Here is a 52461-nt window from a genome sequence, read left to right on the forward strand (position 1 = left end):
AGTTCGTGTGGCCCGGCTTCGGCGAGAACAGCCGCGTGCTGAAGTGGATCGGAACAGCCGCGTGCTGAAGTGGATCGTGGAGCGCCTGGACGGCAGCGCCGAGGGCGTCGAGACCCCGATCGGCATCCTGCCGACCCGTGAGTCGCTCGACACCGACGGCCTGGACCTGGCCGACGACGACCTCGACTTCCTGCTCAAGGTCGACACCGAGGTCTGGCGCGAGGAGGCCGCCCTGGTCCCCGAGCACCTCAACACCTTCGGCGACCACACGCCCAAGGAACTGTGGGACGAGTACCGCTCCCATGGGCCCCGCCTGGGTGCGGGCGGCATGGGCCGGGTGTACCTGGGGCGTTCCACCAGCGGCCGGATGGTCGCCGTGAAGGTGGTGCACGAGGGCGGCAAGGTCCTCCTGCCGGTCGCTCTCGGCCCAGTGGACCATCGCCTCCCGCACGGCCCCCGTCACGGCTGCGGTGAGGACCCGGACCTCCAGGTCGCCCGGCTCGCGGCCGGCCCGGGCGGCCACCGCGGCGGCCAGTTCCCGGGAGGTCTGCGCCAGCGTCCCGGTCATCCGGTCCCGCAGGGCGGGGACCTCGACCAGCAGCCTGCGGCGCTGCCGCGTCGCCTCCGGCTCGTGCGCGGCGACGGCGGCCACCGCGTCCGTCAGGACGACCCGCAGGGAGGTGAGCGGGGCCTCGTCCGCCGGGCGCGCCCGCAGGGCCGCCACCAGGGCTGGGTCGTACTCGTCGGTGAGGACGATGTCCTCCTTGGCGGGGAAGTAGCGGATCACCGTGGAGGGGGACACCTCGGCCGCGTCCGCGATCTGCTCGATCGTCGTGGCGTCCCAGCCCAGTTCGGCGATCAGCCGGTACGTGGCACGGCGGATCGCGATCCGCGTCCTGATCTTCTTGCGCTCCCGCAGGCCGAGGCCGCGGTCGTGCGGATCCCGGGTGCGGGGGACGGGCGGTGCGGGCGGCGGTGTCGGTGCGGTGGCGGCCATGGCGCACATTCTCGGCCACCGGCCGAGTCCCCCGCCGGCACCGCTGCCGGCGGCGGAAGGCGCGCCCTCGGGGCCGGTGCCGGGCGGGGCGGCTCAGGAGTGCTGGTAGGCGACGAGCGAGATGCCCACGTAGTGCACGACGAAGGCGGCCAGCGTGAGCGAGTGGAAGACCTCGTGGAAGCCGAACCAGCGCGGTGAGGGGTTGGGCCGCTTCATGCCGTAGATCACGCCGCCCGCGCTGTAGAGCAGGCCGCCCACGACCACCAGGACCAGCACCGCGACCCCGCCCTTGCGCATGAAGTCGGGGAGGAAGAAGACCGCCGCCCAGCCCATCGCGATGTAGCAGGGCGTGTAGAGCCAGCGGGGGGCGCCGACCCAGAACACCCGGAAGGCGATGCCCGCCGCGGCCGCCGCCCAGATCGCCCACAGCAGGACCCGACCGGTGGAGTCGGGGAGCAGGAGCAGGGTGAGGGGCGTGTAGGTGCCGGCGATGATCAGGAAGATGTTGGCGTGGTCGAGCCGTCGCAGGACGGCGGTGGCCTTCGGTCCCCAGGTGCCGCGGTGGTAGAGCGCGCTCACGCCGAAGAGCAGGCAGGCGGTGAGGGCGAAGATGCCGCAGGCGATCTTGCCGCGTGTCGAGTGGGCGAGGGCGGTCAGCACGATCCCGGAGACGAGGGCGGCGGGGAACATGCCGGCGTGGAGCCAGCCGCGCAGCCGGGGCTTCACCTGCTGGAGTGCGTTCTCGGTCGCTTCGAGTGCGGCTGACGTCATGCCGGGAATGTTACCTACGCGACCGTAGGTGACAGGGGCCGTGTGGCGCCGCTCACGCCCCGCCCGGTCGCCGGGTGCGACACGCCCGCACATGTGGCCATCCTCACGCGCATAGGGGCACGCTCAGGTGAGAGGTCCTCTGGACATATGGGCGTCCGACGCCGATCATCAGATGAGTGCGGTCGGCACCGGATGAGCGCCTACGAAGCGTCCGGGTCGCAGCCCCCACGGGGCAACCAACTACAAACCCCTCACTTAGGAGCAATCGTGGCGCGCGACAACGCGGCTCCCGGCAACGCCCCGACCAACCACCAGGAACTGATCCGCTGGGTCGACGAGATCGCGGCGATCACCCAGCCCGAGCGCATCGTGTGGTGCGACGGCTCGGAGGCGGAGTACGAGCGCCTCGCCGAGGAACTGGTGGCCAAGGGCACCTTCCGGAAACTCGACCCCGTCAAGCGCCCGAACTCGTACTACGCCGCCTCCGACCCGACCGACGTCGCGCGCGTCGAGGACCGGACCTTCATCTGCTCCGAGAAGGAGGAGGACGCGGGCCCGACCAACCACTGGAAGGCCCCGGCGGAGATGAAGGAGATCTTCGCGGGCGAGGACGGCATCTTCCGCGGCTCCATGAAGGGCCGCACGATGTACGTCGTGCCCTTCTGCATGGGCCCGCTCGGCTCCCCGCTCTCCGCCATCGGCGTCGAGATCACCGACTCCGCCTACGTCGCCGTCTCCATGCGCACCATGACCCGCATGGGACAGCCCGTCCTCGACGAACTCGGCGACGACGGCTTCTTCGTCAAGGCCGTCCACACCCTCGGCGCCCCGCTCGCCGAGGGCGAGCAGGACGTGCCCTGGCCGTGCAACTCCACCAAGTACATCTCGCACTTCCCCGAGACCCGTGAGATCTGGTCCTTCGGCTCCGGCTACGGCGGCAACGCCCTGCTCGGCAAGAAGTGCTACGCGCTGCGCATCGCCTCCGTCATGGCACGCGACGAGGGCTGGCTCGCCGAGCACATGCTCATCCTCAAGCTGACCCCGCCGCGCGGCGAGTCCCGCTACATCGCCGCCGCGTTCCCGTCCGCCTGCGGCAAGACCAACCTCGCCATGCTGGAGCCGACGATCCCCGGCTGGACGGTCGAGACCATCGGCGACGACATCGCCTGGATGCGCTTCGGCGAGGACGGCCGCCTCTACGCGATCAACCCGGAGGCCGGCTTCTTCGGCGTCGCGCCCGGCACCGGCGAGCACACCAACGCCAACGCCATGAAGACGCTGTGGGGCAACGCCGTCTTCACCAACGTCGCCCTCACCGACGACAACGACATCTGGTGGGAGGGCATGACCGAGACGGCGCCCGCCCACCTCACGGACTGGAAGGGCAACGACTGGACGCCCGCGTCCGACACCCCGGCCGCCCACCCCAACGCCCGCTTCACCGTGCCGGCCTCGCAGTGCCCGATCGCCGCGCCCGAGTGGGAGGACCCCAAGGGCGTGCCGATCTCGGCCATCCTCTTCGGTGGCCGCCGCGCCTCCGCCGTCCCGCTGGTCACCGAGTCCTTCGACTGGAACCACGGTGTCTTCCTCGGCGCCAACGTCGCCTCCGAGAAGACCGCCGCCGCCGAGGGCAAGGTCGGCGAGCTGCGCCGCGACCCCTTCGCCATGCTGCCGTTCTGCGGCTACAACATGGGCGACTACATGGCGCACTGGGTCAAGGTCGGCGCCTCGGCCGACGCGGCCAAGCTGCCCAAGATCTACTACGTCAACTGGTTCCGCAAGAACGACGCGGGCAAGTTCGTGTGGCCCGGCTTCGGCGAGAACAGCCGCGTGCTGAAGTGGATCGTGGAGCGCCTGGACGGCAGCGCCGAGGGCGTCGAGACCCCGATCGGCATCCTGCCGACCCGTGAGTCGCTCGACACCGACGGCCTGGACCTGGCCGACGACGACCTCGACTTCCTGCTCAAGGTCGACACCGAGGTCTGGCGCGAGGAGGCCGCCCTGGTCCCCGAGCACCTCAACACCTTCGGCGACCACACGCCCAAGGAACTGTGGGACGAGTACCGCTCCCTCGTCTCCCGCCTGGGCTGACCCGCCGACCCGTGGAAGGGCCCCGGAGCACCTCGCTCCGGGGCCCTTCCGGCGTGTCGGCACGACCGCCGCGCTCCGGCCGGATTCCGCGCGACCCGGCGCAGCGCCTGCTGCCGGCAGCCGCGGATCTCCTCGAAGGCCCCGTCCGGCGGACCGCGCAGCACGCCGGAGTCGGAGGCGATCGCGTCGGCCCGCCCCCGCGGCACCGGCAGGAGGCAGGGCGGGGGACGGCGGCGGGGAGGGTGGCAACCCGGTCCGCGGCCTCCCCGGCCGCGGACCGGGGCCGTCAGGAGGTGCCGACCAGGTGGCGGCTCTTCAGGGCGGCCGCGTGCGCGTCCATGCGCTGTGCGGCCAGGATCGCGACGGCCGTGTCCGCGCGGGAGGCGGCGACGACCAGGGCGCGGCCCGCGAGGGCGTGCGCGCGCCGGTGGAGGGCGGCGGGGTCGGCGTGGCTGAGCGCCGCGTGCCGGGCGGGCGGCGCGCCGCGCAGCCGCGCCACCTGCGCGGCGACGGCCTCGGCGGCCTCGTCGAGACCGAGCTCGTCGGTGACGGCGAGCAGGGCGGCGAGATGCCCGGCGAGCTGGATGTCCAGCTCCGCCTCGCGGCTGCGGTGGGGGTGCTGCGCGTCGTCGGCCATCGAGTGGACCGACTTGCTGCGGATCGGCTCGTACATGGGGATGGCCTCCTGCTCACGGTCAGGAGACCATCCTACATTGGATTCAGTCTAAAGTTGATGCCGGTCGTGAGATTGCCGCGGGCGATCTCACGACCCTCAGTGCTGTCCGTAGCCGTCGAGGAAGCTGCCGATCCGGGTCACCGCGTCCGCCAGGTCGTCGGCCGACGGCAGGGTCACGATGCGGAAGTGGTCCGGCTCCGGCCAGTTGAAGCCCGACCCGTGGACCACCATGATCTTCTCGGCCCGCAGCAGGTCCAGCACCATCTGCCGGTCGTCCTTGATCTTGTAGACCGAGGGGTCGAGCCGCGGGAACAGGTACAGCGCCCCCTTCGGCTTCACACACGTGATGCCGGGGATCTGCGTCAGCAGGTCGTACGCGGTGTCGCGCTGCTCCAGCAGCCGCCCGCCCGGCAGCACCAGCTGCTCGATCGACTGCCGCCCGCCGAGCGCCGTGGCGACCGCGTGCTGCGACGGCATGTTGGCGCACAGCCGCATGTTGGCCAGGATCGTCAGACCCTCGATGTAGGAGGAGGCGTGCGCCTTGGGCCCGCACACCGCGAGCCAGCCGGAGCGGTAGCCGGCCACCCGGTAGTTCTTGGAGAGGCCGTTGAAGGTCAGGACCAGCAGGTCGGGCGCGATCGCGGCGGTCGGCGTGTGGGTGGCGCCGTCGTAGAGGATCCGGTCGTAGATCTCGTCCGAGCAGACCACCAGGTTGTGCCGCCGGGCGATCTCGGTGAGGGAGCGCAGCATCGCGTCGTCGTAGACCGCGCCGGTGGGGTTGTTGGGGTTGATGATCACGATCGCCTTGGTGCGGTCGGTGATCTTCCGTTCGATGTCCGCCAGGTCGGGCATCCAGTCCGACTGCTCGTCGCAGCGGTAGTGCACGGCCGTGCCGCCGGACAGGGAGACCGACGCCGTCCACAGCGGGTAGTCGGGCGACGGCACGAGCACCTCGTCGCCGTCGTCCAGCAGTGCCTGCATCGACATCTGGATCAGCTCGGAGACGCCGTTGCCCAGGTAGACGTCCTCGACGTCGAGCTCGATCCCCTTGGTCTGGTAGTGCTGCATCACGCCGCGGCGGGCGGAGAGCAGACCCTTGGCGTCGCCGTAGCCGTGCGCGCTGCCGACGTTGCGCAGGATGTCCTCGAGGATCTCCGGCGGGCATTCGAAACCGAAGGCCGCGGGGTTGCCCGTGTTGAGCTTGAGGATGCGGTGCCCTGCCGCCTCGAGGCGCATCGCTTCCTCGAGGACCGGGCCCCGGATCTCGTAACAGACATTCGCGAGCTTCGTGGACTGGATCACCTGCATGCCGTGAGGCTACCGGGGTCCGGAGGTGATCGCTCCGGGCCGCGCACCGCGGAAAGCACGGGGTGAATGTCCCGGTTTGATGCTTCCGGTGGCGGGGTCGCCCGGCGTCCTTCGAATGGAGGTCTCCGCCGGTCGGCGGCCTGCGATTCCCACGATCGGCGACCGGGTGTTGCGCTCGTCACCCCGGCACCCCGGACGGGTGGTACCCGTGCGATAAGGTGTGCGTCCGCGCATGTCAGGACCGACCCGGGAGGTGAGCCCGATTTTTGCAGTCGCAGGCCGGGTGCCCTCCTCCACAGGCCGTGCGGTCCACCGGGACTAGGTGACCGCGAGGGCGCCCTCGGGTACCCGAAAGGCTTTCCATGCCGGTTCCACCGACATCTCCCGCTCTCGAATCCGTCGTCATCACGCTGCGCACCGCAGGCTGTGTCTTCGCCGAGGACGAGGCCGCGCTGCTCGCGGCCGCCGCCCGAAACGGCGCCGAACTGCTCGCCATGGCCGACCGCCGTGCCTCCGGCCTCCCGCTGGAACACGTCGTCGGCTGGGCCGAGTTCCGCGGTCTGCGGATCGCCGTGGACCCCGGTGTCTTCGTCCCCCGCAGGCGGACCGAGTTCCTCGTGGAACGCGCCGTCGCCGCCGCCCCGCCCGGTGCCGTCGTGGTCGACCTCTGCTGCGGCTCCGGGGCCCTCGGCGCCGCGGTGATCGACGCGCTCGGCGGCGGAGAACTGCACGCCGCCGACATCGAGCCCGCCGCCGTGCGCTGCGCCCGGCGCAACGTCGGGCCCTTCGGGGGCCTGGTCCACGAGGGCGACCTCTACGCTCCCCTCCCCGCGGACCTCATGGGGCGGGTCGACGTGCTGCTCGCCAACGCCCCCTATGTCCCGACCGGCGAACTCGCCCTGCTGCCCGCGGAGGCGCGGGACCACGAGCCGCTCGTCGCGCTCGACGGCGGCGCCGACGGCCTCGACGTCCAGCGGCGGGTGGCCGCCGGGGCGGCGCGGTGGCTCGCCCCGGGCGGGGTGCTCCACGTCGAGACCAGCGGCCGGCAGACGCCCTGGACGGTGGCGGCGTTCACCGCGCACGGCCTCGACCCGCGGGTGGAGGTCTGCGGCGAACGGGACGCCACCGTGGTCAGCGGCACCAGGTCGGCGGTGCGGTAGCCGCACGGCGACGTCCACGCAAGAAGCCCCGGGCGGCGGGGGACCGCTGTCCGGGGCCTCTTCGTCACCGCGCGCTCACGGCGCCGTGACGGCGCGTCAGGCGTTGATGCAGGTGTTGCCGAACGCCGGGTTCAGCAGCGCGATCACGTTGATCGAGTTGCCGCAGACGTTCACCGGGATGTGGATCGGGACCTGGACCACGTTGCCCGACAGCACACCCGGGGAACCGACAGCGGCGCCCGCGGCACCCGCGTCGGCCATGGCGGGCGTGGCGCCGCCGAGCGCCAGGACGAGACCGGCGACGACTGCTGCAGCCTTCTTGTGCATTATTTCGATCCTTTCAGCAGGGGCGCGGTACGCAGCGCGGCCTTCGCGCCGCGCAGCCGCATTTCACGTGCTGCGGGCGTGCGCCTCCGCAGACTGGTAACGATTCGCTTCCCGATGGGAAACCGGTCGGTGACCGCCGGTTCGAAAAGTCACTCGTATGCCCCACCGATAATGGGTCGAACCGCTGAGCGGAATACGACCAAGAATTCATGATGATGTGATGAATTCAGGAACGGGGGGCCGGGTGATTTTCCCCTGCGTGCCGCCGGGTGCGGGAAGCCTGCCGCCCGGCAGGGGACTGCCCCCGTGCGCGGGGCGCACGGGGGCAGTCCTCGGTCCGCTGCGTCAGTCGCGGGCGGAGACGCCGTTCTCCGACAGGATCGGGATGTCGCTGAGGATGTGCGACAGGGGCTCGTCGCCCTTGGCCTGGGTCGAGTTCTCGACGCACTGCTGGTTCTGCGGGGCGGACAGGATCGGGATGTCCTGGACCGCGATCGGCACGAGGCCGATCAGCGAACCGACGTTGGCCTTGGCCGGCAGGCCGATGCAGGGCTTGTTGAGCGAACCCTGGACCAGGCTCATCTGCGGGCTCATGTCGCCGTGGGTGGCGGCGTTGCCGTAGGACTGCGAGGCGCCGGTGCCGCTCTCCGAGAAGGTGCCCTCGTTGTCGCCGACGGCGAGAGCCTGCGGGGCCATGGCCGCGCCGGCGCCCACCATCGAAGCGGTGACCATGGCCGTCGTCAGAATCTTCTTGATCACTTACTTGTCCCTTTTCTTTGTGAACGCACGAACGCGGTGCAGCCTGATCAACAGACGGCCACCGCGTTTGGTTGCGGCCGTTCACCCGAATGCAGCACTCCTTTCGTATGGCTCCGTCAGGGGTGTGGCGCCCGCCCGGGGTGATGAATGGATTCTGCACCCCGGGAGCCCCCGTCCGGTGCGGCACAATAGGCGGATCCATCGAGTCGAGCGAGCGGTGAATTCATTATGACAATGTCGGCTTCCGGAACTCTGTCCGTCGAACAGAGGGACCGGCGAGGGGGGCACCGGGTCCGGCGGAACCACGTGCCGGACGGGATCGGGGCGAGCCGCGCCTTCGCGTGGATGCTGATGGTCACCGGGGCGGCCGGGCTGCTGGCCGCGTGGGTGATCACGATCGACAAGTTCAAGCTGCTGGAGGATCCGGGCTTCACCCCGGGGTGCAGCCTGAACCCGGTCGTCTCGTGCGGGAACATCATGAAGAGCGAGCAGGCCGAGGTCTTCGGGTTCCCCAACCCGATGCTGGGCCTGGTCACCTACTCGACGGTGATCGCCGTCGGCGCCGCCCTCCTGGCCGGCGCCCGCCACCGCCGCTGGTACTGGCTCGGGCTCAACGCGGGCTGCCTCTTCGGCGTCGGCTTCTGCACCTGGCTGATGCAGCAGTCGCTCTACGAGATCAACGCCCTGTGCCTGTGGTGCTCGCTGGCGTGGACGGCCACCATCGTCATGTTCTGGTACGTCACCGCGCACAACGTCCGCCACGGCGTGCTGCCCGCGCCGGCCGGCCTGCGCACCTTCTTCGGCGAGTTCGCCTGGGCCCCGCCCGTCCTGCACATCGGCGTGATCGGGATGCTGGTCCTGACTCGCTGGTGGGACTTCTGGACCTCCTGACCGGCGTCGTCGCCGCACCCGCCGGTCCCCGGAGCTCGCGGACGGCGACGCACGGGAGCCCCGGCCGCCTGACGGCGCCGGGGCTCCTCTGTGGTGCGTCAGCTGCGGGCGGAGGCGCCGTTCGCGGACAGGACCGGGATGTCGTTCAGGATGTGCGACAGGGGCTCGTCGCCCTTGGCCTGGGTCGAGTTCTCGACGCACTGCTGGTTCTGCGGGGCCGACAGGATCGGGATGTCCTGGACCGCGATCGGCACGAGGCCGACGAGGGAGCCCACGTTGGCCTTCAGCGGGAGGCCGACACACGGCTTGTTCAGGGAGCCCTGGACGAGGCTCATCTGCGGGCTCATGTCGCCGTACGTCTCCGCGTTGCCGTACTCCTGGGAGGAGTCGTTGCCGCTCTCGGAGAACGTGCCCTCGTTGTCGCCGACGGCCATAGCCTGAGGCGCCATCGCGGCACCTGCGGCAGCCACGGAGAGCGAGAGAGCCGCCGTAGCCATAACCTTCTTGAACATGTTCCGTCCTTCTGTTTCGGAATTGCCCACCATCGGAGCTGCCTGCCCAACCGTGGTCCCGCCGATTTGGTTCTCTCGGTTCACTCCAAAGGCCCTCTTCCGCACGGCTGCTGACGCAGGGCCCGAACAGCGATACGGGAGCTGATCAGCCGCCCAGCGAAATTCCGCCGAGCATCGGCGTGGTCGCCGCGGCGGTCTTCAGGACCTGCTCGGGAGCATTGCCGCGCAGATTGTTGAGCTCCATCACCGCCTCGGTCGCCTGGCCGACGGCGGGCCCGGCCTGGGTGACGTCGTCCAGCTGCGGAAGGGTGGAGACCGCTTCCGCGACACCGCCGTTGAGGCTCATGGGGACGGGTGCGGCACCGGCGGCGAACGCCGGGGCGCCCGCGCCCAGCGCCGCCACGGAACCGGCGAGCACGACAGCGGCCCTCGAGTACTTCATTCTTCACAGTCCTTTCCCCGGCGGTGTTTCCCGCCGTCGCAGGGCTAACGAGCGGGCCCGCGCGGGGAAACCCCTTCCGGCAGGGTGTACCGGTCGCGTACACACGAGCGATCCGCGAGGGCAATCAACGAGCAACTCGCCCCGGAGTTGCGCGATATCACACGATGGAATGGATTGCGGGTACAGGGGGCGTGCGACATGCCGCGCACAACGTGCCAGTACGGCCCGGGAATGCGCGCGCCACCAGATGGTCGAACGACCGAGTCCGACGTGATTTCCCCATGGCTTTCTGACAAAGTGCACTCCTGTTTTGTCGCCTTGACCGAAAATGGGGAGCACGTCATGCCGAGGTCGACAGGCTTCGCCGCGCGAGGCGTCCGGTGCGCGCTGCTCTGCACGGCGCTTTCCCTCGCCCCGATCACGGCCGCCGCCGCCCCCGCTCCCGGGAGCGGCCTTCCCGCCGAGACCTCCCGCATCCCGTTCACCCAGCGCTACCACGCGGTGCACCACGGCGGGATCGTCCGCGTGGCCAACTCGGCCACCACCTGCCGCACCCCGAAGAAGGCGTCGGCCGCCTCCTGCGACGCGCTCCGGCGCGGAGCCGACGGCGCCAACGGCGACTACGACATGTTCTACGCCGACCTCGACGCCGACCCGAACACCTACAACTCCACCCGCGCGAACCTCACGCTCCCCGAGGACTCCGAGGTCCGCTACGCCCGCCTGTACTGGGGCGGCAACCTGCGCGTCGGCGAGCAGAAGCCCCCGAAGGACAACGGCCGGGTCCTGATCGCGGAGCCCGGCGGGCGCTACAAGGAGGTCCTCGCCGACACCCGGATCGCGCACCGCGACGCCGACGGCAAGGACGCCTACCAGGCCTCCGCCGACATCACCCCGCTGGTCCGCGACAGCCGCTCGGGCCTGTGGACCGTCGCCCAGGTCAACGTCGCCATGGGCCACTCGGCAGCGGGCTCCTGGGGCGGCTGGACCCTCGTCGTCGCCTACGAGAACGAGCGCGAACCGCTGCGCGAACTCGCCCTGTGGGACGGGTTCGAGACCGTCGGCGGCACGCAGCCCGCGCGTGAGGTGACCCTCGGCGGCCTCGGCATCGGCGCCCGCTCCGCCGGACGTGCCGGGATCGTCGCCTACGACGGCGACCGCGGCACGCGGGGCGACACGGTGACGGTGCGGGCCCCCGGCCGGGCCCCCGTACCGCTCACCGACCCGGCCAATCCGCGCACCGACGCGATGAACTCCACCATCACCGACCTGGGCCGGCCCCTCGCCGGGCTCCGGCCCGCCTACCGCAACACGCTGGGATACGACTCGGACGTCCTCGACATCGCACCCGCGCTCGGCGCCGGCGCGAAGGCCCTGACCTTCCGCTTCACCGGCGAGGAGAACGGCTTCTTCCTCGGTGCCCTGTTCGTGCAGGCCGACGCGCGCCGCTGAGCCGACGCCCGCCCACCGCCACCGCGTCCACACCTGTTCGAAAAGAGCCCCATGTGCTGCACAGAGACCGGACCGAGAAGAGCCGACTGACGGTGTTCCACCTGGTCCAGCCGGTCGAGGGAGGGGTGGCACGCGTCGTCACCGATCTGGTGCGCGCGCAGATCCGCGCCGGCGTACGCCCCGTGGTCGCCTGTCCTCCCGGCGGACCCCTCGCCGCCGAGGCGGCCGACGCCGGTGCCACCGTCCATCCGTGGACCGCCGAACGGTCCCCCGGTCCCTCGCTCGCCCGGGAGGTGCTCGCCGCGTCCCGGCTGATCCGCGACACCCGGCCCCACGTCGTCCACGCGCACAGCGCCAAGGCCGGGCTCGCCGGGCGGCTCGCCGTCCGCGGCCGCGTCCCCACCGTCTTCCAGCCGCACGCCTGGTCCTTCGACGCCGTCCAGGGCCGGGAGGCCCGGCTCGCCCTCGGCTGGGAGCGCTACGGCACCCGCTGGTCCACCCGGACGCTGTGCGTGAGCGACAGCGAGCGCCGCGCGGGGGAGGCGGCGGGCATCCGGGCCCGCTGGTCGGTCATCCGCAACGGGATCGACCTCGCCCTCTTCCCCGCCGACCCGGACGGCCGCCGGCGGTCCGAGGCCAGGGCCGCTCTCGCCGCCGGCGACGGGGACGCGGAACCGCCCGTCCCCGGGAGCACCGGCGGCCCCCTCGTGGTGTGCGTCGGCCGCCTCTGCCGCCAGAAGGGCCAGGACGTGCTGCTCACCGCCTGGCCCGCCGTCGCCCGGGCCGTCCCCGGCGCCCGGCTGGCACTCGTCGGCGACGGCCCCGACGCCGCGTCCCTGCGCGCGGCCGCCCCGCCGGGCGTGCTCCTCGCGGGCCCGCGCGCCGATGTCCGGCCCTGGCTCTACGCCGCCGACGCCGTGGTGCTGCCCTCCCGCTGGGAGGGCATGGCCCTCGCCCCGCTGGAGGCCATGGCGTGCGGACGGCCCGTCGTCCTGACCGACGTCAGCGGCGCCCGCGAGAGCCTCCCGCCCGGGGAGGAGGGACACCTGCTCGTACCGCCGGAGGACCCGGGCGCCCTCGCCGTCGCCCTGATGCGGCTGCTCCTCGACGACCGGCTGCGCACCCGGGCCGCCTGCCGTGCGGCGGCCCACGTCCGCGCCTCGTTCGACGTGCGCCGGACGGCCGGCGCCGTGCTCGGCCTGTACCAGGAACTCCTCAGCACGCACCGCCCCCTGACCAGGAAGCGCACCGAACGATGACGACGGAGAGCGCCCCCGCGCCCCACCCGGCCTCACTGACGGCGACCCGACGGGTGTCCTCGGTCCACCCGCCGCGCGGTCACACCGGCCGGAGGCCCGCCGCACACGCCAGACGCCGCATCCGGCACCGGGGACGGCCCTTCGCACTGCTCGGCGCCGACACCGCGGCCGCCTGCCTCGCCGCGTTCCTCGTCCCCGCCGTGCCGTGGCCGGCCACGGTCGCCGCCGCCCTGCTCGCCGCCGCGGGCACCGCGCTGCACACCTGGCGGGGCCTGTACCGCTACGCCTTCTCGCCGTCCGCGCTCGCCGAACTGCCCGCCCTCTTCGTGCTCGCGCTCGTCCCGTGGTACGCGCTGGCCGAGGCGTTCGCCGCCTACGCCCCCCGGTACGCCACCGGCCCCGCCGCCGTCGCCTGCGGCGCCGCGCTCCAGGCGCTCCTCGCCTGCGCCGGCCGGGCCGCCGTGCACGGGGCCCGGCGCCGGACCGCCGCGCGCAGGCCCCGCTCCGCGCTCGTCGTCGGCCGGGGCCCGGTGGCCCAGCAGGTCACCGCGGCGCTCTACGCCCACCCCGGCTACGGGATGCGTCCCGTCGGCCGGGTCGACCTGCACCACGTGGGCGGATCCCCGGACCCCGGCACGCTGCCCGTCCTCGTCACCCCCGAGGACGTCACCCGGGCCGTCATCCAGAACGCGGTCCGGCACGCGCTGTTCACCGCGCCGCCCGAGAACCCGGCGCTGGCGGGGCTGTTCGCCGCACACGGCTGCCGGGTCTGGCTCGTCGGCGGGGGAGCGGCGGACCCGGCCGGCGGGCCCGCGCGACCCCGCGCCCCGCGCCGGGACCACCTCTGGGGGTTCGCCGTCCGGCCGCTGGAGACCGGCGTCCGGCGGGCGACCGCCGCCCGGACCGTCAAGCGGGCCATGGACGCCGTCCTCGCCGGACTCGCCCTGCTCGCCGCGTCCCCCGTGCTCGCCGTCTGCGCCCTGGCCGTGCGGTGCGCCGACGGACCCGGGGTGATCTTCCGTCAGGAACGCGTCGGACTCGGCGGAAGGCCGTTCACGCTGCTGAAGTTCCGCACCCTGCGCCCCAGCGACGACCACGAGTCCGCGACCCGCTGGACCGTCGCCCGCGACCGGCGCATGAGCCGTACCGGCAGGGTCCTGCGCCGCACCTCGCTCGACGAACTGCCGCAGCTGTGGAACGTGCTCCGCGGCGACATGAGCCTGGTCGGGCCCCGCCCCGAACGGCCCTACTTCGTAGCCGAGTTCAGCCACACCTACCCCGGCTACGCCGCCCGCCACCGGATGCCCGTCGGCATCACCGGCCTCGCCCAGGTCAACGGGTTGCGCGGGGACACCTCCATCGAGGAGCGCGCCCGCTTCGACAACCACTACATCGACACCTGGTCGCTGTGGCAGGACGTGTGCATCATGCTGCGCACCGCCGCGTCGCTCCTCCGGCCGGGAGGCAGCTGACCATGGCCGTCACCGCCCCGGCGGGCGTCGCCGCCGCCCCGCCGCGCACGGGGCCCGGTGGGCACCGGCTGCTCCTCGTACCGCTGCTCGCCACCGTCCTGCTGCTCGCGCTGCCGCTCGGCGAGGGCGGCGGGCCGGGCACGGTGTCCCCGGCCGACACGGCCTCCGGGGTGCTGGTCCTGGCCTGCCTCGTCCAGGTGCTGCGGGAGCGGGCCCGGCCGCTGACCCGGGCCGCGGCGTTCGTGTTCGCGCTGCCCGTCGCCGGCTTCGCCGTCGCGGCGGTCACCGCCGCCGACCCCGCGGCCGCGCTGCCCGGACTCGTGCGCTACCTCCAGGTGTTCGTCCTCGTGCCGTGCGCGGTCGCCCTGCTGCTGCGCGACGCCCGCGCGTTCCGCGCGGTCACCGGTTCGCTCGTGGTGCTGGCGCTCGCCCAGGGCGCCCTCGGGACGTACCAGTACGCCACCGGCACCGGTGCCTCCTACATGGGCGCCGACGTCCGGGCGGTGGGCACCTTCGGGCCCACCGACGTGATGGGCATGGCCACCGTCGTCTCCTACGGCCTGCTGGCCGCACTCGCCCTCGCCCTGCGCACCCCGCCCGGCTCCCCGCCCTGGCTGAGGCCCGCGGCGTTCGCCGCGGCGGGCGCCCTGCTGGTGCCCCTCGGCCTCTCCTTCAGCCGGGGCTCCTGGATCGCCACCGGCGCGGCCGCCCTCGCGATGATCCTGCTCACCGGGGTGCGGCAGGCGGCCAAGGCGCTGGCCGTCCTCGCGGCGCTCGCCGTCGTCCTCGCCGGGGGGCTCGGCATCGGCTCCGAGATGATCTCCCAGCGGATCGGCAGCATCACCCAGGTGACCGCGGCGCCCGACCGGTCGGTCACCGACCGGTACACGATGTGGGCGGCCGCCGCGGCGATGTGGCGCGAACAGCCCGCGACCGGCGTCGGGCTCAAGGGCTTCCCCGCGCACCGCGACGGCCACGCGTCCATCGGGCTCTCGGCGGGCAGCGACACGGCGGGCGCGGGCCGGTCCTTCGCGAAGCAGCCGCTGCTGTCGCCGCACAACATGTACCTGCTGATCCTCGCCGAACAGGGGCTGATCGGGCTCACCGCGTTCCTCGCCTCCTGGACGGCCGTGCTGGCCGGAGCGGTCCGCCGCCTGCTCCGGCCCGGGGCATCGGCCGGGGCCGCCGACTGCGGGCTGGCCGCGGTGGGCCTGATGCTGTGGCAGACCGTCGACTTCCTCTACGCGGACATCGGGGGCCCGTCCACCGTCCTCACCGGTGTGATCGTCGGTCTGACCGCGCGCTGGGCACTGATGCCGGCCCCGCTCGGGCCGCGGGCGCCGGAAGCGGCACGGGGATGACCCCCCGCGAGACCCCGTCCCCCCGGGCCGCGCCCGCCCGCCCCGGCCCGCCGGCGGCGCCGGGCGGTCGGCGGCGTCCGAGGCGCCGCCCGGCGCCCCCGCCACGGTGAGCACCCCGCTGACGACGGCGGCCCGGACCAGCCCGCGCCCCAGCCGCCCGCTCCGCGCGGCCTGCCGCGGCCCGTCCGCCCGGGTCCCGGGCGCGGCGTACTCGGAGGGCCGTGCAGCCGCCCCCATTCCGGGGCGAGCTCCGTGAACGCCCGCGGATCGCGGCACAGGGTCACGGTGGTGCCGGGCCCCGCGCAGCCCCTGGGCACCGCCGAACGGGAGCGGGTGTGACCCCCGACGATCCGCCCGGCACCACCGTGACCCTGTGCCGCGATCCGCGGGCGTTCACGGAGCTCGCCCCGGAATGGGGGCGGCTGCACCGCGCCTGCGGCGCGGCCACGCCGTTCCAGAGCCACGCCTGGCTCGATTCCTGGTGGCGCTCGTACGGCGCGGAGGGACGGCTGCGGGTGGTCCTCGCCCGCCGCGACGGCCGCCTGATCGGCGCCGCGCCGCTGATGCTGGTCCACCGGCCGATGCCGCTGCTGGTGCCGCTGGGCGGCGCGATCTCCGACTACGGCGACCTGGTCGTGGACGACGGGCAGGCGGACCGGGCGCTGCGGGCGCTCTCCCACGGCCTGGAGAGGGCCGCCCGGGGCGCCGTGGTCGACCTGCGCGAGGTGCGGCCGGGCGCGGTCGCGGAACGGCTGTACGAGCAGTGGGCGGGACCGCGTGCCCGGCTCGACGACTCCGTCTGCATGGAGCTGCCCGCCGTACCGGTCGAGGACCTGGTCCGCCGGATGCCCGCGGCGCGCGCCCAGCGCGCCCGCTCCAAGCTGCGCAGGCTGGACGCCCTCGGGATCGCCGCCGCCACCGTCGCGGCGGACGCGGTCCCCGACGCCGTGGACCGCCTGCTGCGGCTGCACGAACTGCAGTGGCGCGGGCGGGGGGTGAACGTCGAGCACCTGCGGCCGCGGTTCCGCGAGCACCTGGTGCGTGCGGTGACCCGGATGACCGCCGACGACGAGGCGACGCTGACCGAGTTCCGCATGGACGGCGAGGTGGTGGCCGTGGGGCTCACCCTGCGGGCGGGCCGGATGAGCGGCGGCTACCTCTACGGAGCCGATCCGGTGCTGCGGGAACGCAAGGCGGACGTCGCCACCATGCTGCTGGCGCAGGACGCCCGGCAGGCGGCGGGCCACGGCCTCGCCGTGCTGAGCCTGCTGCGCGGTTCGGAGCCGTACAAGAACCACTGGCGGCCGGAGCCGGTCACCAGCGGGCGGCTGCTGCTCGCCCGGCCCGCGCTGGAGCCGCTGCTGCGGATGCACGAGTCCCGCGCCCGGATGCGGGACCGTGCGGCGGAGGTCGTGCGCACCAGGCTGCCGGCCGCGCGCGAGTGGCGCGGCCGGCTCAACGACTGGCGGGCCGAGGGGACTGCGGTCAGAACGGCAGGTCCGGCGTCCCGGGGAGGCTGACGCACAGCTGCTCCTCGGGCACCCACGCGGCGACCCAGTCCCGGAAGTCCGCGGGCATGCACCAGTCGTAGGCGTTCGGCCCGTCGTCGGCGGGCACCGGCGCCGGCGTGGGCTCGGCGGGGGGCTCGGACGGCACCGGCTCGGACGGCACCGGCTCGGCGGGCGCGGGGTCCGACGGCGCCGGGGAGGGCTGTGCCGGGCCGGAGTTCGCAAACAGCTTCGAGCGGAACACCTTCGAGGATTCCGGATTGCTTCCGCACTGCCAGACACCGTGCGGACAGTAGTCTGTGATCGTCTGGTAGAGCGGCTTGTGCCGGTCGATCCATTCGAGCATGCGGCGCATGTACTCGGGATTGTCACCGTTCCGGAAAAGCCCCCACTCCGGATACGAGATCGCCTTGTCGTGCTCCGCGGCGAACTCCACCTGCTTCTGCAATCCGTACGGCGCGTTCACCTGGTCGTCGAACGACTCGCCGGGAGGCTGGTCGTACGAGTCCATCCCGATGATGTCCACGACGTCGTCGCCGGGATAGCACTCGGTCCAGGGCACGGCGTCCCGTCCGCGATTGGGAGCGAAGTCGAATCGGAACTTCTGCCCGGGGACGGAGCGCATGGCGGTGACGATGCTGTTCCAGTACGCCTTCCAGGCCGTCGGATCGGGCCCGCAGCGGTGGGTGTACGTGGTGCCGTTCATCTCCCAGCCGAGCACGATCACCGTGTCCGGGACGCCTGCCTGGACCAGGCGCGTCGCGAGGGTGCGGTAGTGGTGGTCGTACTGGCCGCGCGCACCGGCCCGCAGGAGCTGGGCGACGGCCACGTCGGGCAGCCGGTCCTCGTTGCGGTCGAGCATCGGCACGTTGAGGACGAACATCCGGTCCTCGGCCCCCTGCCGCCACTGCGCCCAGGGCCTCAGGAATTCCGGCCTGCCCTCGATATTGGTCCACAGATCCCCGGGGAGATATGTGTGAGCCACCTTCAGGTCCCGCCCGCCGAGCCATTCGGAGAGTTCCGCCATGCGCGCTATTCCGGGCGGTCCGTAGTGGAGATACGCGCCGACCGCGGTCTGTCCGTCCGCTGAGCCGGCCGCGGTCGAGCCGTCGGCCGGACCGGCTTGTGCCGTACCGCCGGACAGGCCGCCGGAGACAAGAAGTCCGGCTGCGACCGTCGCTATGCAGGTGGTGACGAGACGGTGCCTTCTGGGCATGGCCTTCCTCCTTGTGGAGCCTTTTCTGCGACTGACCCGACGGTAGGCAGAAATGCGTTCCGGCGACCGGTCGTGGGGCACGTCCGTAGGCCATTAGCGAAGAGGCGCGCATTGAGCAGACCCATCCAGGTGAAAGATGTGACCCGCATGACCGATCTCGACCCGGCCGTACCGGCGCTGGTGCTCCGGCTCGACCGGAACCCCTTTCACCACGGCACCCTCGGAGCGGTCCGCTCACTGGGACGCGCGGGTGTGGAGGTGCACGCCGTCGTCGAGTCCGCGCGCAGCCCCGTCGCCCGCTCCCGCCATCTCCACCGGGCCCATCCGCGTCCGCCGGGCGCACCGGAGCCGGACGCACTCGTCCGCACCCTGCTCGCCGTGGCCGACCGCATCGGCCGGCCCGCCGTCCTCGTCCCCATGGACGACCTCGGCGCGATCCGCGTCGCCGAGCACGCGGACGCGCTCGCCGGCCGCTACCTGCTGCCCGCCCAGCCCCCCGGGCTGCCGGGCAGGCTGGCGGACAAGGCGGAGCTGGCGAAGGTGTGCGCCGAGGCGGGGATCCCCCATCCCGACACCTTCGTCCCCGCCAGCGCGGCGGAGGCCGCCGACACCGTCCGGCGGATCGGGGTCCCGCTGGTCGCCAAATGGAGCAGGCCCTGGCTGCTGGACCCCGCGACCGGGCTGCGCAGCACCTCGCTCGTCGCCTCACCGGCCGCCGCCGCGCGGCTGTACGAGCGGCGCACGGCGGCGGGCAGCACCCTGCTGCTCCAGCGCTACCTCCCCGAGCGGCCGCACTCCGACTGGTTCTTCCACGGCTGCTTCGGCGCCGGGGCCGTCTGCCTGCACGGCGGCACCGGCCGCAAGGAGCTCTCCTGGCCGCCGCGCACGGGACTGACCGCGCTGGGGCGGTGGAAGGCCGAGGAGACGGTGACCACGGCCGCGCTGCGGCTCGCCCGGCACACCGGCTACCAGGGCATCCTCGATCTGGACTTCCGGCGCGACACCGGCGGCGGCTGCCTGCTCCTCGACGCCAATCCGCGCCCCGGCGCCCAGTTCCGGCTGTTCACCGGCGAGGACGGCCTGGACGTCGTCCGGGCGCTGCACCTCGACCTCACCGGGCGGCCGGTGCCGCCGTCCGCCGGGCGCCCGGGCCGGGTCTTCGTCGCCGAGAACTACGCCCTGCTCTCCGCGTTCGCCTCCGCCCGCCCCGGCCGCGGTGTGCGGCTGCGGGCCCGCCGGGGCGTCGAGACCGCCTGGTTCGCCCGCGACGACCCGGCGCCGTTCGCCGCGATGGCCGGCGCCTGGCTCGGCCGCGGACTCGCCAAAGGGGCGCGGCGGCTGCGCCCGCGCGCGGCACCCCCACCCGTCCACGGCACCCGGCCCACCCCCGACCCCGACACGAGGAACGAGAGCGCACCATGCACGACCTGGCAGTGATCGGCGCAGGCCCCTACGGGCTGTCCGTCGCGGCACACGCGGCCGCGGCCGGAATCGACGTACGGGTGTTCGGCCGCGTCATGGACTCGTGGCGGCACCACATGCCCGAGGGGATGTACCTCAAGTCCGAGCCCTGGTCGTCGAACCTGTCGCATCCGGGCGGCGAGCACACCCTCGGCGAGTACGCGGTCGCGCACGGCGGCTTCGAGGCGTCCCACGGCCGGCCCGTCCCCGTCGGCACGTTCGCCGACTACGGCGGCTGGTTCGCCGGGCGTGCCGTGCCCGCCGTCGACGAACGGACCGTCACCCGGCTCGTCCCGGAAGCCGGCGGCTTTGTGCTGCGCACCGGCGACGGTGAGGAGATCCGCGCCCGGACCGTCGCGCTCGCCGTCGGTGTCCTGCCCTTCCGGGAGATGCCCGACGTCCTCGCCCCCCTGCCGGCCGAGCTGTGCAGCCACAGCACGGGGCACGGGGACCTCGGCCGGTTCGCCGGCACCGACGTGACCGTCGTGGGCGCCGGGCAGGCCGCACTGGAGACCGCCGCGCTCCTCGCCGAGGCGGGGGCCCGGCCCCAGCTCGTCGCCCGCGCACGCCGGATCAGGTGGAACACCCTGCCCGCCCCGCTGGAGCGGCCGCTGCTGACCTCGCTGCGCACCCCCCACAGCGGACTCGGCACCGGCTGGAGCACCTGGGTGTGGGCCGAACTGCCGTGGGCCGTCCGCAGGCTGCCCGCCGCCACCCGCCGCCGCCGGGCCGACACCGCCCTCGGCCCGGCCGGCGCCTGGTGGCTGCGCGAGCGCTACGAGGGCCGGGTGCCCGAACTCCTCGGGCACGTCCTGCGGGGCGCCCGGGTCCGCTCCGACGGCCGGGTACGTCTCGAACTCCGCGGCCCCGACGGCACGGCGCGGGCCCTCGACACCGGGCACGTCGTCGCCGCCACCGGCTTCACCCCCGACCTGACGCGGCTGGAGCTGCTGGACGATTCCCTCGGCCACACGCTCCGGCTCTCACCGGGCACCAGCGCACCCGAACTGAGCGGGGCCTTCGAGACCTCGCACCCGGGTCTGTTCGTCGCCGGACTGCTCTCCGCCCCCACGTTCGGGCCGGCGATGCGCTTCGTCCACGGGGCGTCCTGGGCCGCCCCGCGGCTCGTCGCCGGGGTGCGCAGGCGGCTGCGCGGGCGCACCGGGGCGATCCGCGTACCGCGCCCGGCGACGGCGCCCGGCACGGGAGCGGTGAGCCGGACCGGGGGGCGCTGAGCGGGGACCGCTCAGGCCGTGTGGCGGTCGTGGAGCCAGCCGCGCCGGGGCGGCGCGGCCACGGCCACGGACACGCCGAGCGGGTCCTCCGCCGGGGCCGGGTAGAGCGTCAGCCGCCGCCACTCGCTGTCCGGGCGGCCCGGCAGGGTGCGCCCGGCCGCAGCCCACTCGCGCACCAGCTGGTCGTAGATCGGACTGGCGCCGGGCTGCCGCGCCGGTGCCGGTGCCGGGGAAGGTGCCGGGTCCGGGCTCGTCTGTACGCGCTGCCAGCGAGCCGGCGCGGTGGTCGTTGCCATACCGCGGCCAACGCCGCGGCGGGGCCCGAGGTCACTGCCGTGCCGGGACGCCGGGGGTACGGGGGAACGGCCTTTCGAGGCCGCGCCGCCCCCGCGGACGCCGTTCACCCGCATGCGCCGGCGTGACCCGCAGCGCGCCGTCGGCGTTCCAGGTGACGTGGACCCGAAGATACGGTCAACCGACAGCGGACAGGGGACTGATGAGACATCTGGCTACAGCGCTGGTCCCGGCGCTGGTACTCGGCCTCGCCGCCTGCCAGGGCCCCGCCGGCCCGGGGCCCGGGGCATCCGGCGGGGGCGACAAGCGGGCGGCGGCCACCACACCGGGGGTCGCCCGCATCGGTGACACGGCGGACGACGGGGGCACCCGGTCCGGGGAGCATCTGCGCATCTCCCTGCGCGGATACGTGGACCCCGCCATCGGGATCCGCACCGCCAGGGGCGCGGCGCGCGGCCTCACCGGCCCCGCGGCGGACGGCCCCGTCCGCCGCCCCGCAGCGGGCACCCGCTGGGTGGGTGTCGACCTCGCCGTGGTCAACGTCGGCGGCACGGCCCACGAGACACCGGTGACCAGGGCGTGGGTCGTCGACGACCGGGGCCGCAGCCACCGCGCCGTCCCCGCCGGGGAGCTCACCACCGGCCCGCCGCTGCCCGCGGGGCGGCTCACGGTCGGCGAACACCGCACCGGCTGGCTGGTCTTCGAGCTCCCGCACGGCTCCCGGCCGGTCCGCCTGCACTGCGAGACCGCCTCGGCCGAGCACCGCTGGACGCTCCAGTCGCCCTGACGCGGACGGCGCCGCCTCCCCGTTCACCTGCGCGGGTGAACGGGGACGGGGAAGCGCCGCGGCGGGCACTAGGGTGCCGAGCCATGACCACAGCGAACTCCCTCAAGACGGCCGTCGACCGCGCGCGGCTGGGCACGCTCGTCCTGCTCGCCTGGACCGGCGACCCGGCCCAGGGACACGACACGCCGTACCTGATCGCGTACTCGCTCGGCGACGGCACCGACGGGCCCGAGGGCGCGGCGCAGGCCGCCGCCGCGATGATCGCGGAGCTCGGGCTGACCACCGGGGACGTGCTCCACGACCGTACCCGTGCGGGCGCGTTCGCCGTCCAGCTGCTGGTCCAGGGCGGCCAGGCCGTGCTCACCATGCCGTACATGAACGCCCAGTGCCCCGCCCCCGCCGAGTGGCTCGCCGCGGTCGAGGAGCGCGGCAGCGTGCACTTCATGCTCCCCACCCGTGCGTGGCCCGAGGCGACGCCCGGCGAGCCGCTGAGCGAGGAGGTCCTCCAGGCGTTCCTCGGCGACGAGGACGTCCTGAAGGAGACCGCCCACGTCCTCCTCCCGGTCTCCCGACTCCGCTCCTGACACGCCCCCGCGGGGGCGGCCGTGCGTCTCCCGCCTCTCCGGCGGGCGGTGCGTACGACAGGGTTGCCGGTCCGTGTCGCTCCCGGCCCGCCTCCCACGCGAGGATGCCCCGGGGAGTGCGTCCGACAGGGCCGCCGCCTCGGTGGCGCTGCGGCCCGTCCGGCGCCTGAGGACACCGCGTGCAGCGCGGTGCCGCGACCGCCCGGCCGGCGGGCGGCGAACGTCCTCACGCGGCCCGCCCGCCGCGCCCCCTCAGCGCGCGTCGCGCGCGAGCCGCAACGCGCGCACCCGGTTGTCGAAGCTGGAGTCCACCAGCTCCGGCGGCCCTGCCGCCCGCAGGCCGCCGGGCCGGGAGAGCAGTTCCCGGAAGAGGGCCTTCATCTCCTGGCGGGCCAGATGCGCGCCGAGGCAGTGGTGCGGGCCGCCGCCTCCGTAGCCGAGGTGCGGGTTCGGGCTGCGGGTGATGTCGAAGGCGTCCGGGTCGTCGAAGACCCGCTCGTCCCGGTTGGCGGACGCGTAGAACAGGACCGTCTTCTCGCCCGGCCGGAAGATGTGCCCGCCCAGGTCGCACTCCGTCGCCACCGTCCTGCGGAACTGGATGATCGGCGTGGAGTGCCGCACGATCTCCTCCATCGCGCCGTCGGCGTACCGGTCGAAGTCCTCCTCCAGCAGCGCCCGCTGGTCCGGGTGCTCGGTGAGCAGGGCCAGCCCGTGGGCCATCGCGTTGCGGGTGGTCTCCACCCCCGCCACCAGCAGCAGCGAGAAGAACGCGCCCAGTTCGCGGGAGGTCAGGCCCCGGCCCTCGACGTCCGCGGCGACGAGTGCGGAGACCAGGTCGTCCGCCGGACGCCGGCGGCGCTCGCGCGCCAGGCGGGCCGTCGCCAGCCGCAGGTGCGCCAGCGCCCGCAGCCCGCGGCCCGGGATCCGCAGCCCGCGCCGGACGCCGACGCTCTCCGACGCCTGGTCGACCCTGGCCGCCACCGAGGCCCGCATTCCCGCGGGGATGCCCATCAGGTCGCAGATCACCTCGAACGGCACCCGGGAGGCGACCGCGCGGACGAAGTCCGTGCCGTCCGGCAGCCGTCCGGCCGTCAGGTCGTCCACGGCGCGGCGGGCGACCTCGCGGACGTTGTCCTCGGCGGCCGCGAGCAGCCGGGGGGTGAAGGAGCGTGCCACGATCCGCCGCAGGGCGGCGTGTTCGGCGCCGTCGAGGTTCACCATCGAGTTGCCGAACAGCGCCTTGGCCCAGGCGGCCGGCTCCGGTGTGGTGACACCGGGCGCGCTGCGGAAGTCGCCGGCCCGCCGGCTCGCCCCGGCCACGTCCGCGTGCCGCACCAGCGCCCAGAACTCCCGGCCCGTGCCCCGGCCGCAGAGCACGGGGGCGTCCAGGGCGCGCAACTGTGCGAAGGCGGCCAGCCGTCGGCCGCGCGGCAGCGTCCAGAACGCCGGATCGCCGGGGTCGGGCAGATCCGCCCCGTCCTGCTGCGCCGGGATGCTCCGTGTCACGCCTGCCTCCTGTTCCGGGGACCGGATGCCGGCCCGCCCGTCCGCTCCGCGGGCCGGCGCCGCCGCGGCGCCGGCCCGGCGGCGCGTCAGCTTCCGTCCCCGGAGTTGCTGCGGACGGGGGAAGTCTGCACGGGTCCCGTCCGTGTGCTCGTTGTGGCAGAGCAACGGACCGAAACGCGTCCGGGTCACTCCCGAGGGGACGAACACAGTGAAGAAGTGGACAAGGCGCGGATCTCTCGCGGCGATGGTGGCGTGCGCGGCGTCGGCGATGGGAGCCGCTCCGGCCGTCGCCGGCACCTCCGTGCCGGTCACCGTGCCGCTGGAGAGCGTGGAGGCCGCGCTGCCCGTGGACGCTCCGGTGCTGAGCACCGGCGTGCCCGTGCCGGTGCCGGGTGCTCCCGACGGCCCGCGGCACGTCACCGGCAACCTGCTGCCGCAGGGCACCCTGCCGGCCGTCCCGTTCACCGCCGAGGCGCCCGAGACCCTGCTGGAGCTCCCGGTGGAGAACCCGCTCGGCGAGGGCCGTCCGGGGGTCGCCCAGGTCGCCTCCGAGGCGTCCGACCTCACACTGGCGAGCCCCGGAGCCTCCCTCGGCGCGCCCCTCACCCAGCCGCGCGCGGAGCTGTTCGGCCAGCCGGAGGCCACCCTGCCGCAGGCCGCCCTCGTCGCCCCCGTGCTCCAGGGCTCCCCGGCCGCCGGCCTGTTGCTGAACTGACACCCGGGCGGGGGCGGGCCCGCCCCGGCGGTGCGGCCCGGCCACCGGGCCGGGGTGTGTGTCCCCGGGCCGGGGGTGCACGGGGCCGCCCCGGCGGAGCGGAGGCCGTTTCCCAGGGCCGGGGTGCGCCGGGGCCCGAGACGCATCCGGGCCGGGACAGGGCCGTGCCCCGCCCCGGGCGGCACGGGACGGACCGGGGCCCGGCCCGGGGGTGCACCGGGCGGACGGGGCCGCCCCGGCGGTGCGGAGGCCGCACCCGCGCCGAAGGCACGGGCCCGTGCCCCGCGCCGGGAGCGCCGGGGTCACCGGACCGTCCCGCACCTGCGATCCCGGCGGGGCGGTGCGCGGGGGCGCGCGCCGCGGAGCGCCCGTCCGGCCGAGCAACCCTTTCGGCGCCCCCTCGTTGTCACCAGCGAGACGGCCGTACGGCACGGCTGCGGGACCCATGGGGAGGGGCGACGAGATGACCGGGACCAGCGTGACGGCACCTGCCGGAGGCGGGCGCGCCGCCGGGGGCCTCGCCCGCCGGCTGCTGCTGCGCGCCCTGTTCACGGCCGGGGTGATCGGCGGGACCGCCGGCGCCCTCGCCCCGATCCTCGTCCGGCGGCGCGAGAGCACCCGGCGCGGGCAGGCACCCGGCGGACAGCGCTCCCTGGAGCGGTTCGCCGAGACCTACCGCGGCCGGCACATCCAGGGCAGCGCGACGGTGATGGTCCCGCTCGGCGCGGGAGCCGGCGCGCCGTCGGCCGTGCCGAGCGTCGAGGTGCGCGTCGACGGCCGCCCCCTGCACGTGATGCGCCGCGCCGACGGCAGCTATCTGAGCCTGGTCAACCACTACGAGTCGTTCCCGACGCTGCGCGAGGTGGCCCGGGCCGCCGTCGACGAACTGGGCGACTCGCAGCTGTCGATGACCCCCCTGCACCACATCTGACGGAAGGGACCGCACCCGTGTACACCCGCATCAACCAGCGGAACCTCACCCGGGCGCAGAAGCGGCGCTTCGTCGACGCGCTGCTGGCGCTGAAGCGGTCGGGTCGGTACGACGAGTTCGTCAGGATGCACGGCCGGTACTACGTGTCCGACGCCGAGGACGGCGCCCGTGCCGCGCACATGGCCCCGTCGTTCTTCCCCTGGCACCGCCGCTACCTGCTGGAGTTCGAACAGGCCCTCCAGAAGGTCGATCCGGGGGTGTCCGTGCCCTACTGGGACTGGACGGTGGACAACAGCCCCTCGTCGTCCCTGTGGGCGGACGACTTCATGGGGGGCACCGGCCGCGCGCTCGACCGCCAGGTGATGACCGGGCCGTTCGCCCGCCGGAACGGCAACTGGCGCATCACCACCCGGATCACCGACGGCACGTTCCTCACCCGCGACCTGGGCCGGCCGCGCAACCCCGTGTCGCTGCCCACCAGGGCCGACGTCGCCGCGGCCCTCGCCGACCCCGTGTACGACGCGGCCCCGTGGGACTCGACGTCGTCCACCGGATTCCGCAACCGGATCGAGGGCTGGAACGCGGGCGGCGAGGGGCGGTGGCGCAACCACAACCGCGTCCACCGGTGGGTGGGCGGTCTGATGATGGGCGCCACCTCGCCCAACGACCCGGTCTTCTGGCTGCACCACGCGTTCATGGACCTCCTCTGGGTCCGCTGGCAGCAGGCCCACCCCCGGTCCGGATATCTGCCGAGGACGCGGTTGCCGCGTTCCGACCCGGCCTTCGGGCAGGTCTTCGCGCTCGACGAGCCGATGCCGCCGTGGGACGTGCGTCCGTCGGCGCTCCTGGACCACACGCGCCACTACCGCTACGCGTGAGCGCCGTCCCGGGTGCCTGCCCGGGGGCGCCCCGGACCCTGCGGGAGGGCCGGCCGGACACCGTCCGGCCGGCCCTCCCGCACGTGGCGGACGTGCTCCGGGGCGGTGCGCCGGTCCTCCCCGGGGCACGGGCCCGGGAGACCGGACACGGGGGCGCACGCCGGAGGCCCCGGACGCCGGTGCGGCCGGCACGCACGGACGCGGCCTCCCCCGTGTGCGGAACACGGGGGAGGCCGCGATGTGGTGCGTGGTGCCGGGTTACCGGCCGGGCGCTCAGTAGGCGCCGTTGCCGCCGTCGGCGTTGACGCAGGTGTTGCCGAACGCCGGGTTGAGCAGCGCGATGACGTTCACCGTGTTGCCGCAGACGTTGACCGGCACGTGGATGGGCAGCTGGACCAGGTTGCCGGAAGCCACACCGGGGGAACCGACGGCCGCACCGTGCGCTCCGGCGTCGGCGGCAGCCATGCCGGCGCCGCCGGCCAGGATGGCACCCGTGCCGGCGACAACGGCGGCGGCCTTCGCGATACGCGACATCAACTTCTCCTTGAGAACGAGAGGCGGCCGCAGGATTGCGGCCTTCACTCCCCGTTCAACGCACGAACCGGACACCGGTAACGGATCAGGACGAAGTCAGACCCCAACGGTCCCGTCGACGCCCTCGCGCAGGAAATCGGCGTGCCCGTTGTGGCGCGCGTACTCGTTGATCACGTGCAGCAGGACCAGCCGCACCGACACGTCGTCGTCCCAGCGGGCCGCGCGCACGGTCGCGTCCAGCGATTCCACGTCCGCCTCGATGCGGCGCGCGTGCCCCACCTCCGCCTGCCAGGCCGCGAAGGCCTCCTCGCGGGTCGCGCCGCTCGCGTCGTAGGCCGCCTGGAAGTCGCCCTCCTCGGACCAGACGAGGGGGACGTCCTCGCCGCCGATCGTCCGGCGGAACCAGGCGCGCTCCACCTCGGCCATGTGCCGCACCAGCCCCAGCAGGGTCAGGGTGGACGGGGGCATCGACCGGCGGCGCAGTTCCTCGTCGCCGAGCCCCTCGCACTTGGCGGCCAGGGTGGCGCGGTGGAAGTCGAGATAGGCCCGCAGGGTCTCGCGCTCCCCGGCGCGCGGCGGGGGGCTGAGCCGTTCCATGGTCATGATCGCTCCTTCGTTCGCTCGTTTGTTCTATTTCGGAGTACGCTGGAACCATGGCAGCACACCTCCAGGGCTCCCTGTTCGACCAGACCGACGAGATCCGCCTCGGGCCGCTGACGGACGTGCGGCGCACCCAGCTCGGCGACGGCGCCTGGATCGACACGCTGCCCGGCTGGCTCGCCGGCGCGGACGCGCTCTTCGGCGACCTGGCGGCGGACGTGCCGTGGCACGCCGAACGCCGCCGGATGTACGAGCGGACGGTCGAGGTGCCGCGCCTGCTCTCGTACTACAAGCAGGGCGAGCGGCTCCCCCACCCCGTCCTTCAGAGCGCGCGCGACGCGCTGTCCGGCCACTACGCGGAGGAGCTCGGCGAGCCGTTCGTCACGGCCGGGCTCTGCTACTACCGCGACGGCCGCGACAGCGTGGCCTGGCACGGCGACCGCATCGGCCGCGGGGCGCGCGAGGACACCATGGTCGCGATCCTGTCCGTCGGGGCGCCGCGGGACCTGCTGCTGCGGCCGGTCGGCGGCGGCCCCTCGGTGCGCCGGGCGCTCGGCCACGGCGACCTGATCGTGATGGGCGGATCCTGCCAGCGCACCTGGGAGCACGCCGTCCCCAAGACGGCGCGCTCCGCGGGGCCGCGGATCAGTGTCCAGTTCCGTCCGCGCGGCGTGAACTGACGGCGGCGGGACCGGGGCGCCGGCCCGCCGGGTCAGCGGGAGGCCCGGCGCACCGAGCGGCCGGCCAGCACGTCCGTGCGGGTCCCGTCCTCGATGACGAACCGGCCGTCGATCAGCACGTGCGGGATGCCGACCGGAAGGGTGCGCGGCCGCTCGAAGGTCGACCCCGCCGCGACCGTGTCCGGGTCGAACAGCACCAGGTCGGCGCGGTAGCCCTCACGGACCAGGCCCCGGTCCGCCAGGCGCAGCCGGGCCGCCGGGCGGGACGTCAGGTGCGCCACGGCCTCCTCCAGGCCGAGCACGCCCAGCTCCCGCGCGTACCGGCCCAGGTAGTGGGGGAACGTCCCGTACGCCCGGGGGTGCGGCTTGTCGCCCTGGAGGATCCCGTCGCTGCCGCCGGTGTGGACGCGGTGCCGCATGATCGCGCGCACGTTCTCCTCGTGGCCGACGTGCTGGAGGATCGTCGAGCCGAGCCGGTCCCCGATCAGCAGCCGCCGCGCGGTGACCCACGGCTCCTCGCCGCGCAGCCGCGCCGACTCCTCGACCGTGCGGCCGACATGGTCCGCGAGCGAGGGCTCGCCCACCCCCGAGATCTCGATGGTGTCCCACTCGATCGGCACGCCGTGGCAGCCGTCCGACCCGATCTCCTCCAGGTGGTGACGGATCCGCTCGGCGGTCTCGTCGTCGCGCAGCCGTGCGAGGACCGCCTCCGGCCCTCCCTCGCCGGCCCAGCTGGGCAGCATCGCCACGAGCGTGGTGCAGCCGGGGGTGTAGGGGTAGGTGTCGAGGGAGATGTCGGCGCCCGCGTCCAGCGCGCCGTCGAGCAGCGCCAGCAGGTCGGGCGCCTTGCCCTTGTTGACGCCGAAGTTCATCGTGGCGTGCGCGAGATGCAGGGCGCAGCCGGCTTCCCGGGTCAGCCCCACCATCTCCTCGTACGCCTGGAGCGCGCCGGCGCCGTAGGAGCGGTGGTGGGGGCAGTAGTAGCCGTCGTAGCGGGCCACCACACGGCACAGCTCGGTCAGTTCGGCGTCGCTCGCGTACATGCCGGGCGTGTACGTGAGGCCCGACGACATCCCGACCGCGCCCTGCTCCATGCCCTCGGCGACGAGCTGCCGCATCCGGTCGAGCTCGGCGGGGGTCGCCGGCCGGTCCTCCCAGCCCAGGACCGTCATCCGGACCGTGCCCTGGGGGACGAGGTACGCGGCGTTGACGGCGATGCCCTGGCGGTCGAGCCGGTCCAGGTACCCGCCGACCGAGCGCCAGTCGAAGTCGATGTCCGCGCCGTCGCCGTTCCATCCGGTGATCGCCCGGCGGACGGCGTCGAGGCTGGTGTCGTCGACGGGCGCGTACGACAGGCCGTCCTGCCCGAGCACCTCCAGCGTCACTCCCTGGGCCGCCTTCGCCGAGTGGTCGGGGTCGCGCAGGAGGGCGAGGTCGCTGTGGGCGTGCATGTCGATGAAGCCGGGGGCGAGGGCGAGGCCGTGCGCGTCGAGGACGCGCCCGCCGGTGAGGGCGGGGCCGTCGCCCTCGCGGCGTATCGCGGTGACGCGTCCGCCGTCGATGCCGACGTCGGCGCGGAAGGAGGCGCCACCGGTGCCGTCGATGACGCGGGCGTCGCGGATGACGAGGTCCATGGAAGCGGTGCCTTTCACGGATGGGGGCGGGGGGCGGGGATCAGAAGAAGGTCCGGATGAAGTCCGTGACCGTCCCGTCCTCCTCGACCACCGGGATCAGCTGCCACTTGTCGAACGAGGTGCACGGGTGGGACAGCCCCAGGCCGACCCAGTCGCCCACCTCCAGCTCGGCGTCCGCGTCGGTGCGCACCCAGGCGTGCTGGTCGGACAGGCCGGTGACGGTGATGCCGTCGGCGGGGCGGACGGCGCCGGTGCGCGCGTCCCGGACGGCCTGCGCCGTCGGCAGGTCGAGGTCGTACGCGGCGTCGCGCTTGCCCGCGTTGAGGAAGGCCTGCTCGGGCGACGGGCGGGAGACCACCTGGGCCCACAGGCGGAACGCCGGCCGGAGCGCGCCCTCCGCGGGCACCCGGTTGAACGGGGTCAGATGCCGGTAGTGGCCGTCGTCGTGCGAGACGTACGCGCCGGAGCGCAGCAGCTTCAGCACCGGGGCCGACAGCGGCGGGATCTCCTCGAACACGTCGGCCACGGCGTCGAACCACGCGCTGCCGCCCGCGCTGATCACGATCTGGTCCGTCCGTGCGAACCGGCCCTCGGCGTCGAAGGCGGCGGCGAGCGCGACCAGCCGCCGCAGCCAGGCCCGGACGCTGTCGCCGTCGGCCTGCGGGACCTCGCCCTCGTAGCCCGCGACGCCGACGAGGCGCAGGGTGCCGGCGGCGGCGACCGCGTCGGCGACGGCGGCGCAGCCGGCCTCGGTGCGCACGCCGGTGCGGGCCCCGTCGCCCGCGCCGAGTTCGACCACGACGTCCAGCGGCCGGGACACCCCGCGCAGGGCCTCGTCCATCAGCTCCACTCCGCGGACCGAGTCGACGTAGACGACGAGCCGGAAGCCGGGGTCGGCGTCGAGTTCGGCGGCGATCCAGCGCAGCGCGGCCGCGTCGACGACCTCGTTGGCGAGGAAGATCCGGCTGATCCCGTAGGCGCGGTAGACGCGGACCTGGTGGGGCACGGCCGCGGTGATGCCCCAGGCGCCGCGCTCCAGTTGCCGGGCGAACAGCTGGGGGGACATGGAGGTCTTGCCGTGCGGGGCGAAGGCGAGACCATGGCGCTCGGCGTAGGTCTCCAGCAGGGCGAGGTTGTGCTCCAGCGACTCGGCGGAGAGCGCCAGCACGGGCGTGGTGAAGCCCCCGGTGAACAGATCGCGCCGGGCCGACGCGAGCTCGCCGACGGTGAGGCCCTGGGCGTCGGGCGGGAGCGCCTTGAAGCGGTGGTCGACCGGTTCGTCGGCAAGCCTGGCGACGGCGTCGTCGGCGTGGGCGGCAGCCATGGGAGCCCTCCTCGGGGGCGTTGCAAAATGTGCAACGCTCATTGCGTATTTCGCTTACCGCTGTCTAACATCCGAGCCAACACCGGGTCAATGGGCCCGGTGACCGACCAGCGAGGAGCCCCCGCGATCATGACCGCGAGCGTGCACGGACCCGTGGACGTCGTCTGCCTCGGCGAGTCCATGGTCACGTTCCTGCCGACCCGGGCGGGACGCCTGGCCGACGTGCCGTCGTTCGTCCGCGGCATCGGCGGGGCCGAGTCCAACCTCGCCTGCGCGCTCGCCGCGGCCGGACACCGGGTCCGCTGGGTGGGCCGGGTCGGCGCGGACGGCTTCGGCGACCACCTGGTGGCCGCGATCGCCGCCTACGGGGTCGACACCACGGCGGTCGTCCGTGACCCCCGGCGCCCCACGGGCATCTACTTCCGCACGGCGGCCGACCGCGCCAGCGAGGGCCACGAAGTCGTCTACTACCGGGCCGGGTCCGCCGCGTCGGCCATGTCGCCCGGGACCGTGCCGCACGAGGCGGTCTGGTCGGGCCGGATGCTCCACGTGTCCGGCATCACGGCCGCGCTGTCCGCCGGCTGCCTGGCCCTGATGCGCGGCCTCACCGCCCGCCGCGACGGCCGTCCCCCGCTCTCGTTCGACGTCAACCACCGGCCCGGCCTGTGGCGCGAGGCCGACGGCGCCCGCGTCCTGCTGGACCTCGCACGCGGCGCGGACATCGTCTTCGTCGGCGAGGACGAGGCCGAGGAGGCGTGGGGCGTGCGGGGCGGGCCGGACGCGGTCCGGCGGGCGCTGCCCGAGCCGGCGACCCTGGTGGTGAAGCGCGGCGCCGGGGGCGCGGTCGCCTTCACCCGCGACACCGCGGCCACGGCCGCCGTCCCCGGCGCCCGCCCCCACGGCGCGGACGCCTCCGGCGCCCCGCGAGGGCCCGTCCCCGGCGACACCGTCACCCACGCCCCTGCTCCCGTCGTCGACGTCGTCGCCGCCACCGGGGCCGGGGACGCCTTCGCCGCCGGATTCCTCTCGGCGACCCTCCGGGACCTGCCCGTGCGGGACCGGCTGCGGCACGGGCACCTCTGGGCCGCCGCAGCGCTCACCGTCCCCGGGGACCTGGCCGATCCGCCCCCGGCCGCGCACGCCGACCGGCTCGTCGGCCTCGACGACGCGGCCTGGGGGAGACTGCACCTCGGCCCCGGCTGGACGGGCCGAGACCAGGAGGTACGTACGCCATGAGCCAGACCGTCGACCGCGCGCTCAGCATCCTGCCGCTGCTCGCCCAGGGCCCCGCCGACCTCGGACAGGTCGCCGACCGGCTCGGCGTCCACAAGTCCACGGCGCTGCGCCTGCTGCGCACCCTCCACGAGCACGGGCTCGTCTACCGCCAGCAGGACCAGCGCTACCGCCTCGGCGCCCGGCTCTTCGCCCTCGCCCAGGAGGCCGTCGAGAACCTCGACGTACGGGAGATCGCCCACCCCCATCTCGTCGCGCTCAACGAGCAGATCGGGCACACCGTCCACCTCGCGGTGTACGAGGAGAGCGAGGTCCTCTACATCGACAAGGTCGAGAGCCGCTACCCCGTCCGCATGTACTCGCGGATCGGCAAGCCCGTCGCGATCACCGTCGCGGCCGTGGCGAAGCTGCTCCTGGCCGACCTGCCGGAGGCCGAGCGGCGCGCCGTCGCCGAGAAGCTCGACTTCCCCATGTACACGTCCCGTTCGATCCCGAACGCCGCCGCCTTCCTCAGGGAGCTGGCGACCGTCCGCGAACAGGGCTGGGCCACCGACCTGGGTGGCCACGAGGAGTCCATCAACTGCATCGGCGCCCCCGTCCGCGGTGCGGACGGCCGGGTCGTCGCCGCCATGTCGGTGTCCGCGCCGAACGTGGTCGTCACCGCCGACGAACTCCTCACCCTCCTCCCGCTGGTGCGCCGCTGCGCCGACGCCATCACCCGGGAGTACTCAGGACAGACACCCCAGAAGGAAGCACACGCATGACCGAGAAGACCGCGATCACCCCGAGCACCCACACCGCGCCGCCGGCGAAGTTCTCCCACGGCGTCCGCAAGGGCAACATCCTCCAGGTCGCCGGCCAGGTCGGCTTCCTCCCCGCCGCCCCGGGCCAGGCCCCGACCCCGGCCGGCCCCACCCTGCGCGAGCAGACCCTCCAGACCTTCGCCAACGTCGAGGCGATCCTCACCGAGGGCGGCGCGAGCTGGGACGACGTGATGATGATCCGCGTCTACCTCACGGATACGGGCCACTTCGCCGAGATGAACGAGATCTACAACGAGTACTTCGAGGACCTGACGGTGGCCCCCGCCGCCCGGACCACGGTCTACGTCGGGCTGCCCGCCGGCCTGCTCATCGAGATCGACGCCCTGGCCGTCCTGGACTGACTCGCCTTCCTGGACTGATTCCCCTGATCCACCCGCTCCACGGCACGGCGCGACCTCCCCACGCGCCGTGCCGCGCCCCACCCATGCCCGAAACAGCTCCGCCCGCCAAGGATCCTCATGCTGACAGCCGCTGACGCGCCCCCACCACCCACCCCCCACACCGGCGGACTCCTCACCGTCGTCGACGGCACCGCCGGACTGCTGGCCGTAGCCGCCCTCGGCATCGCCCTGCTGCTCTACCTGATCATCAAGGTGCGGCTGCAGCCGTTCGTCGCCCTGCTCGCCGTCTCCATAGCCGTCGGCCTCGCGGCCGGCCTCTCGGTCACCGAACTCTTCGGCACCGTGCAGAAGTCCGCCGCCGTCTCCGTCATCGAGACCGGCATGGGCGGCATCCTCGGCCATGTCGCCATCATCATCGGCCTCGGCACCATGCTCGGCGCGATCCTGGAGGTGTCCGGCGGCGCGGAGGTCCTGTCCTCCCGGCTCCTCGGCCTCTTCGGGGAGAAGCGCGCACCGCTCGCCATGGGCCTGACCGGCCTCATCTTCGGCATCCCCGTCTTCTTCGACGTCGGCATCTTCGTCCTCGCGCCGATCGTCTACGCCGCCGCCAAGCGGTCCGGCAAGTCGATCGTCCTGTACGCCATGCCGCTGCTCGCCGGCCTGTCGATGACCCACGCCTTCCTGCCGCCGCACCCCGGACCGGTGGCCGCCGCCGGTCTCTTCCACGTCTCCCTCGGCTGGGTCATCCTGATGGGCGTCGTCGTCGGCATCCCGGCCGTCCTGGCGGCCTGGGGCTACGCCGCCTGGATCGGCAAGCGCGTGTTCGTCGAGGTCCCGCAGGACATGCTGGAGGCCGCCGAGGAGTCGCGGGCCGCCGTCCTCGCCGAGCAGCGGGCCGCGGGACGCGAGCCGCAGGAGAAGCCGGTCGCGCTCTCCACCGTGCTGGCCATCATCGGCACGCCGCTGGTGCTGATCCTCGCCGCCACCTTCTCGTCCATCGCGCTCGACGAGTCCACCTTCCGTTCGGTCGTCGAGTTCTTCGGCCACCCGTTCGTCGCCCTGACCATCGCGCTGGTGCTGGCGTACTGGCTGCTGGGCATCCGGCGCGGCTGGTCGCGCAAGTCGCTGGAGTCGGTGTCCACGCAGTCCCTGAAGCCGGTGGGCAACATCCTGCTCGTCGTCGGCGCGGGCGGTGTCTTCGGCGCCGTGCTCAAGGCGAGCGGTGTCGCCCAGGCCCTGTCGGACACCTTCAACGACGTCGGCCTGCCGGTGATCGTCCTCGCGTACCTGATCTCGCTGGTGCTGCGGGTCGCCCAGGGCTCGGCGACCGTCGCGATCGTGACCACGGCCGGCATCGTGCTGCCCCTCGTCGAGAACGCCGGCCACTCGCAGGCCTTCCTGGCCCTCGTCATCATGGCGATCTCGGCCGGCTCCATCTTCGCCTCGCACGTGAACGACGGCGGGTTCTGGATCGTCTCCAAGTACTTCGGCATCTCCGAGCGGGACACCCTCAAGACCTGGACCGTCCTGGAGTCGGTCCTCTCCGTCGCGGGCTTCGCGGTCGCGGCGGTGCTGAGCCTGGTGGTGTAGCGGCCTCCCGGGCCGGTGCACGCGAGGGGGCGGGGCGGAGGGCGTGTGCCCTCCGCCCCGCCCCGCTGTCCGCCGGGCGGCACGGCGTCAGGAGCAGTACTGCGCCTCCTTGCCGATGGAGCGGTACATGCAGTCGGAGTTCTCCAGCAGTTGCAGCACCGCGTCGCGGTTGCGGCTGGTCTCGCGCTCGATCACCTCGTCGGGCGGGTAGAAACCACCTCCGCCGAAGCCCGTCGGGTACATCTCGAAGGTGTAGCCGAAGATCCTCTGGCTGCCCCACAGCCAGTCGTCGATCGAGCCGTCGGTGACGTAGAGGTCGCTGGACTGCTCGGCCGTGTAGCCGTTGCTGGCCGCCATCTTGCCCCCGACGGCCGCGAAGGCGTCGCGGTCGTCCTTGGTCAGACCGGGGGCGGTGTCGGCGGTCGTGTAGCCGTACGGCCACAGCACCAGCTCGCTGTACGTGTGGAAGTCGATGCCGGTCCGGATCTGCTGCTTTCCGCCGACCACCCGGGAGCGCACGAAGTCGGCGACCACCTTCACCTCGGGGGCGGACTCGGCGGCACGGCCCCGGTAGGTCTCGGAGCCGGTGGAGCCCGAGGAGCCGCCGCAGCAGCCCCACTTGAAGTTCCAGTTGCGGTTCAGGTCGGTGCCGACGTTCGAGGAACCGCTGTTGGGCTGCCGGTTCTTGCGCCAGCTGCGGTAGGAGCCGGAGGCGATGTCGTACTCGCCGCCGTCCGGGTTGAGGTCCGGCACGATCCAGATCTCGCGGCCGTTGACGGCATTGGTGATCCGCTGGTCGCTGCCGTAGTCCTCGGAGAACTCCCGCAGCAGGTAGAGCGCCATCTCCACGGTCAGGTGCTCACGGGCGTGCTGGTGGTGGGTGAAGAGGACCTCGGGCTCGTTCTCGTCGGCGGTCACGTTGTCGCTGACCTTGATCGCGACGATGTCCCGGCCCTGGTAGCTCTTGCCGATGACCCGCTTGCTCATGATGGACGGGTTGGCGGCGATCCGCTGGTCGATCTCGGCGGTCATCTCCGCGTAGTTGTGGTAGCGCGAGTCGGCCGAGGGGAAGTCGAACGGCTGGACGTCCGCCGAGGCGACGCGCCGGTCGGGCGGCCCGGGCAGTTCCTTCAGGGTGTGGCCGAGCGCGCGCAGCCGCGCGGCCTGTGCGGCGTCGGCGCTGACCACGATCGTGTGGTCGTCCACCTCGTCGATCGAGACACCGGTGGCGGCGACGGCGGTGCGGTCGGCGACGCTGTCGGGGCCGTGGATCAGGTACTGCCGGGTCCGCTCGGCCTCGTCGGCCGCGGCGCTCCGGGGTGCCGGCCGCTCGGGGGCGGGGGACGCGCTCGCGGTGAGCGGGACCGCGACGGCGAGGGCCACGACGGCCGCGAGGGCGGCCGACCGTTTTCCGGCCCGGCGCCGGCCGGAGGGGCGCCGGGCGAAGGGGGGTGTGCGCATGCAAGTGCTCCTGGGGTGTGGGGGGTTGCTCGGGTCGGACGGGTCCGTGCTCCGTGCGGGTGGTGCGTTGCGTGCCGACCCATCGTCCATTTGTGGCATGTCACGGTCAATAGCTGCGTCGGCCATGACGCACGGACGGCCCGTGCGCACGGACCCGCGGTGGCCCCGCGCACCCGGCCGTCTGCACGAGGTCCGCCCCAGTCGATCACCGCAGGCCCTCTTGCGTGATCAAGCGCGCCCCGCTTTCGTGACCCCAGTCACCTGGTGGGACGAGTGGGAAGGCGGCCGCGCATGACGGACACGACCGAGGAGAGCACCCCGGGGGCGGTGGGGCCCCGGAAGTCGAGCTGGCGCTACATCGGGCCCGGCATCGTCGTCGCTGCGACCGGAGTCGGCGCGGGCGACCTGGTCGCCACCCTCATCGCGGGAAGCACGTTCGGCTACACGCTCATGTGGGCCGCAGTCATCGGCTGCGTCGTCAAGATCTCCCTCGCCGAGGCCTGCGGACGATGGCACCTGGCCACCGGCCGCACCCTCTTCGACGGCTGGCGCTCCCTCGGGAGCTGGACCACCGTCTACTTCGCGTTCTACGTGGTCGTCTGGGGCTTCGTCTACGGCGCGACCGCGATGTCCTCCAGCGCACTGCCCATCGTGGCCCTCTTCCCCGACGGCCCCGGTCTCAAGACCTGGGCCGTGCTCACGGGGCTGGTCGGTCTGGCCTTCGTCTGGTTCAACCGGTACGCCGTCTTCGAGAAGGTCATGACCGTCCTCATCGGCGTGATGTTCGTGGTCGTCGTCTACGTCGCGATCCGGGTCGGTCCCGACGTCGGCGCCTCCTTCGCGGGCCTCGCGCCGGTGCTGCCCGACGGCTCCCTGCTCTACACCCTGGGCCTGATCGGCGGCGTCGGCGGCACCATCACCATGGCCGCCTACGGCTACTGGGTGAACGCCAAGGGGTGGACGGACACCCGCTGGATGAAGGTGATGCGCCTGGACAACCGGGTCGCCTACGTCACCACCGGCATCTTCGTCGTCGCCATGCTCGTCGTCGGGGCCGAGCTGCTGCACGCCTCCGAGATCGCCCTCACCAAGGGGGACCGGGGCCTGATCGACCTCGGTGCGGTCCTGGAGGAGCGGTACGGCGCCGCGACCGCCAAGCTCTTCCTGGTCGGCTTCTTCGCCACCTCCTTCTCGTCGCTGATCGGCGTGTGGCACGGCGTCAGCCTGATGTTCGCCGACTTCGTCGAGCGGCTGCGGCGCGACCGCGCCGGGGCGGGTGCCGACGGCGCGGCCGGCGCCACGAGGAGCGGTGCGCCGGACGCCGCGGAGGGCGGCGCGGACGGTGGCGCGGCTGAGGTGGCGTCGGGCGCCAAGGAGCGGTCGGTGGCCTTCCGCGGGTACCTGCTGTGGCTGACGTTCCCGCCGATCTCGCTGCTCTTCCTGGACCAGCCGTTCGGTCTCGTGGTGGCGTACGGCGTCCTCGGCGCCTTCTTCATGCCCTTCCTCGCGCTGACCCTGCTGTGGCTGCTGAACTCCTCGCGCACCCCCGCCGAGTGGCGCAACGGCATCGTCAGCAACGTGATGCTGGCGGCCGCCGGTCTGCTCTTCGTGGTGCTCTGCGTGCAGCAGGTGCGCGACCTGCCCTGGTGACCCGCGCCGTGCCGTCGCACGGCGAGGGCCCGCACCGCCGGGGGAGCGGTGGTGCGGGCCCTCGTCGACCGGTGTGCCGTTACGGCAGGTTGTGCACGTGCGGACCGACCGCGTTGGACCAGGCGTTGCCCGCGGTCGCGTCCCAGTTGGTGGACCAGGTCATCGCGCCGCGCAGGGACGGGTAGGTCCTCGACGGCTTGAAGGCGCCGCAGCCGGTGCCCCGGGCCAGGCAGTCCAGGGCGTTCTTCACGACGGACGGGTCGACGTAGCCGCTGCCGGCGCCGCGCGTCGACGCGGGCACCCCGAGTCCGACCTGGGAGGGGTCGAGACCGCCCTCCAGCTGGATGCAGGCGAGCGCGGTGAGGAAGTCCACCGAGCCCTGCGAGTACACCTTGCCGTCGCAGCCGAGCATCGAACCGCTGTTGTAGTACTGCATGTTGACGACCGTGAGGATGTCCTTCACGGCGAGCGCCAGCTTGAAGTACTCGGTGTTCGTGTTCTGCATGTCGATGGTCTGCGGGGCCATGGTCAGGACCATCGAGGAGCCCGCCTTGGCCGACAGCTGGCGCAGCGCCTTGGTCAGGTAGGTCGAGTTGATGCCGTGCTCCAGGTCGATGTCGACACCGCTGAAGCCGTACTCCTGCATCAGCGCCCAGGCGCTGTTGGCGAAGGCGGTCGCGGAGGCGTCGCTGTTGACGGTGACGTTGCCCTTCTCGCCGCCCACCGAGATGATCACCGACTTGCCGGCGGCCTTCTTGGCGGCGACGTCCGCCTTGAACTCGTCCACGGACCCGTAGCCGACCGCCGGGTCGAGGTTGAAGACGATCTGGCCCGGTGTGGCCGTGGAGTCGGCGAAGGAGACCGCGATGATGTCGTACTGCGCCTGCACGTCACGGAGCTTCTGGACCGTCGCGCCGTTGTTGAAGTTCTGCCAGTAGCCCGTCAGCGCGTGCTTCGGCACCGCCGGGTTGCCCGGGTTGCCGGTGCTCTTGCTGGTCCGGCCGGTGACGGCGGCGGACTTGGCGGACTCGCCCGCCGCGTTGGTCGCGGAGACCTGGAACTGGTACGCGGTGTCGGCGGCGAGCCCGGTCACCGTGGCGGAGGAACCGCTCACGGACTGGACCCTCGTGCCGTCGCGGTACACGTGGTAGCCGGTGGCGCCGGAGACCGCGCCCCAGCTCAGGGCCACGGACGAGGTCGTCACGGTGCCGACCGAGGGGGCGCCCGGGGCCGGGGGCACGACCGGGTCGGGGTCGGTGCCGCCGCCGCCGTCGGGGCCGAAGACGCTCACGTCGTCGACGTGGTAGGCGGGGGTGCCGTACCAGCCGTGGGTGTACACGGTGACCGAGGTGGTGTTCGGGCCGGTGGTGAAGGTGGTGGAGAGCTTCGTCCAGTCGCCGCCGGGCGTCCAGGTGGACACGTCGGTGGTGCCGGTGCCGCTCGCGCCCAGGTAGGCGAGACCGCCCTGGACCCAGGCGCTGGTCGTGTAGGTCGAGTTGGGCTTCACGGTCACGCTCTGGCTGCACCGGGCGTTGTCCATGCCGGCGGGCGTGGCCTTCAGGGCGCCCGCGCCGGTGCGCACGGGGGAGGAGACGGCGGAGCCGCTGCCGGCGGAGCAGGTCCAGTTGCTCAGCCCGGTCTCGAAGCCGGCGTTCTTGACGACGTTGACGTCGGCGGCCTGGGCGGTGCCTGCCGTGCCCAGGAGACACAGTCCGGTGCCGACGGCGAGCGCGACGCCGGCGCCCACCAATCTGCGGGCGGGTGAGGTGCGGTCCACTTGCGTCCTCCGGTGGGGGAGTCGGGGGGTACGGGAGGTTGCCGGAGACCCGGCACCGGGGCTCCCGGAGCCGGGGCACCGAACGGTGGCCACCGTGGAGGTACAAGCTGGTCCAGACCAATTGGGTTGTCAAGACCTCTGGCGCAAGGTGAGGCCCCGTCAGTCCTCCTCCTGGAGACGGTCGGCGGCCCATCCGGCGACACACCCCAGCGCCAGGACGGCACTGGACATCAGCACGCCCTCGGCCGCGAGCTCCGGTCCCTGGAGGGTCAGATTCAGCGCCTGCGCGGCGAGGGGCACCGCGAGCACCGCGAGGAGATGGCGGACCGTCCGGTGGCGGTACGGCGGCCGGTGCAGCCGTCCCGCCGCCCACACGGCCAGCGCCACGCAGAGCGCGTTGGGCAGATGGATCAGCAGCAGACGGCCGGCGAACGACGCCGTCCGGTCCTCCGTGCCGAACTGCTCCCAGACCAGCGTGACCTGCACGTACTCGGTGAAGAGCAGCACGACGATGCCCGCCGCCCACGCCTTCGTCAGCGCGAGGAACCCCGCCCCGCGGCCGTCGTCGTACCGGGCGGGGGCCCCGGGATGGTCGTAGCGCGTCATGTGCCTGCCTTCCTCGTCGTACCTGTGGGGGGAGTCGCCGGCCGCCGTGCGGACGGTGCGCCGGCCCGGCGCGCGGGCCGCCCCGGCCGGCTCACGGCAGCCCGGCGAGGAACGCCGCCGCGCAGCCGGCGGTGACCAGCGCGCAGCCGCCGGCGAACACGGCACCCCGCAGGACCGGCGACCGCCCGCAGGGACCGGCGACGCTCGCCGAACCGCGGGGGTCCTCCGGCCGGTAGCGCACGGTCACGGGGGTCCCGCTGCTCATCGGATACGGGCTGAAGTCCTCGAACTCGACCACCTCGCCGGCCGCCGTGCGGAACGAGAACCAGTGCCGTGCGGTCCCGGCGCGGCGGGGCGCCCCCGGCTCGACGCGCACGCACTCGCCGCCGGTGGTGACGGCACGGCGGCCGGCCCGCAGCAGCCCCGCGAGACGCCGCGCCCAGGCCGCCGTGAGCGCGCCCAGGAGCACGGTCGTCACCCCGAGGAGGAGGTGGCCGTCCGCCGCTTCCGCCGTCATCGGTCCACCCCCGTCCGCGGTCGCCGTGCGCCGCCCCGCCGTCGCTGTCTTCGCCGTGCTGCCGGTGGCCGGGCTACTCGACCGCGATGCTGTCGAGGATCCGCTTCAGGTCCGCGTCGGAGAGCGCGCCCTGCGCCGCGTCCACCCGCACCGCGTACGCCGTGTCCGCGGAGTCGAGCCCCGCGACGATCACGCCGTCGACCCGGGTGCCCTCGGCCGGGGTGCCCGGCTCCCCGGACGACGTGAAGGCGAAGTCGATCCGCCTGGCGTCCCGCACCTTCTCCCCGCCCGCGACCCGTACGTCCCGCTGACCCTCCACCGTCGCGCCGAGCGCGATGCCCGCCTCCGCGCCGATCGCGGCCTGCTCGGCCGTCCGGGCGTTGGTGAAGCCCAGCTGGACGGTGATCGTCGCCACCGTCCGGCCGCCCTCCTCCAGCGTCGCGGCCGCCGCGTTGTACCTGCTCCGCTCACCGGGGCCCTGCTCGGTGAAGGAGGGGGGCCGGGCCACCTCGACGGAGTCCGTCCGCATGACCTGCCACCCCTCGGGCACCGGTGCGCCCGCCGGATCGTTCCCGCACGCGGTGACGAGCAGGGCGAGCGCGGCCAGGTGCGCCGCGAACCCGGCCCGCCGCGCGCCCCGGCGTCCTGCGCCGCCGCCCGTCCGGCTGATGACTGTGCTGCTCATGGTGTGTGCGCTCCCCTCGGCCCGGTCAGTTCGCACAGTAGCTGTACGGCATGTAGTCACGGCTGTTCCCGTGGGGAGCCCCGAGGAACTCGGCGTCGTCCAGGGTCTCCTCCTTCTTCTCGGTCGACACCGAGAAGCCGAGGCTCAGGCCCAGGTTGAGCTCGAAGCCGTACTCGGCCGCCTGGATCTGCCCCGTGTACGTCGTCCGGCTCGACAGGCCCTCGTCGAAGAGCAGCTGCCCGAAGGGGTCGTCGGCGCCCGGCCGGGTCGTGGGCGCCTTGTCGGAGAACATGTACGCGAACGGCGCGCCCCGGTCGCCCCCGCCGTCCAGCCACGCCTGGGCGATCGCCCGCTGCTCGGCGCCCTCGGCACCCGGCTTCAGGACGACCGAGTTGGTGACGACCTCGATCCCGGTCGTCTGGTCGGCGCCCTTCACGCCGCCGCTGCCGCCGCGCTTGTCGTCACCGGACTTCCCGTTGTCCCCGCCCACCTTCGCGCCGTCCTTCGTGGCGCCCTTCTCGACGGTGCGGGTCATGTCGATGCGCAGCAGTTCGCCGGTCTTCTTGTCGTGGGTGACGGTGATCGTGCCCGTCTGCGTCGTGGACGCCGACGCCTCCCCGCTGATCGGCCCCGCCTCGTACCCCACCTTGGTGCCGTACTCGATGGCGGCCGAGTACGTGTAGGACTTGGTGCCCTTGTGGTTGTTGTCGGTCCAGGTGACCTCGGGCGCGAACTTGAAGTTGCCCCCGAGGGTGGCGGAGAGCTTCTTGTCGTCCCCGGCGCCGATCTTGATGCCGCCGGCGGCGCTCGCCTCGAAGCCGACCTTGCCGTAGCTGATGTGCCGGTCGCCGAGCTTCTCCTCGATCCGGTTGCGCAGCTTCTCCTCCTCGGCCATGGGGCCCTTGCCGAAGAGGTACAGCAGGCTGTTCCCGAGTCCGCCGCCGCGCGAGTTGGCGTGCCGGTTGGCGAGTTCGTAGGTCTTCAGGCTCTCGATGTCGTCCCGGAACGCCTGCGCGTCCGCCTCGCTGTCGAAGACCCAGGTGTCGCCGTTGGTCACCTTGATCCCGGCCCCCAGCTCGACCTTGTCCGACCCGAACTTCCCGACCTTCGCCCCGGGCTTCCAGTCCTTCTTCGCGGCGATCGACGCGGCGTCGGTGAACGTCATGGTGACCTGCTTGTCGTTCTCGTCGACCTTCCCGTCGCCGTTGACGTCGGTCTTCGCCTGGAACGTCTGCTGCTGGAAGCCGTACTCCTCACCCCATTCGATGAAGAGCACCTTGGCCTTCGCCCCGGCCTTGTCGCTGAACGACGAGACCTGGCAGAGGGGCGGCTCGTAGTCGGCGTCGGTGCGGGGTGCCGCCCGGTCGTCCGCGGATCCGTCGCAGGCCGCGCCGTCGATCGCGCAGATGATCTTCTGGGTGATGGCGGCACCTATTCCGGAACCCGTCACGGCTCCGACGAGCGTGGCGACGACCACCACGACGCCGAGGTACTCGGTCGCCGTCGCCCCCCGGTCACGTCTCATCGGACGCCCCCTTTCCCAGGTCACACGCATGCTTCGCACACGGAATCGGAATCGGAGCGTACGCACGCGGTCCGGTGCCTGGCGTGGGCCTGAGGACCCAATGGGGGCCCAAACAGCAGAATCGATTGACCGCAATTCAGCGCCATGTGACAGGAGTTGACGAACGACTGTTTTCTCCGTGTTTCCCGGGCCGTGCGGGTCACGGGTTGTCCGCGGGGGGTCTGAAAACTGTTCTCTGCCCCGAAGGACCTGGCTAGAGTGCAGACAGGAGCACGAGCAGTGGAGAAGCGGCGGCCGGATTCCCGGCGGCCGGATCCGAACGGGGAAATGAGCGTGCAGACCGCCATCGCCGTCACCAGCGCTGATCTGGTGCTACCGCCGACGGACCAGCACACGCCGACGGCGGCGCTGCTGCCGTCGCCCGACGCGCAGACGCTCGACGCCGCGCTCGCCGACATGCAGGTCCTGCTGGAGCAGCACGGCTACGCCGTCGTGCTCTACCCCGCTTCCCTGCCGGTGGTCCACGAGCGCAGACTGCACACCGTCCGCTCGGTGCTGGAGACCGACCGCATCGCCCTGCTGAAGGTGGCACTGCCGCCGCTCGGGCTCGCCGTCCTCGTGCGTCAGCTGCGGCAGCTGTCCATCTGCGACTTCAGCGCCGGCATCGTCGCCTCGGCGGCGCGGCTGCTCGCCCACTACATCCACGCCGGAGCCGTGCTCAACTCGGTGGCCCGGCTCGACCGGGTGCCGGTGAGTCTGAAGTCCCATGCCAAGTCCTGGGTCCCCGGAACCCAGTTCGGCGTCATGGCCACGCCGGAACCGGAGCTCGTCCGCATCGGCCACGGCGAGCTGACGGGCCCCCAGTTCGGGCACCAGCTGATGGTGGCCAGGGGACAGCTCCAGAGCGACTGGGTCACCGCCACCCTCGCTCCCGCCTGGCACTGCCAGGCGGTGCACGAGGCGCCGCTGCCCGAGGAATCACCGCGCTGGTGGGGCACGCACAAGATGATCGAATTCGCCGCCTATCTCCCCGACATCACCCTCATCTACCAGCTCGTCTCCTCGGTGAAGAGGGAGAAATGCTCCTGGTGCGGTCTGGAGATCATCGGTGATCGCTGCGGCTTCTGCGCCGCACCGCTCCTCCCCGCGGAGAACCGAACCGGCGTGTCCGGTGTCCTGAACCAGGGAACACCCATGCACCAGGGCTCGTAACCGCCGAACAGCGGTCGGCACGGCCGGTGACGGCGACGCACCGCCGGGGCCCGGCCGACCGAACCGTCCGCCCTCTCGTCCCCACTCCCCAACGAGGTCGTCCCGCTCATGAATTCACGGCAACGTCGCGGTGTCATTCTCCTGCTCCTCTCCGTCCTCTGCGCCTTCGGTGCCTTCGTGGGCGTGCTGTCGGTGATCAGCGATGTGAATTCCAAGGTCGGACCGGAGGTGACGGCCTATCGCATCAAGTCGGACGTCGCCCCCTACACGCAGCTGCAGGCGGATCAGTTCGAGAAGATCAGCATGCCGGAGCGATGGCTGTCGACCAGCGCCGTGACCGACATATCCATGGTCGACGGGAAGATCGCCGTCACCCAGCTGCGCAAGGGCTCGCTCCTCCAGACCGACATGTACGTCAAGCGCCCGGCACTGGAGAACGGCGAGCAGGAGATCGCCATCATGATCGACGCCGCCACCGGCGTCGCCGGCAAGATCACCCCCGGTGACCTGGTCAACATCTTCGCCACCTTCGGCGACGAGGGGCGCGGGGACGAGGGCCAGGTCGCCGAGTCCCGGATCATCGTCCCCAACGCCAAGGTGATCGACGTCGGCAAGCTCACCGCCCTGGAGCCGCGCCGCGACGACCGCGACGCCGTCGCCACCCAGGCCGTCCCCATCACCTTCGCCCTGAACACCCAGGACGCCCAGCGCGTCGCGTACGCGGAGTCCTTCGCCGTCCACGTCCGTCTCGCCCTGATCGCCAAGGGCAGTCCCACCACGCTTCGTCCGGGTGAAGGCAAGTACACCCTCGACGAGGACCGGAACAAGTGAGGGCCGGATGACGACACGCATCCTCCCGGCCGTCGGTGAGGCCGACGCCGCCCGATCCATCACCACGCTGCTCAGCCAGCTCCCGGACGCCGAGCCCGCCGCTCCGGTGGCCGACTCGACCACCCTGCTCGACACACTCGCGCGGCTGGCCGGCGAGTCCCTGGACGAGCTGCCCGAGGTGGTTCTGGTGCACGAACGGATCGGACCGGTGCCGGCGCTGGAGCTGATACGGGAGGTGGCGCTGCGCTTCCCGGCGGTCGGCGTCGTCCTGGTCACCGCCGACGCCGGCCCGGGGCTGTACTCGGCGGCGATGGACTCCGGCGCCCGCGGGCTCGTGGCCCTGCCGCTGTCGTACGAGGAACTCACCCAGCGGGTGCAGGCCGCCGCCTCCTGGTCGCTCGGCGTCCGGCGGCACCTGGGGCACAGCGGCGACGTGTTCACCGGACCCGGCGGCACCGTGCTCACCGTCTCGGGCGCCAAGGGCGGCGTCGGGACCACGCTCGCCGCCGTACAGCTCGCCCTGGCCGCACGCGCGTCGGGCATGACCACGGCCCTGGTGGACATGGACCTCCAGGCGGGCGACGTCGGCTCCTACCTCGACGCGCCGTTCCGGCGCTCGATCGTCGACCTGGCGGGAATCCAGGACATCTCGCCACGGGTCCTGCAGGACGCCGTCTTCAGCCACGACACCGGCATCGGGCTGCTCCTCGCCCCCGGCGAGGGCGAACGCGGCGAGGAGGTCAACGACCGGGCCGTACGCCAGATCGTGAGTGCGCTGCGCACCCGCTACGAGGTCGTGGTCATCGACTGCGGCACGCAGATGAACAGTGCCAACGCGGCCGCCATCGAGATGGCCGACACCACCCTGCTGGTGACGACGCCCGACGTCGTCGCGGTCCGGGCCGCCAAGCGCATGGTCCGGCTCTGGGACCGGCTCCAGATCCGCAAGGCCGAGGAGACGGTCACCCTCGTCAACCGCTTCATCCGCAACACCGAGATCCAGCCCGCCCTCATCGAGCGCATCACCGGCACCCGGGTGGCGAGGACCTCCGTGCCGGCGAACTTCAAGGAGCTCCAGGCGTCCGTCGACGCGGGCCGGATGCAGGACCTGGAGGCCAAGTCGACCGTGAAGCAGGCCCTGTGGGGCCTGGCGGGCGAACTGGGAATCGTGAAGGCGCCCGAAGGCAAGGACCGGGCGGGTAAGTTCCGGGGCGACCGGGGCTCCATCGGCGTACGCCGCCGGCGCGGCGACAAGGGGGAGAGTTGAGCGATGCGCGTGCTGAGCGCACCATCGACGACGGGAACGGCGGTCCTGCGCGCGGACGGTGACACGGGCCGCCGCGCACACCGCGGACGGAGGGACGACCGGGGGCAGGTGGCGGTCGAGTTCCTCGGCATGCTGCCGCTGATCGCGGCCGTCTGCGTCATCCTCTGGCAGTCGGCCCTGCTGGGCTACACCTACATCCTGGCCGGCGACGCGGCCGACTCGGCCGCCCGGGAGGGCGCCGTCGGGCTCGCGAGTCAGGCACAGTGCCAGGCAGCCGCGAGAGAGGACCTCGGCACCTGGCGCGAGGGGTCCTCGGTCTCCTGCGGCTCCGCCGCGGGCGGGCTGTACGAGGCCGAGGTGGAACTGAAGGTCCCGGTGCTCTTCCCGGGGTTCGTCAGCTTCCCCTTCCACGTCACGGGCCACGCCGCCACCGTCGAGGAGGGGTGGTGACCATGTCCGTACGCGGACGCGACCGCGGCCAGGTCTCCCTCGAGTTCACCGGATTCCTCCCGCTGCTGCTCCTGCTCGCGCTCGGCGCCGTCCAGCTCGGCATCGCGGCCTACGCCACGGTCCAGGCCGGCACCGCGGCCCGGGCCGCCGCGCGGGCGGACGGCGACGACGACTGGCGGACCCACAGCGCCCAGGCGGGCCGCGCGTCGGTGAGCGGCTGGCTCACCGACGCGCCCGGGGACTACCTCCACACCTCACGCTCCGGCGGCAAGGAGGTCACCTCGACCGTGCGGATCCGGATCCCGTCCGTCGTCCCCTTCATCGACGACTGGGGGTACGCCGAGCGCAGCTCCACGATGCCCAAGGACTGAGCCGGACCGCACGACCGCTCCGTACAGCTGAGGAGTCACACACATGAGCCTGCGGGCACGCATCACCGCCCCCGAGGACCGCGGGGGCGGGCGGGACGACGGCCATCTGGTCGCCACCTACCGCGCCAAACTCCTCGAGGAGATCGACCTCGCGGAGATGTCCTCGCTCGCCGCCGCGGACCGCCGCGCACGGCTGGAGCGCGTGCTCGGGCACATCATCAGCCGTGAGGGGCCCGTGCTCTCGGCGTCCGAGCGCTCGCAGCTGATCCGGCGCGTGGTGGACGAGGCCCTCGGACTCGGCGTGCTCGAACCGCTGCTGGAGGACGCGTCCATCACCGAGATCATGGTCAACGGCCCCGACCAGATCTTCGTCGAGCGCGGTGGCCGGGTCGAGCTGCTGCCCCTGCGCTTCGCGTCGAACGAGCAGCTGATGCAGACGATCGAGCGCATCGTCTCCACCGTGAACCGCAGGGTCGACGAGTCGAACCCGATGGTGGACGCCCGACTGCCCTCCGGGGAGCGTGTGAACGTCATCATCCCGCCGCTCGCGCTCTCCGGCGCGACCCTGACCATCAGGCGCTTCCCCCGGGCGTTCACGCTGCACGAGATGATCGGCTTCGGCTCGCTCGACGAGCAGATGCTCTTCCTGCTGTCGGCCCTGGTGCAGGCGAAGCTCAACATCATCGTCTCGGGAGCCACGGGCACCGGGAAGACCACGCTGCTCAACGCCCTGTCCGGGCTGATCCCCGAGGGCGAACGCGTCATCACCATCGAGGACTCCGCCGAACTCCAGCTCCAGCAGCAGCACGTGATCCGTCTGGAGTCGCGCCCCGCGAACGTCGAGGGCAAGGGGCAGATCACCATCCGCGATCTGGTGCGCAACTCGCTGCGCATGCGCCCCGACCGCATCGTGGTCGGCGAGGTCCGCGGCGGGGAGACGCTTGACATGCTCCAGGCAATGTCGACGGGTCACGACGGCTCGCTCGCCACCGTCCACGCCAACAGCGCCGAGGACGCCCTCATGCGCCTCCAGACCCTCGCCTCCATGTCCGAGGTGAAGATCCCCTTCGAAGCCCTGCGGGACCAGATCAACAGCGCCGTCGACTGCATCGTCCAGCTCACCCGGCACGCCGACGGCGCGCGGAAGATCAGCGAGATCGCGCTCCTCGACTCGCGGGGCCAGGAACCGTACCGGCTGGCGACCGTGGCCCGGTTCGACGCCCGGCCGATGGGCGCCGACGGGCGGGTGCACGGCACGTTCGGCCACCATCCGCTGCCCCGCCGGCTCGCGGACCGGCTCTTCATGGCGAGCCAGCCCGTCCCGCAGGCCTTCGGCGTCGCCGCGCACCAGGACCAGCTCGCCGTCCGAGAGGCCAGGTAGGCACCCCATGACCAACACCGCTCTGCTGACCATCGCGGGCACCCTTCTGTGCGGCGTCCTCGCGGTGACGGGCGTCCACGCATGGTCCTCCGGGCGCTCCCAGCACCGCGCGCTCCTCGACCGGCTCTCCCAGACCGGGTCCATGGAGGAGTCCGGCGGGCGCAGGCGGCGCTTCGGCGCCGTCGACCGCAGACTCCGCGGCACCTCCCTGGGCCGGCGCATCGAACTGCGGCTCGCGGCGACAGGTCTCGACATCACGCCCGGCGAGTTCTTCGTGTACATGGTCGTCGGCATCGCCGGGCTGTGGATCACCGCGCAGACGGTCTTCGCCTCGTTCTTCGGACCCATCGCCGGCCTGCTCGGGATCTGGGGCGCCTTCGGCTTCCTCAACTGGCAGCGCAACAAGCGGATCGAGAAGTTCATCAACCAGCTGCCCGAACTCTCCCGCATCCTGGCCAACGCCACCCAGGCGGGACTCGCGCTGCGGACCGCCCTGTCGATGGCCGCCGAGGAGCTGGAGGCGCCGGCGGGCGAGGAACTGGGCAGGGTCGCCGACAAGCTGGCCGTCGGCCACTCCGTCGACGACGCCCTCGGCGAACTGGCCGACCGGCTCCCGTCGCGCGAGCTGGTCGTCCTGGTCACCACGCTCGTGCTCTCGAACCGGGCCGGCGGAACCGTCGTCGGCTCCCTGCGCAACCTCACCGAGACGCTGGAGGAGCGCAAGGAGACCCGGCGCGAGGTCCGCACCCAGCTCTCCCAGGTCAACATGACCGCCTACGCCGTCCCCGCGATGGGCCTGGGAGCCCTGCTGCTGCTCGACCGGGTGATGCCCGGCGCCATCGACCGGATGACCAACTCCTTCCTCGGCCAGACGGCGGTGGTCGTCGCCCTCGTCCTGTACGGCCTCGGCGTGTTCGTCATCCGCCGCCTGTCCAAGATCGACGTCTGAGGGAGCCGCCGCCATGACCGGACTGGGCCTCGCGTTCCTGATCGCCCTGTGCGTCGCAGGAGCCTTCCACGGCATACGCATGTACCGCGCCGACGCCAAACTGCCCGGCGACCTCGCCGTCGCCCTGGAGGTCGGCGCCACCCGCACCACCGCCGTCGGCTCCGCCGTCGACCGGCTCGGCATGCGCTACGCGGACTCCGTCCTGCGGATGATGGGACCCGCCCGGGTCAACAAGGTGCGCCGCAGGATCGACCTCGCCGGCAACCCGGGCGGTCTCACCATCGACCGCTACGCGGCGCGGCGTGCCGTGTACGGCGCCCTCGGCTTCCTCGGCGCCTTCGCGATGGTGCTGCGCGGCCAGCCCTTCCTGGCACTGTTCATGATCGCGTTCGGGCTCTTCTGGGTGGAGGTCGGCATCTTCGCGGCCATCCGCCAGCGCAAGGAGCAGATCGAGCGGACCCTCCCCGACTTCCTGGACGTCCTCGCCGTCGTCGTCAGCGCCGGACTCGGGTTCCGGGAGGCGCTGGAGCGCGTCGCCGACAAGTACGAGGGGCCGTGGGCCGACGAACTGCGCATCACCCTGCGCCAGATGGACATGGGCGTCGGCCGCCGCAAGGCGTTCGAGGAACTGCGCAGGCGCAACGACTCCGAGCAGGTCGCCCAGTTCGTCACCGCCCTGCAGCAGGGCGAGGAGCTCGGCGCACCGATCACCGAGACGCTCATCCAGATCGCGAACGACATGCGCCGCACCGACGCCCAGAACGCCCGCCGCCGGGCCTCGAAGGCCGTGCCGAAGGCCACGCTCACCATCACGTCGATCATGGTCCCGGCCACGATGATCCTGCTGGTCGCCGCGTTCGTCTTCGGAGCCGACGCCGACTTCAGCTCGGTGGGGGGCTGACAACCGTGCCAGCGGAGGGGGAACCGCAGTGGCCCTGCACATCGGGAGGATAACGGGAGGTCTCGGGCCCGCCTCGCTGGCCCGCGCGGCCGCCAGCCCCGACACGATGCCGACCCTGGCGATCCAGATCAACGCCCTCCAGGCGCTCTGCCGTCAGGTCTTCGGATTCCGTCTCGCGATGATCGCGGTCGCCTCCCCGCTCGCCCTGGGCTCGGCGCGGCCCGGGCTGCCCACCTACCTGGTCGCCTCCGGCGTGCTCGTCACCTTCATGTTCTCCTACGGGCTGTTCCGCGAGTGGGAACGATGGGGGCCGCTGCTGCTCCGGTACCCGGCGCTGCTCGCCGTGGACGCCCTCTTCGGCTCGCTGCTGCTCGTCACCGCCGGGCCGGACAGCACCCTCGGCTACGTCACCGTCTGCACCCCGCTCCTCGCGGGACTGGTCTACGGATGGCGCGGCGCCGCCTTCTTCGCCTGCCTCCAGGCCCTGATCCTCTTCGCCGTGTACGGAGCGGACGGCGACGCCGTGGCCACCGCGGGCAACGCGCTCCTGCTGCCCGGCTTCTGCGTCGTCGCCGGAGCCGTCGGCGTCACCCTGCGCAATCTGCTGATGCGCTTCGGGACCGCGAGCCAGGCCCTCACCGAGGCCCGCGCCCGGCTCGCCGTCACCGAGGCGATCAGCGGCGAGCGCTCGCGGCTGGCCCGCGAGATGCACGACTCCGTCGCCAAGACCCTGCACGGGCTCGCCCTCGCCGCCGACGGGCTCGCCGCCACGGCCGACCGCATGGACCCGCTCACCGTCAAGCACCAGGCGGAGATCGTGGCCCGCTCCGCCCGGCGCGCGGCCGCCGAGTCCCGCGAACTCCTCGGCGACCTGCGCCGGGACGAGGACCTCCGGTCCGCGGGCGTCGACGTGATCGGTGAACTCCACGCCCAGGCAGAGGACTTCGGACGGCGGACCGGGATCGCCGTCGAGATCCGCCGGCTCGCGGGGCCGCCCGTGCCGCCGGTGCCCCGGGCCGTCGCCCGGCAGATGCTGACCATCGCCACCGAGGCGCTGGAGAACAGCAGCAGGCACGCACACGCGACCACGGTGCGCACCGAGTCGGGGATCGTCGACGGCATGCTGCGCATCAGCGTCGTCGACAACGGCAGCGGCCTGCCGCCCGGCACCACGCTCGAAGGACTCCGCAAGGCCGGTCACTTCGGCCTGGTCGGCATGGTGGAGCGGGCCGCCGGGATCGGCGCCCGCATCCGCATCGGCCGGGGGCGCGCCGCCGCCGGCACCGAAGTACGCCTCGACCTGCCCCTCGCGGCCGTCCTGCCGGCGACGGCCGCACCGCCGGGGCCGCCCGCCGTCTGACACCGCACCCACCGTCCCCACGACGCACCACCCTCTGAGAGGAGGCCGCACGATGCCGGACGAGAGCTCACGCACCTCGGGTCAGCAGTTCATCGCCCCCCATGCCTCGCAGCACACGTCACCCCCCTGCCGAACCCGTGGCCGGTCCGTGCGGTGCCGATCCAG

The 52461-nt window shown here is 73.1% G+C and carries 50 protein-coding genes and 2 pseudogenes; 31 read left to right on the top strand and 21 right to left on the bottom strand.

What is annotated here, in order from left to right; genetic code table 11:
* Positions 1 to 319 (top strand): annotated as a pseudogene (locus tag EAO77_RS11305) (phosphoenolpyruvate carboxykinase domain-containing protein); the annotation flags it as partial.
* A 126-nt stretch (positions 320 to 445) separates the two neighbouring features.
* Here EAO77_RS11305 and EAO77_RS11310 read toward each other — a convergent pair.
* A pseudogene (locus EAO77_RS11310) lies at positions 446 to 1006 on the bottom strand (TetR/AcrR family transcriptional regulator); the annotation flags it as partial.
* 84 nt (positions 1007 to 1090) lie between these two features.
* Positions 1091 to 1768, bottom strand: coding sequence for a PAQR family membrane homeostasis protein TrhA (trhA, locus tag EAO77_RS11315; protein ID WP_147987875.1), 678 nt, complete (start codon positions 1766 to 1768; stop codon positions 1091 to 1093).
* 267 nt (positions 1769 to 2035) lie between these two features.
* Here trhA and EAO77_RS11320 point away from each other — a divergent pair, with 267 nt between their 5' ends.
* On the top strand, positions 2036 to 3859 hold the full coding sequence (locus tag EAO77_RS11320) for a phosphoenolpyruvate carboxykinase (GTP) (RefSeq protein WP_147987876.1): 1824 nt from the start codon (positions 2036 to 2038) through the stop codon (positions 3857 to 3859).
* Between the two features lie 286 nt (positions 3860 to 4145).
* On the opposite strand, the gene EAO77_RS11325 is transcribed toward EAO77_RS11320, so the two are convergent.
* Both EAO77_RS11325 and EAO77_RS11330 read right to left on the bottom strand, forming a co-directional pair.
* Positions 4146 to 4532, bottom strand: coding sequence for a hypothetical protein (locus tag EAO77_RS11325; RefSeq protein ID WP_147987877.1), 387 nt, complete (start codon positions 4530 to 4532; stop codon positions 4146 to 4148).
* Between the two features lie 99 nt (positions 4533 to 4631).
* Positions 4632 to 5843, bottom strand: a complete 1212-nt coding sequence (locus EAO77_RS11330; protein ID WP_147987878.1) for a pyridoxal phosphate-dependent aminotransferase — start codon at positions 5841 to 5843, stop codon at positions 4632 to 4634.
* Between the two features lie 362 nt (positions 5844 to 6205).
* Between EAO77_RS11330 and EAO77_RS11335 the strand changes: the two genes are divergently transcribed.
* Complete coding sequence (locus EAO77_RS11335; protein WP_147987879.1) at positions 6206 to 7003, top strand: putative protein N(5)-glutamine methyltransferase; 798 nt, start codon at positions 6206 to 6208, stop codon at positions 7001 to 7003.
* 96 nt (positions 7004 to 7099) lie between these two features.
* Here EAO77_RS11335 and EAO77_RS11340 read toward each other — a convergent pair whose 3' ends face one another.
* A complete protein-coding gene (locus EAO77_RS11340; RefSeq protein ID WP_147987880.1) occupies positions 7100 to 7330 on the bottom strand; it encodes a chaplin in 231 nt (76 codons plus the stop codon).
* 345 nt (positions 7331 to 7675) lie between these two features.
* Positions 7676 to 8089 carry a rodlin gene (locus EAO77_RS11345; protein WP_147987881.1) on the bottom strand — a complete coding sequence of 138 codons (414 nt, stop codon included), beginning with the start codon at positions 8087 to 8089 and terminating at the stop codon, positions 7676 to 7678.
* Between the two features lie 228 nt (positions 8090 to 8317).
* Between EAO77_RS11345 and EAO77_RS11350 the strand changes: the two genes are divergently transcribed.
* Positions 8318 to 8980, top strand: a complete 663-nt coding sequence (locus tag EAO77_RS11350; protein WP_147987882.1) for a vitamin K epoxide reductase family protein — start codon at positions 8318 to 8320, stop codon at positions 8978 to 8980.
* A 98-nt stretch (positions 8981 to 9078) separates the two neighbouring features.
* Here the strand turns inward: EAO77_RS11350 and EAO77_RS11355 are convergent, their stop codons facing one another.
* Both EAO77_RS11355 and EAO77_RS11360 read right to left on the bottom strand, forming a co-directional pair.
* Positions 9079 to 9492, bottom strand: coding sequence for a rodlin (locus tag EAO77_RS11355; protein WP_147987883.1), 414 nt, complete (start codon positions 9490 to 9492; stop codon positions 9079 to 9081).
* 145 nt (positions 9493 to 9637) lie between these two features.
* The gene (locus EAO77_RS11360; protein ID WP_147987884.1) at positions 9638 to 9934 is read right to left on the bottom strand and encodes a hypothetical protein; all 297 of its coding nucleotides are present in this window, start codon (positions 9932 to 9934) and stop codon (positions 9638 to 9640) included.
* 342 nt (positions 9935 to 10276) lie between these two features.
* Here EAO77_RS11360 and EAO77_RS11365 point away from each other — a divergent pair, with 342 nt between their 5' ends.
* From EAO77_RS11365 to EAO77_RS11385, 5 genes are all read left to right on the top strand, one after another.
* Positions 10277 to 11386 carry a DUF3344 domain-containing protein gene (locus EAO77_RS11365; protein WP_147987885.1) on the top strand — a complete coding sequence of 370 codons (1110 nt, stop codon included), beginning with the start codon at positions 10277 to 10279 and terminating at the stop codon, positions 11384 to 11386.
* Between the two features lie 53 nt (positions 11387 to 11439).
* The gene (locus EAO77_RS11370; protein ID WP_147987886.1) at positions 11440 to 12645 is read left to right on the top strand and encodes a glycosyltransferase; all 1206 of its coding nucleotides are present in this window, start codon (positions 11440 to 11442) and stop codon (positions 12643 to 12645) included.
* Positions 12642 to 14117: an exopolysaccharide biosynthesis polyprenyl glycosylphosphotransferase gene (locus tag EAO77_RS11375; protein WP_147987887.1), complete on the top strand. Its 1476-nt coding sequence runs from the start codon at positions 12642 to 12644 to the stop codon at positions 14115 to 14117. Before EAO77_RS11370 ends, EAO77_RS11375 begins: the two co-directional genes overlap by 4 nt.
* Before the next feature lie 2 nt (positions 14118 to 14119).
* Complete coding sequence (locus EAO77_RS11380; RefSeq protein ID WP_147987888.1) at positions 14120 to 15478, top strand: O-antigen ligase family protein; 1359 nt, start codon at positions 14120 to 14122, stop codon at positions 15476 to 15478.
* 335 nt (positions 15479 to 15813) lie between these two features.
* On the top strand, positions 15814 to 16998 hold the full coding sequence (locus tag EAO77_RS11385; RefSeq protein ID WP_147987889.1) for a GNAT family N-acetyltransferase: 1185 nt from the start codon (positions 15814 to 15816) through the stop codon (positions 16996 to 16998).
* Here the strand turns inward: EAO77_RS11385 and EAO77_RS11390 are convergent.
* Positions 16964 to 18202: a glycoside hydrolase family 26 protein gene (locus EAO77_RS11390; RefSeq protein WP_147987890.1), complete on the bottom strand. Its 1239-nt coding sequence runs from the start codon at positions 18200 to 18202 to the stop codon at positions 16964 to 16966. The genes EAO77_RS11385 and EAO77_RS11390 overlap by 35 nt on opposite strands.
* Positions 18203 to 18349: 147 nt before the next feature.
* On the opposite strand from EAO77_RS11390, the gene EAO77_RS11395 reads away from it, so the two are divergent.
* Both EAO77_RS11395 and EAO77_RS11400 read left to right on the top strand, forming a co-directional pair.
* Positions 18350 to 19639 (top strand): ATP-grasp domain-containing protein, encoded by a 1290-nt coding sequence (locus EAO77_RS11395; protein ID WP_147987891.1) that lies wholly within the window; start codon positions 18350 to 18352, stop codon positions 19637 to 19639.
* The gene (locus EAO77_RS11400; protein ID WP_147987892.1) at positions 19621 to 20898 is read left to right on the top strand and encodes an NAD(P)-binding domain-containing protein; all 1278 of its coding nucleotides are present in this window, start codon (positions 19621 to 19623) and stop codon (positions 20896 to 20898) included. The genes EAO77_RS11395 and EAO77_RS11400 overlap by 19 nt, the downstream gene beginning before the upstream one ends.
* A gap of 11 nt (positions 20899 to 20909) precedes the next feature.
* Here EAO77_RS11400 and EAO77_RS38555 read toward each other — a convergent pair whose 3' ends face one another.
* Positions 20910 to 21074: a hypothetical protein gene (locus tag EAO77_RS38555; RefSeq protein ID WP_187283182.1), complete on the bottom strand. Its 165-nt coding sequence runs from the start codon at positions 21072 to 21074 to the stop codon at positions 20910 to 20912.
* Between the two features lie 320 nt (positions 21075 to 21394).
* Here EAO77_RS38555 and EAO77_RS11410 point away from each other — a divergent pair, with 320 nt between their 5' ends.
* Complete coding sequence (locus EAO77_RS11410; RefSeq protein ID WP_147987893.1) at positions 21395 to 21979, top strand: DUF4352 domain-containing protein; 585 nt, start codon at positions 21395 to 21397, stop codon at positions 21977 to 21979.
* Positions 21980 to 22062: 83 nt separating this feature from the next.
* Positions 22063 to 22563 carry a DUF5949 family protein gene (locus tag EAO77_RS11415; RefSeq protein ID WP_147987894.1) on the top strand — a complete coding sequence of 167 codons (501 nt, stop codon included), beginning with the start codon at positions 22063 to 22065 and terminating at the stop codon, positions 22561 to 22563.
* A 252-nt stretch (positions 22564 to 22815) separates the two neighbouring features.
* On the opposite strand, the gene EAO77_RS11420 is transcribed toward EAO77_RS11415, so the two are convergent.
* A complete protein-coding gene (locus tag EAO77_RS11420; RefSeq protein WP_147987895.1) occupies positions 22816 to 24069 on the bottom strand; it encodes a cytochrome P450 in 1254 nt (417 codons plus the stop codon).
* 208 nt (positions 24070 to 24277) lie between these two features.
* On the opposite strand from EAO77_RS11420, the gene EAO77_RS11425 reads away from it, so the two are divergent.
* From EAO77_RS11425 to EAO77_RS11435, 3 genes are all read left to right on the top strand, one after another.
* Positions 24278 to 24784 carry a hypothetical protein gene (locus EAO77_RS11425; RefSeq protein ID WP_261993867.1) on the top strand — a complete coding sequence of 169 codons (507 nt, stop codon included), beginning with the start codon at positions 24278 to 24280 and terminating at the stop codon, positions 24782 to 24784.
* Between the two features lie 463 nt (positions 24785 to 25247).
* Positions 25248 to 25715, top strand: coding sequence for a tyrosinase family oxidase copper chaperone (locus EAO77_RS11430; protein ID WP_147987896.1), 468 nt, complete (start codon positions 25248 to 25250; stop codon positions 25713 to 25715).
* A gap of 17 nt (positions 25716 to 25732) precedes the next feature.
* Complete coding sequence (locus EAO77_RS11435) at positions 25733 to 26593, top strand: tyrosinase family protein (protein WP_147987897.1); 861 nt, start codon at positions 25733 to 25735, stop codon at positions 26591 to 26593.
* A gap of 273 nt (positions 26594 to 26866) precedes the next feature.
* On the opposite strand, the gene EAO77_RS11440 is transcribed toward EAO77_RS11435, so the two are convergent.
* Entirely contained in the window at positions 26867 to 27127 is a 261-nt protein-coding gene (locus tag EAO77_RS11440) for a chaplin (protein WP_147987898.1), read from the bottom strand.
* A gap of 96 nt (positions 27128 to 27223) precedes the next feature.
* A complete protein-coding gene (locus EAO77_RS11445; RefSeq protein ID WP_147987899.1) occupies positions 27224 to 27730 on the bottom strand; it encodes a DinB family protein in 507 nt (168 codons plus the stop codon).
* A 50-nt stretch (positions 27731 to 27780) separates the two neighbouring features.
* Here EAO77_RS11445 and EAO77_RS11450 point away from each other — a divergent pair, with 50 nt between their 5' ends.
* Positions 27781 to 28407, top strand: a complete 627-nt coding sequence (locus tag EAO77_RS11450) for an alpha-ketoglutarate-dependent dioxygenase AlkB (RefSeq protein WP_147987900.1) — start codon at positions 27781 to 27783, stop codon at positions 28405 to 28407.
* A 32-nt stretch (positions 28408 to 28439) separates the two neighbouring features.
* Here EAO77_RS11450 and EAO77_RS11455 read toward each other — a convergent pair whose 3' ends face one another.
* Together EAO77_RS11455 and EAO77_RS11460 are read right to left on the bottom strand one after the other, a co-directional pair.
* Entirely contained in the window at positions 28440 to 30041 is a 1602-nt protein-coding gene (locus EAO77_RS11455) for an N-acyl-D-amino-acid deacylase family protein (protein WP_147987901.1), read from the bottom strand.
* A gap of 40 nt (positions 30042 to 30081) precedes the next feature.
* Positions 30082 to 31365, bottom strand: a complete 1284-nt coding sequence (locus tag EAO77_RS11460) for an amino acid deaminase (protein WP_147987902.1) — start codon at positions 31363 to 31365, stop codon at positions 30082 to 30084.
* Between the two features lie 129 nt (positions 31366 to 31494).
* Here EAO77_RS11460 and EAO77_RS11465 point away from each other — a divergent pair, with 129 nt between their 5' ends.
* From EAO77_RS11465 to EAO77_RS11480, 4 genes are all read left to right on the top strand, one after another.
* Complete coding sequence (locus EAO77_RS11465) at positions 31495 to 32601, top strand: sugar kinase (RefSeq protein ID WP_147987903.1); 1107 nt, start codon at positions 31495 to 31497, stop codon at positions 32599 to 32601.
* Positions 32598 to 33362 (top strand): IclR family transcriptional regulator, encoded by a 765-nt coding sequence (locus EAO77_RS11470; RefSeq protein ID WP_147987904.1) that lies wholly within the window; start codon positions 32598 to 32600, stop codon positions 33360 to 33362. Before EAO77_RS11465 ends, EAO77_RS11470 begins: the two co-directional genes overlap by 4 nt.
* Complete coding sequence (locus EAO77_RS11475; protein WP_147987905.1) at positions 33359 to 33763, top strand: RidA family protein; 405 nt, start codon at positions 33359 to 33361, stop codon at positions 33761 to 33763. Before EAO77_RS11470 ends, EAO77_RS11475 begins: the two co-directional genes overlap by 4 nt.
* Positions 33764 to 33880: 117 nt before the next feature.
* A complete protein-coding gene (locus EAO77_RS11480; protein ID WP_147987906.1) occupies positions 33881 to 35353 on the top strand; it encodes a GntP family permease in 1473 nt (490 codons plus the stop codon).
* An 87-nt stretch (positions 35354 to 35440) separates the two neighbouring features.
* Here EAO77_RS11480 and EAO77_RS11485 read toward each other — a convergent pair whose 3' ends face one another.
* A complete protein-coding gene (locus EAO77_RS11485; RefSeq protein ID WP_147987907.1) occupies positions 35441 to 36814 on the bottom strand; it encodes a M14 family metallopeptidase in 1374 nt (457 codons plus the stop codon).
* A 291-nt stretch (positions 36815 to 37105) separates the two neighbouring features.
* On the opposite strand from EAO77_RS11485, the gene EAO77_RS11490 reads away from it, so the two are divergent.
* A complete protein-coding gene (locus EAO77_RS11490) occupies positions 37106 to 38464 on the top strand; it encodes an Nramp family divalent metal transporter (RefSeq protein WP_147987908.1) in 1359 nt (452 codons plus the stop codon).
* 79 nt (positions 38465 to 38543) lie between these two features.
* Here the strand turns inward: EAO77_RS11490 and EAO77_RS11495 are convergent, their stop codons facing one another.
* The 5 genes from EAO77_RS11495 to EAO77_RS11515 form a co-directional block, all read right to left on the bottom strand.
* Positions 38544 to 40241: a chitinase gene (locus EAO77_RS11495; protein ID WP_147987909.1), complete on the bottom strand. Its 1698-nt coding sequence runs from the start codon at positions 40239 to 40241 to the stop codon at positions 38544 to 38546.
* A gap of 159 nt (positions 40242 to 40400) precedes the next feature.
* Positions 40401 to 40847 (bottom strand): hypothetical protein, encoded by a 447-nt coding sequence (locus tag EAO77_RS11500; RefSeq protein WP_147987910.1) that lies wholly within the window; start codon positions 40845 to 40847, stop codon positions 40401 to 40403.
* A gap of 91 nt (positions 40848 to 40938) precedes the next feature.
* Positions 40939 to 41364: a DUF3592 domain-containing protein gene (locus EAO77_RS11505; protein ID WP_147987911.1), complete on the bottom strand. Its 426-nt coding sequence runs from the start codon at positions 41362 to 41364 to the stop codon at positions 40939 to 40941.
* A 73-nt stretch (positions 41365 to 41437) separates the two neighbouring features.
* Positions 41438 to 42049, bottom strand: coding sequence for a hypothetical protein (locus tag EAO77_RS11510; protein ID WP_147987912.1), 612 nt, complete (start codon positions 42047 to 42049; stop codon positions 41438 to 41440).
* Between the two features lie 25 nt (positions 42050 to 42074).
* Entirely contained in the window at positions 42075 to 43574 is a 1500-nt protein-coding gene (locus EAO77_RS11515) for a hypothetical protein (RefSeq protein ID WP_261993868.1), read from the bottom strand.
* 327 nt (positions 43575 to 43901) lie between these two features.
* Here EAO77_RS11515 and EAO77_RS11520 point away from each other — a divergent pair, with 327 nt between their 5' ends.
* From EAO77_RS11520 to EAO77_RS11560, 9 genes are all read left to right on the top strand, one after another.
* Positions 43902 to 44786 (top strand): hypothetical protein, encoded by an 885-nt coding sequence (locus EAO77_RS11520; protein ID WP_147987914.1) that lies wholly within the window; start codon positions 43902 to 43904, stop codon positions 44784 to 44786.
* Between the two features lie 108 nt (positions 44787 to 44894).
* Positions 44895 to 45617, top strand: a complete 723-nt coding sequence (gene cpaB / locus EAO77_RS11525; protein ID WP_147987915.1) for a Flp pilus assembly protein CpaB — start codon at positions 44895 to 44897, stop codon at positions 45615 to 45617.
* Between the two features lie 7 nt (positions 45618 to 45624).
* Complete coding sequence (locus tag EAO77_RS11530; RefSeq protein WP_147987916.1) at positions 45625 to 46884, top strand: CpaE family protein; 1260 nt, start codon at positions 45625 to 45627, stop codon at positions 46882 to 46884.
* Between the two features lie 3 nt (positions 46885 to 46887).
* Positions 46888 to 47334 (top strand): TadE/TadG family type IV pilus assembly protein, encoded by a 447-nt coding sequence (locus EAO77_RS11535; RefSeq protein ID WP_261993869.1) that lies wholly within the window; start codon positions 46888 to 46890, stop codon positions 47332 to 47334.
* A gap of 2 nt (positions 47335 to 47336) precedes the next feature.
* Positions 47337 to 47705, top strand: coding sequence for a TadE/TadG family type IV pilus assembly protein (locus EAO77_RS11540; RefSeq protein WP_147987917.1), 369 nt, complete (start codon positions 47337 to 47339; stop codon positions 47703 to 47705).
* A gap of 43 nt (positions 47706 to 47748) precedes the next feature.
* The gene (locus tag EAO77_RS11545; protein WP_147987918.1) at positions 47749 to 49086 is read left to right on the top strand and encodes a CpaF family protein; all 1338 of its coding nucleotides are present in this window, start codon (positions 47749 to 47751) and stop codon (positions 49084 to 49086) included.
* Between the two features lie 7 nt (positions 49087 to 49093).
* A complete protein-coding gene (locus EAO77_RS11550; protein WP_147987919.1) occupies positions 49094 to 50035 on the top strand; it encodes a type II secretion system F family protein in 942 nt (313 codons plus the stop codon).
* A gap of 13 nt (positions 50036 to 50048) precedes the next feature.
* On the top strand, positions 50049 to 50936 hold the full coding sequence (locus tag EAO77_RS11555; protein ID WP_147987920.1) for a DUF5936 domain-containing protein: 888 nt from the start codon (positions 50049 to 50051) through the stop codon (positions 50934 to 50936).
* Positions 50937 to 50964: 28 nt separating this feature from the next.
* Complete coding sequence (locus EAO77_RS11560) at positions 50965 to 52296, top strand: sensor histidine kinase (protein ID WP_410088391.1); 1332 nt, start codon at positions 50965 to 50967, stop codon at positions 52294 to 52296.
* Positions 52297 to 52461 lie beyond the last annotated feature (165 nt).

The organism is Streptomyces sp. T39 (genome assembly GCF_008042045.1).
Classification (GTDB): Bacteria; Actinomycetota; Actinomycetes; order Streptomycetales; family Streptomycetaceae; genus Streptomyces.

Coding starts and splice junctions, on each gene's coding strand:
- trhA (WP_147987875.1), bottom strand. CDS start 1,768: ATGACGTCAGCCGCACTCGAAGCGACCGAGAACGCACTCCAGCAGGTG.
- EAO77_RS11325 (WP_147987877.1), bottom strand. CDS start 4,532: ATGTACGAGCCGATCCGCAGCAAGTCGGTCCACTCGATGGCCGACGAC.
- EAO77_RS11330 (WP_147987878.1), bottom strand. CDS start 5,843: ATGCAGGTGATCCAGTCCACGAAGCTCGCGAATGTCTGTTACGAGATC.
- EAO77_RS11335 (WP_147987879.1), top strand. CDS start 6,206: ATGCCGGTTCCACCGACATCTCCCGCTCTCGAATCCGTCGTCATCACG.
- EAO77_RS11340 (WP_147987880.1), bottom strand. CDS start 7,330: ATGCACAAGAAGGCTGCAGCAGTCGTCGCCGGTCTCGTCCTGGCGCTC.
- EAO77_RS11350 (WP_147987882.1), top strand. CDS start 8,318: ATGACAATGTCGGCTTCCGGAACTCTGTCCGTCGAACAGAGGGACCGG.
- EAO77_RS11355 (WP_147987883.1), bottom strand. CDS start 9,492: ATGTTCAAGAAGGTTATGGCTACGGCGGCTCTCTCGCTCTCCGTGGCT.
- EAO77_RS11360 (WP_147987884.1), bottom strand. CDS start 9,934: ATGAAGTACTCGAGGGCCGCTGTCGTGCTCGCCGGTTCCGTGGCGGCG.
- EAO77_RS11365 (WP_147987885.1), top strand. CDS start 10,277: ATGCCGAGGTCGACAGGCTTCGCCGCGCGAGGCGTCCGGTGCGCGCTG.
- EAO77_RS11375 (WP_147987887.1), top strand. CDS start 12,642: ATGACGACGGAGAGCGCCCCCGCGCCCCACCCGGCCTCACTGACGGCG.
- EAO77_RS11380 (WP_147987888.1), top strand. CDS start 14,120: ATGGCCGTCACCGCCCCGGCGGGCGTCGCCGCCGCCCCGCCGCGCACG.
- EAO77_RS11390 (WP_147987890.1), bottom strand. CDS start 18,202: ATGCCCAGAAGGCACCGTCTCGTCACCACCTGCATAGCGACGGTCGCA.
- EAO77_RS11395 (WP_147987891.1), top strand. CDS start 18,350: ATGACCGATCTCGACCCGGCCGTACCGGCGCTGGTGCTCCGGCTCGAC.
- EAO77_RS11400 (WP_147987892.1), top strand. CDS start 19,621: ATGCACGACCTGGCAGTGATCGGCGCAGGCCCCTACGGGCTGTCCGTC.
- EAO77_RS11410 (WP_147987893.1), top strand. CDS start 21,395: ATGAGACATCTGGCTACAGCGCTGGTCCCGGCGCTGGTACTCGGCCTC.
- EAO77_RS11415 (WP_147987894.1), top strand. CDS start 22,063: ATGACCACAGCGAACTCCCTCAAGACGGCCGTCGACCGCGCGCGGCTG.
- EAO77_RS11430 (WP_147987896.1), top strand. CDS start 25,248: ATGACCGGGACCAGCGTGACGGCACCTGCCGGAGGCGGGCGCGCCGCC.
- EAO77_RS11440 (WP_147987898.1), bottom strand. CDS start 27,127: ATGTCGCGTATCGCGAAGGCCGCCGCCGTTGTCGCCGGCACGGGTGCC.
- EAO77_RS11445 (WP_147987899.1), bottom strand. CDS start 27,730: ATGACCATGGAACGGCTCAGCCCCCCGCCGCGCGCCGGGGAGCGCGAG.
- EAO77_RS11450 (WP_147987900.1), top strand. CDS start 27,781: ATGGCAGCACACCTCCAGGGCTCCCTGTTCGACCAGACCGACGAGATC.
- EAO77_RS11455 (WP_147987901.1), bottom strand. CDS start 30,041: ATGGACCTCGTCATCCGCGACGCCCGCGTCATCGACGGCACCGGTGGC.
- EAO77_RS11460 (WP_147987902.1), bottom strand. CDS start 31,365: ATGGCTGCCGCCCACGCCGACGACGCCGTCGCCAGGCTTGCCGACGAA.
- EAO77_RS11465 (WP_147987903.1), top strand. CDS start 31,495: ATGACCGCGAGCGTGCACGGACCCGTGGACGTCGTCTGCCTCGGCGAG.
- EAO77_RS11470 (WP_147987904.1), top strand. CDS start 32,598: ATGAGCCAGACCGTCGACCGCGCGCTCAGCATCCTGCCGCTGCTCGCC.
- EAO77_RS11475 (WP_147987905.1), top strand. CDS start 33,359: ATGACCGAGAAGACCGCGATCACCCCGAGCACCCACACCGCGCCGCCG.
- EAO77_RS11480 (WP_147987906.1), top strand. CDS start 33,881: ATGCTGACAGCCGCTGACGCGCCCCCACCACCCACCCCCCACACCGGC.
- EAO77_RS11485 (WP_147987907.1), bottom strand. CDS start 36,814: ATGCGCACACCCCCCTTCGCCCGGCGCCCCTCCGGCCGGCGCCGGGCC.
- EAO77_RS11490 (WP_147987908.1), top strand. CDS start 37,106: ATGACGGACACGACCGAGGAGAGCACCCCGGGGGCGGTGGGGCCCCGG.
- EAO77_RS11500 (WP_147987910.1), bottom strand. CDS start 40,847: ATGACGCGCTACGACCATCCCGGGGCCCCCGCCCGGTACGACGACGGC.
- EAO77_RS11505 (WP_147987911.1), bottom strand. CDS start 41,364: ATGACGGCGGAAGCGGCGGACGGCCACCTCCTCCTCGGGGTGACGACC.
- EAO77_RS11510 (WP_147987912.1), bottom strand. CDS start 42,049: ATGAGCAGCACAGTCATCAGCCGGACGGGCGGCGGCGCAGGACGCCGG.
- EAO77_RS11515 (WP_261993868.1), bottom strand. CDS start 43,574: ATGAGACGTGACCGGGGGGCGACGGCGACCGAGTACCTCGGCGTCGTG.
- EAO77_RS11520 (WP_147987914.1), top strand. CDS start 43,902: ATGAGCGTGCAGACCGCCATCGCCGTCACCAGCGCTGATCTGGTGCTA.
- cpaB (WP_147987915.1), top strand. CDS start 44,895: ATGAATTCACGGCAACGTCGCGGTGTCATTCTCCTGCTCCTCTCCGTC.
- EAO77_RS11530 (WP_147987916.1), top strand. CDS start 45,625: ATGACGACACGCATCCTCCCGGCCGTCGGTGAGGCCGACGCCGCCCGA.
- EAO77_RS11535 (WP_261993869.1), top strand. CDS start 46,888: ATGCGCGTGCTGAGCGCACCATCGACGACGGGAACGGCGGTCCTGCGC.
- EAO77_RS11540 (WP_147987917.1), top strand. CDS start 47,337: ATGTCCGTACGCGGACGCGACCGCGGCCAGGTCTCCCTCGAGTTCACC.
- EAO77_RS11545 (WP_147987918.1), top strand. CDS start 47,749: ATGAGCCTGCGGGCACGCATCACCGCCCCCGAGGACCGCGGGGGCGGG.
- EAO77_RS11550 (WP_147987919.1), top strand. CDS start 49,094: ATGACCAACACCGCTCTGCTGACCATCGCGGGCACCCTTCTGTGCGGC.
- EAO77_RS11555 (WP_147987920.1), top strand. CDS start 50,049: ATGACCGGACTGGGCCTCGCGTTCCTGATCGCCCTGTGCGTCGCAGGA.